Genomic DNA, 56180 nt, shown 5'->3' with positions numbered 1-56180 from the left:
CCCCGGTCCGCGGGCGTTGCGCAAGGCGCCGAAGACGACGCTGGAATTCGCACTGATCGCCGATGGCGTCGCGCCGGCCAAGGTCTATGACGTCCTGGGCTCGCCCGAAGGCGTCGATCGTGCCTTCAAGAAACTCGATACGATCAAGAAGGATGTCAAGGTCTGGTGGACGGCCGGCGCCCAACCGCCGCAGCTTCTGGCCGACGGCGAAGTGCTGATGACCACGGCGTGGAACGGACGCATCTACGACGCCGTCAAAAACAGCGGCAAGACTTTCAAGATCGTGTGGGATGGCCAAGGGATGGACTTCAACCTTTGGGCCGAGCCGAAGGGATCGCCGCACAAGGAGGCCGCCGACAAATTCATCGCCTATACGATGACCCCGGACGTCATGGCCCGGCAGTCGCAGTACATCTCCTATGGCCCGACGCTGAAGGCGGCGATCGCCAAGGTTCCCGCCGACATCCTGCCCGACCTTCCGACCGCGCCTGAAAACACCAAGAACGCGTTCGTGGTTTCGGCAGAATTCTGGGCCGACCATGACGAGGAGTTGACCGAACGCTTCAACAAGTGGCTGGCGCAATAGTCCTCGCTCGGCGGGCGGGCTTTTCCTCCCGGGCCCGCCCGCCCATTTTTTGCGAATGAAGGTGTGCCATGGCGCTCATGCTTACCGACGACGTCATCAACAATGCCATCGACACGGCGCCTCTTGCCCGCCGGCTGCGTGGTCTGCGACGGAAGGGGCAGATGAGAGCCTTGCTTCTCGTCGCGCCGCTGATGCTTTTCCTGCTGGCGATCTTCATTCTGCCGATCGGCATGCTTCTTATCCGAAGCGTCGACAACCGCGAAGTGGCGCGAACACTGCCGAACACCGTCTCAATGCTTTCTTCGTGGGACGGCAAAGGCGTACCAGACGAGGCGGTCTATGCCGCCCTCGCAACCGACATGAAGGCATCGTCCCGCGAGGATGTGGCCGAGATCGCCAAACGGCTCAATTATTACGAAACTGGCATGCGCTCGATGCTTTTGAAAACCGCGCGCACGATCCGCAATGCAAAGGCGCCCTACAAGGATGCCTTCATCGCAGCGGACGCTCAATGGGCATCGCCCCGTTATTGGCATCTTCTCAGGCAGGCAATGCCTGAGCTTACCGATTTCTATCTGCTCGCAGCGTTGGACATGAGCCGCGACGAGACCGGCGTCATAACGACAGTCGCACCCGAAAACGCCGTTCATATTGATGTGCTGCTGCGCACCTTCGCCGTCAGCGCTTCAGTGACGTTGCTGTGCCTGCTGCTTGGTTATCCGCTTGCGGCATTGATCGCCCGTTCCAAGGGGGGCATCGCCAACGCTCTGCTAATCCTCGTGCTCCTGCCCTTCTGGACATCACTGCTGGTGCGTACGAGCGCTTGGGTCGTGCTGTTGCAGAGCCGCGGGGTGGTGAACTCCGCTCTTGCCTGGCTTGGCGTCATCGACCCATCGCAGCCGCTGGAACTCATCTATAACCGCATCGGCGTCTTGATCGCGATGACGCATGTCCTTCTCCCGTTCATGGTGTTGCCGATCTACAGCGTCATGAAGAGCATCCCGCCGGTCTATTTGCGCGCCGCCTCCTCACTGGGGGCGCCACCACTATCGGCCTTCTGGCGAATCTATTTGCCGATGAGCATGCCAGGCGTCAGCGCCGGCGGACTTCTGGTCTTCATCCTGGCCCTCGGCTACTACATCACCCCAGCGCTCGTCGGCGGTCCGCGCGATCAAATGGTCAGTTACTACATTGCCTACTATTCGAACCAGGTGACCAACTGGGGGATGGCGGCGGCATTGAGCGCCATCCTCCTGGTCGCCGTGCTCATCCTTTACGCCGTCTACAATCGTCTGGTCGGCATCGACCGTCTAAGGATAGGCTGATGAACCACTCCCTTTCCGTCGAACGCCTGCTTCCCATCCTGCTATGGATTGCCGGCGGCACTGTCGTTGTCTTCCTGATCGCGCCGATCATCGCCATCGTGCCCCTGTCGTTCAACGCGGAGCCCTTCTTCACCTATCCGATGCCAGGCCTCTCGCTGCGCTGGTATGAGGAATTCCTCTCCTCCGAAGTCTGGCAACTGGCTCTGAAGAACAGCATCATCGTCGCCGTCTGCACCACACTGGTGTCAACCGCACTCGGGACGTTGGCTGCAATCGGCCTTAGCCGGCCGGAATGCCCCTTCCGCGCCACGCTGACTGCCATTCTGATTTCACCAATGATCGTACCGGTCATCGTCTCGGCGGTCGGCATCTATTATGCCTTTGCTGCCGTCGGTCTGCTTAACAGCTTGACCGGTTTGGTCCTTGCCCATACCGCAATCGGAGCGCCCTTCGTCGTCATTACCGTGACGGCGACACTTGCGAGCTTTGATCACAATCTGATGCGCGCGGCCTCAAGTCTTGGCGCAACGCCCGTTGAAGCCGTGCTGCGCATCATGCTGCCGATCATCGCACCGGGTGTCGTGTCGGGTGCGCTATTTGCCTTCGTCACGTCCTTCGACGAGGTGGTGATTGCACTTTTCATCGCCGGTTCCGAGGAACGCACCCTGCCCCGTCAGATGTGGAGCGGCGTTCGCGAGACACTGAGCCCGACCATCGCTGCCGTCGCAACACTGCTGATTCTATTCTCAACGCTGTTTCTCGCAACTATCCAGTGGCTGCACCGGCGCGCCGAACGCCAAAAGCTCATGCACTGATCGCGCTCTACGTCAACGCGTGTTGCGTACTGTTCAGATAGACACCCAAAATGGTCGTATGACGGCAAGGCTGCAACAGCCTTGGTGCCGAGTCCGCTTCGCAAGAAAGCGGCTCTCGGCAAACGGCGGGTGCCGCCTTTCTAGCTCCCAATGAAGTGCCGCTCGTCCCTCGCACGGCCAATACTCATTGCGGTGACGGCATTTTCGGCAACCGGGCTGCGGGAGCTGATTTTCAGCGTGTTCGGCGCCGGTGAAACGGGCATCGTGGATGCCGCCGAGAATTTGTGGTGAAATCGACCGAATTGGACTTCGAGTGATATCGAAATCCCGACAAGGACGCCAAGCACCGCGCTTGATGCTTTTGAAGCACTCAGACCGGCTAACATCGTTTCAGGAGACGCCGGACAACAAAGAGATAGGATCGTGCCGATTATGAGCTTTTTTGAAAGCCTCCTTGTCTTGTCTCTCGTGGCGATCCTGCTACTGCAGGTTTCGCGACGTCTGTCGCTTCCCTATCCATCCCTGCTGGCAATGGCGGGCGCTGCAGCTGCGCTTGTGCCGGGAACCCCATATGTCTCACTTGAACCTGAGACTGCCCTTGCTTTGTTCATCGCACCCGCGCTGATGGACGCGGCATTTGACTTTCCAGTTGGAACTGCCCGGCGTTTCTGGTTGCCGTTGCTCGTCTTTGCCATCGGTGGCGTGATTGTCACAGCTTTCGCCGTTGCGCTTGCGGGATCATGGCTTGCTGGCCTGCCGTTTGCGGCCGCGCTCGTCCTTGGGGCCATTGTCGCACCACCCGACGCAGCAGCGGCGACTGCGATCCTTTCAGGGGTGGCGATACCTCGCAGCACAGATGCCGTGCTGCGAGGCGAAAGCCTTTTCAACGACGCGGCCGCCCTCCTCATCTTCGGGGCCGCGCTCGCGGTACATTCAACGGGAAATCTTGGTGTCACCGTCGGCCTACATTTCGCCCTTGCGGCTCCCGGCGGCATCCTTCTGGGTATCTTGGCGGCTTTCGTCGGCAAGCATCTTTCAGGTTTCGTGTCCGGCACCTTGGGCGGAAACCTGCTTCAGTTCGTCCAGACGTACCTGCTTTGGATTCTTGCCGAACATCTGGGGCTGTCGGCGGTGCTTGCGGTCGTGGCCATGGCCATGGCTATGGCAAGCAGCGTCGCGACATCTGCGCGCATGCGGGTCCAGTCCTATGCGGTCTGGAGTGCCGTCGTCTTCGTCCTCAACATCATGGCATTCCTGTTAATGGGCATGCAGATCAGAGGCATCATCGCAGGCATGCCTGAGGGTCAGCTCGGCCAGGCCTGCACATTCGCTGCGTTTGTCGTCGCGATCGTCGTTCTCGTCCGGTTTGCGGTCTGCATCGGCTATAACCGTATCCTGGCTCGCCTTGCACGCCTGCGCGGACGAAAGGAGCCAGCGACGATCAAGCAGGCAGTTCTCGCCGGCTGGTGCGGAATGCGGGGACTACTTACCCTTGCGACAGCATTCGCGCTGCCGAGCGATTTTCCTCAGCGCGACACAGTCGTGCTGACTGCTTTCGCGGTGGTTCTTGCAACACTCGTCATACAGGGACTGACGCTTTCGCCCTTGATCCGATGGCTGGGTCTCGATGGGCGCGCAGCCGCAGCCGATGAGCTGCGAGCCCGTCGCGCGCAGATCACAAAGGCCGGCATCTGCGTACTGGAGGATCAGTCCGGCCCGGAGGCAGAGCTTTTGAGAAGCAAGTTTCGGATCGAGCAGAAAGCACTTTTCAATGTTGAAGGACCCTCCTCGCTTGAAACCTACCGCAAACTGGCGCTCTGCTCGATTGCCGCCCAACGCATGGAGCTTGAGCGACTTCGTTCCCAGAATGAACTCAACGTCGATGAGTACAATCTGCTGCTTGAGGAGATCGACTGGCGAGAGCTTTCTGTTTTGCCGCTCGAAGATCGGAAGATTGAGGAGATCTGAAATCACGTGCTGCATCCCTCGGGTCCCCGCGGGAATGCTTGTTCCTGTCGCGCGCTGAAATTCTTGCCCGGACCCCTCAGGCGATCGTCTTTACAAGCTCCTGCGCCGCCATCACTCCAGTATCATAGGCACCGTGCGCAGTCGAATAGCGTCCAGTCGAACAGGCTTCACCTGCAAAGAAGATGCGATTGTCATGCGGAGTTGCAAGCGTTCTGCGAAGATCAGAAGCTCCTGGGCTGGCGTATGAATATGAGCCGCCGATGTGCGGATCGGAGCCCCATGCTGAAAAGCAGATCAATGAGAGCTGCCGTCCGATGTCGGATCCCAAAGCGCGCTTCAGCTCCGTGAGTCCAAACTGGAACGCCTCCTTCGGTCCCCCATGTTCTAAGTCGTGTGCCAAATCCCCTGCATAATATCCCTCCACAACGGGATTTCCGAGGGGCCTGATTTGGTAGGCACCTGTCCGGCGTTCGCGATAGGAGCCTAGAAGATGACTGTCCAGCGGTAGGGCGTCCGGCCTTCCCACCTTCATGAACAGTTTGTTCGCAAGACCGAGTGGCAGGCGGGAGGCTGCATCGATTTTTTCCGGGAGCGGGGGAAAAAACGCGATGCGCTCATTCGCAAGCACATTCGTAGCGACAGTGACGATTACCGCCTTGACACGGAGGTGGCCTTTCGATGTCGAAATACCGACATGATCCGCGGCGCGATGGTCGATGCGTTCCACAGCGGTCTGCAGCTCGATCGAAAGGGGGCCGCCATAGGCGGAAACAACCGTTCCATAACCTTCACGTACTCGCCAGTCGGGACCGGGACCGGGCTCATACCGCTGGAGGTCGACTACCGACGATCTATCAAGTCCGGCTCCGGTGATGAACCCACCGACCGCATGGACGTATTCGTTCCACCTGCCGTCGGCTGGGAGCAGGTTCGAAAGCGCCGCGTCCTCGCCCTCATGGGAACTGATCCTCTCAAAGAATGCTTCGAGGGCGCGGATTGCGGGCCGGGCGTCGGCGTTCGTTTCGAGCTTACGTCCTCCCTCGTCCCATGGCGCGCGGGTGTCATCGATCGTAAGTCCAAGTTGTCGGGCGATCGCCGTCCAGGCATTCGTTCTTGCCCCATGCAGCCATCCGCATCCGACGTCAAGGGCGCCCAGTCCCGCACCGAAATGCTCTGTCCGCGCTCGCCCTCCTATACGTGCGGACGCCTCCAGAACGACGAGCGAAAGATCCGGTCGCGCCGCCATAAGGTGCCTACCCGCCGCTATACCGGCCGCGCCAGCGCCGATGATCGCCACATCTACTTCGTTCTCAGTCACAATGGTGCCTCCCGATCGAACAGCCATGGTATCCATATGCACCAGCGCCAGCATAGCTTCGGGCAGAGCCTGAGAATAGCTGCAGAGACTGACCGCTTCCATCAGCCAGTGTCGGAGGAGATGCCGCCCAAAATCAGGCGATCTCGCTGGAGCCGCGGCCTGAGCACTTCGAAGCCGTCACGGCGCAAGCTGCGGGCTTTGCGCCGCTGTCGTTTCATGGTTTCTGGCTCGGACAAAGATCAAAGTATCTCAGTAGTTCCTGGCCGCAGTCTTTGAGAGCAGAACTGCTCTGGCTTGCCTTCGCGATTCCCATTGCGCCCCAGTATGATGCAATTATGAAAATTGATGCGGCCTCCGCATCAAGGTGAGCGTAGTGTCCGGCGAGTTGATCCGCGCGGATCTTTTGCGCAAGTTCGCTTCTCCATTGCGCGAGGATTGCGATGGCGGCCTCCCGCATGGCGCCATCTTGTGCGGCCGGTTCGCTCACCATATTGCCGAGCGGACATCCAGACACAAAGCCCTGTTGATCCAGTTCTCGTATGATCTTGGTGAATATGGCTTCTATGCCGTCGGATGCCGTCTTAGCCTGTAATATCGGCTTGATCCAAGTTTCCTCGACCGCGTCGGCGACATTGCCGTTCAAAACGGCAAGGCCCAGTTCCTTCTTTGTCGGGAAGTGATGTGAGAACGCTCCACCTGTTACGTGCGCGGCCGCCTTGAGATCCTGAACGGTAGTAACGCTGTAGCCACGGGTAGTGAAGGCGTTGAAAGCGGTGTCGACAATGCGCCTTTTTACGCCTTCCGGATTGTTCGATCTTCGCTTCTGCAGACGCTTCGCCATTGAAGAGCTCTGTAACATAACTTGACAAACAGGACAATCGACCTGTAATTAAAAACAGGACAACCATCCTGTTTTTTTGAGGGATCAATGCGTGACGCCACGTCAGCCGATTCAGTCTTCGAACTCCGCCAGTACCGTCTCCATCCGGCTGCGCGCGAAACGCTGATCGAGGTTTTCGATCGAGAATTTCTGGAGACACAGGAGGAAGCTGGCATACGCGTCGTGGCTCAGTTTCGCGACCTCGATGATACCGACAGCTTCGTCTGGTTGCGCGGCTTTGCGAATATGGAGGCTCGAAGAGAGGCGCTCGGCCGCTTTTACGGAGGCCCCGTCTGGGCGCGCCATCGTGATGTCGCCAACGGCACAATGGTTAATTCCGACAATGTTCTGCTGCTGCGCCCTGCCAACCTCGACCCGAGCTCTCAACTGTCCGCCGCAGCGCGACCGACCTGCGGCAGCACTTTGGAGTCGTCCGCGCTGTTTCTTTGCGCGATCCATTACACTGCGCCGGGTAAAGAGGAGGCTTTTGCTACTTTCTTCGAAAATGAGCTCCGCTTACCGCTTCTCGAAAGTGGCGCGACTGTGCCTGCAACCTTCATGAGCGAACACAGCGCCAACACGTTCCCAAGGCTCCCGATCCGAGAAGGAGAATCAGTTTTTGTCGCTCTTTACCGCTTCTCGACGCCGCAAGCTTACGCCACTCATCTCGGCGCACTTGCAGCGTCGCGGAAGTGGACCCAGGAAATCGAACCGCAAATCATGCGACGCACGTGGCGGGCGAGCGAGGTGCTGAGGCTTTCACCGACGTCCCGATCGTTGATGCGCTAGTTTTGTCGGAACTATGCCAACCAGCGCGTCAAAAGCCCCAGAGCATTTTCATCAGCAACAGCGGAAAAGCTGCCGCGGTGCCGGTCCTGATCACGTTGAAGATAACAATCGGCAGGGCCCCTCAGCTCCGGCAGCCAGACGCCTAACCATGCCGGCAGAGGATTTGGAATCGGCGCTCAAGCCTATGAGACAAATTCGGGCGTTAAGGACAAGAACCCCGCAGTGTCTGGAAGCATAGTTCAGCTCGGTGACCTATGCAGACGACCAGTTCCGCGGTCGCGACATCCGTGCCCGCTAAAACGCGGAGGGGCGGGTTGCTTGCGCGATCAATCCGCTCGCCGCAAACATTAGGCGCAATTTTCTCAAATTGACGGGCCCCCTCGCCTCTAAACCTCATATAAATTCGCTCCTATGCTGAAGCATTCTCTGGCCTATGTGCTAATCTGGGTCGACGGGAACTTTAGCTATGAGTGAGACGCGAAAACTTGCGGCGATCCTCGTTGCCGATGTAGTCGGCTACAGCCGTCTTGCTGGTGCGGACGAGGATCGCATCCTAGCGCGGCTGCGGACGCTGCGCAGCGATCTGATCGACCCGACAATCGATGTCAATCATGGCCGCGTTGGTCAAGCGCACAGGCGACGGAATTCTTATCGAGTTCCGTAGCGTCGTGGACGCCGTGCGCTGCGCGACCGAGGTGCAGACGGCCATGATCGATCGCAATACCGGCGTGTCGCGTGAGCAGCGCATCGAGTTCCGGGTCGGGATCCATGTGGGCGATGTGGTCGAGGAGAGCGGCGGCGATTTAATGGGCGACGCCGTCAACATCGCTGCACGCTTAGGAGGAATTGCCAAGCCCGGCACGATCTGTCTCTCCGAAGATGTTTACCGCCAGGTGAAAGCGCGGCTTGATCTTGCGGTGACTGATCTCGGCCAGCTTCATCTGAAAAATATTGCAGAGCCGATGCGGGTCTATTCCCTCCAGATCGGAACTGCCCCCCAGCGGCGGTACAGACGCTGCCGCCCGCAAAGGAAATACCTTTGACTGCGGCCAATCCTGATAAAATCTCCATTGCCGTATTGGCATTCAACAATATGAGCGGCGATGCCGAACAGGAATATTTCTCCGACGGCATCAGTGAGGATATCATTACCGACCTCTCGAAGCTGTCTGAGTTCCACGTGATCGCCCGCAACTCGTCTTTCGCATACAAAAATGCAGCAGCCTCTGTGCCACAGATGGCCAGGGCGCTTGGCGTCCGCTACGTGCTCGAGGGCAGCGTGCGCAAGGCCGGCAACCGGATTCGTGTCACAGCGCAATTGATCGATGCAAGCAGCGGCGGACATGTCTGCCAGCCGGTATGATCGTGACCTGACCGACATTTATGCGGTTCAGGATGAACTCAAGCAGGAGATCGTGGCCGCACTCAAACTGAACCTCACGCGTGGCGATCAGGATCGGCTAACTCGGGCGCGCGCAGTCAATGTCCAGGCGTATGAGTTTTTTCTTGCGTGGGCGGGAGCGGGCATCCGCACATACCCGTTCCGGAAATGTCGCAGCGCGCAGCTTGGCCACCGACGCCGTCGCTATCGATCCACGATACGTTGCAGCCCAGGCACTCACTTCTTTCACCCATGTCGGCCGCCTCGCCAGGCCCCAACCAATGATCGGTCAAGGGCGCACGCAACACGTTTGTCAGAACTTCGAGGTCACCCTCATTCAGGAGTCGACGTCGGCAATGGGCGATATACCCTAATCAAAAGCACGCGCGTTCTTCAGGACAGAGAGACGTTTAAGCGCCAGGCGCACAGCGATCGCCGCAGAAAATCTCCCCATCTTCAACGACTGCTAATGAGGAGGCTGGCGGTAGTGTTGACTCTGGAGTTCACTCAGCAGAAAACAGGCGATCGAATAGAGAGGAAGTAATGATGGCTAACGAGAACACACCAGGACCGGTTGCTGCAGTTGAGGCGACGGATGCAGAGGCAAAAGCACCTTCTGCCAAGAAGCAGAAGCCACCACAGCGTCAGAAGACGACCGTCGAACCGGCGCGAGCTGCGGCAAAGGCAAGTGCCGCAAAGTCACAGGTGGCCAAGCCCAGGACGTACAGCGAACAGGAAAAAACCGGCAAGCTCAAGCTGATCGAAAAGGCAATCACCGAAGGCAAGAGCACTCTCAAGGATGCGATCAAGAGTGCCGGCATATCGGAGCAAACCTACTATAACTGGAAACGGACCGCGACGCCCGTAGTTCAAAGAAACGAGAAGCCTGTTCCTGCCGGCGATGAGTTGGCAGATCTAGTCCAGCTCGAAAAAGAGAACCAAAAGCTTCGCAAGCTCCTGGCGGAAAAATTGCGCTCGGAAAATGTCGAGCTGCGCAAGAGGCTCGGGCTGGATTGATCTAGGAACACCGTCCAGGCGGTCATCTGCTCGATCGGCCGCCTGATCTTCGGCTCCAGAGGCTCGGCGCATCCAGTCTCTCCGTTGAGGAGGGCTGGAGCGAATGGCTCCTGCTCAAATGACCGTTGCGACGGGATTGTTGGCGCGAAGTAATCGTCGTTCTCTCCGACACTGGCCAGTTGAAGCGCGCAGCAAGGCAATATATGGGTTCCAACAGGAACGCAGTCGCGCTGCTCGGCGCCTGCTATTTAGCGATTTGCTCAAGGTTGAAGCCATATGAAAACGCCACAACGGAAATTCGTTGTTGAATTCAAGTCAGGTCGACGACAGACGAAGGCGCGAACGAACTCAATTTGGGGTGACACCGATCTCAAGGCTTTGGTTCGTGAAGCGGAAGATAAGGCACCGCATCTGTTCAAATCAAATGCAACACCTGGTAGGCCTGACGAGGGCGGAGAAGGCGTAGCGCCTGATGCGATGAACTCGGCCTCAGCTGGCGGACACGCAGGCGAGGCCAGCCTTGCGGGGGCATCGACATCATTAGGTGACGGCGCAAAGGTCGGCCTGCCGAAGCGAAATGAGACCACTGTTGCGACTGCCGAAGCTGTTGAACCGGTGCAGGAGAGCCCGCCGGTGTTTCAGCCCAAGAAAACATCAGGTAAAACGCCTCGAGAGCCTGTTAAGCGCGGTCCCCTCCGCGCGACCGCGCATGTTGCGATGAGAAGGAACAAGCCCCGAAGCGTGGAGGCCGTAACGGCTCGGGATACGGTTTCCCTCGAGGAGGTAACTACACTTGATGCAGAAAACAAGCGGCTCAAGAGACTACTGGCAGAACGGCTTCATGCACAGAACCTGCAGCTCAAGAAGATGCTCGCGCGCTTTGATGTCACGTAAGGGGCCAGGGGTCGCGCAGGCACGCGCGACCCCTAGCCGCAAGGTTTGAACACAACAACTACTGGTTCTTCACAGTGTCTTCCAGGAAGAACCGGCCGAGCGGGTTCTGGTAAAAATTCTCAACGTTCTTTCGCGCTACGTTGATGTAGGGGCTGTAATAGAGGTCGATCCAGTTCACGTCCTGCTTGGCCATTTTCTGCAGATCGAAATACATCTGCGCGCGCTTGGCCGGATCAAGTTCCTGACGCGCCTTGGCGACGAGTCCCTTCACCGCATCACTTTTATAGTTGGTCATGTAGTTGTTGTTGGAGTCGTGACCGAGAACGAAGGTCGTCTTTTGGTCCGGGTCGAGAATGTCGTTGGTCCAGTAGTTGACCGAAATGTCGTAGTCGCCGTTGACAGTCATATCCCATTCCTGGCTGGGATCGACCTTCTGAAGATTGGCGGTAATGCCGGCCTTGGCGAGCTGCTGCTGGATCAACACGGCCGTCTGCTCATCCACTTCGTCGCCGGCACGCAGCAGATAAGTGAGCGTCAGGTTGGAGACGCCGGCATCCGCCAGCATTTGCTTGGCCTTTTCCGGATCGTAGGGCCGCTGCAGGTTGTCGGCATAGTGATAGAGCGCGCCCCTCGGAATGTAGGAATTGGCGATCGTACCCTGTCCGAACGTGACGGCATCAACGATCGCCCTCTTATCGATCGCCATGTCGAGCGCCTGGCGCACTTCCCTCTTCCCCAGATCGCCATGGGCGTGGTTGATCAGAAGATGGTCCTCGCGGGTCGAGGGATCGGTGAGCACGTTGAGGTTCGGATCCTTCTTCAGTTCCTCGACGCGCGAGAAAGGCACGAAAATCGCCGCATCCAGTTCCCCCGCCTCAACGTTCAACATGCGGGTATTGTCGTCAGGAACCGAGATCCACTCGACACCGTCAAGCTTCACCCGATCCGCCTGCCAGAAGTTCGGGTTTTTCTTGAGAATGATGCGGTCACCGCGTCGCCATTCCTCCACGATGAAAGCGCCGGAAGCGATCGGCCTTTCGGCATAAGCGTCAGCGCCCAGGGATTCCATGCCCGCCTTGGAGATGACCGAGGCGTTCGGAAGCGCGAGCGTTGAGAGGAATGGCGCGGAGGGGTTCTTCAGCTTGATGGTCAGCGTGCGCGGATCGGTTGCGACCGCAGTGTCGATCACCTTGTAGGAATCGCTCCAGAGCGAGCCTTCGTCGTCTCGAATGCGCAGGAGGCTGAAGACGGCATCTTCGGCCGTCAGCGGCGTTCCGTCGGAGAACCTTGCATCGCGGATCTTGAACGTATAGGTCAGGCCGTCATCCGAGGTCGTCCAGCTTTCGGCAAGGCCAGGCTCCAGCTTGGTGCCGGTCTTGTCGACCCGCACCAGAACGTCATAGACGTTCGAGAAAACCCAGTTGTCGATGTTCTGCGCCGTCTTGATCGGGTCGAATGTCGTCGAATCCTCGCGGCGGCCGATCGTCAGAACGCCGGCCGCTTGCGCATAGCTGGCGCTAATGGTGAGGGTAGCGGCGAAGGCGGCAAGCCCGATAGATTTCCACCTGATTGTCATGATGTCGTTCCCTTCGTTGTTATGGCATGCGTTTGATGGTTTGGATCGGTTCGCCCGGCTTCGGTTCGACGCCTTTGAGCCGGGGCTTATCCGGATCGATATCTGGGATCGCCGCGATCAGCGCGGCGGTATAGGCATGCTTCGGCCGCGAAAAAACCTCTTCGGACGGCCCCTCCTCGACCACCTCGCCGCGGTACATGACGACGGTGCGTGTGCAGAGACGGCGCACCGTCGCCAGGTCATGGGCAATGAAGATCAACGTCAGGTCCATCTTGGCCGCCAGATCCCGGAACAGGCCGATGATCTGCGCCTGAATGGTCACGTCCAGCGCCGCCACGCATTCATCGGCAACGATCATCTTCGGATTTACAGCCAGTGCCCGCGCAATTCCGGCCCGTTGGCATTGGCCGCCGCTCATGCTGCGCGGCTTTCGGTGTGCGAATTCGCGGTCGAGCCCGACGAGGTCGAGCAATTCGCCGATGCGTGCCGGAATGTCGAGTTTGGCGACCGTGGCCTGCACCGTCAGCACCTCAGCCAGCGTCTGGCCGATCGTCAACCGCGGGTTCAGGGCGTTGAATGGGTCTTGGAAGACCATCGCCGTCTCCCGCCGCAGCTTAGCCAGTCCCGCTCTCCTCTGCTGGGCAAGGTCAATGCCGTCGAAACTGACATGGCCGGAAGAGATCGGCGTCAGGCCGAGGACGGCGCGGGCAAGCGTGCTTTTGCCGCTTCCGGATTCGCCGACGATCCCGACCGTCTCGCCCGGCATGATTATCAGGCTGACGCCGGAAACTGCGCTGACGGCCTTGCCGGCAGCTCCTTTGAAGAGCCTGCCGACGGACGGAAATCGCACGTGCAAGTCGTCGACCTCAAGAAGCGGCTTCAACGCTCCTGTTGAGCGCACCGTCTCGCTCCCGGCGGAGACGCCAATCTCTGGCATGGACGGATGGCTGTGGATCAGATTGATCGTGTAGGGGTCTTTCGGGTGGGAGAGGATCGCCCGCTTCGGGCCTTCCTCCAGCAACCTGCCATTACGCATAACGGCGATACGGTCGCACGTCTGTGCCACGATGCCGAGATCGTGGGTAATGAGAATGATGGACAGCCCGCGCTTGTCGCGCAGATCCATCAGAAGGTTGAGAATTTGTGCCTGGATGGTGACGTCGAGTGCCGTCGTCGGCTCGTCGGCGATCAGGATTTTCGGATTGCAGGAAAGCGCCACGCCGATCATCGCGCGCTGGCGCATGCCGCCCGAAAATTCGTGCGGATAGCTGTCAAAGTGCCGAACGGGATCCGGAAAGCCGACCTGCGCCAGGATCTCGACGGCGGCCGCGCGCGCATCGCGCGCATTGAGGTCCTGATGATAGCGGATGCCTTCAGCGATCTGGTCGCCTATGCGCATGACCGGGTCGAGATGGCTGGTGGGGTTCTGGAAGATCATGCCAATTTCACGGCCGCGTACGCTCAACATCTCAGCATCGGTGACGGCGGTGAGATCACGGCCCTCCAGAAGCACGATGCCTGTCTCGATCGTTAGTCGCGAGGAGGGCAGGAGGCGGACGAGCGAGCGGCAGAACAGGCTCTTGCCGGAGCCGCTTTCGCCGACGAGACCCAGAATTTCGCCTTTTGCGAGATCAAGCGACACCGCATCGAGCAGAACGCGGACCCCGCTGTCGAGATGCGCCTTGACGGTCAGGTCGCGGACGGAAAGAACGGATGCGCTCATTCGCCTACTCCGAGCCGTTCGCCGAGCGCATCGCCGAGCATGCTGAAGCCGAAAGCGAGGCAGACGATGGAAAGCCCGGGAAACAGGGTGATCCACCAGGCCGTGGTGATAAAACTCTGGCCCTCCGCCACCATAACACCCCATTCGGCGAGCGGCGGCTGCACACCGAGGCCGAGATAGCTGACGGCCGCCCCGCTGAGCAGCACCAACACCGCATCCGACATCGCAAAGACGATCGAGCCGGCAATCGCATTCGGCAGCAGGTGTCGGAACATGATGCGCATCCGCGAAAAACCGAGGCTGACGGCGGCCACCGCATAGTCGCTGTTCTTGAGCACCAGCATCTGCGCCCGGATCAGCCTGGCATAGGAAACCCAGCCGACCAGTGCCATGGCGATGTAAAAGCTGCCGAGCCCCGGTCCGAGGATGGCGATGATCGATAGCATCAACACCAGGAAGGGAAAGGCGAGGATGATATCCACGAGCCGCATGAACAGCGCATCGACGATGCCACCGAAAAAGCCGGCGATGGTGCCAACCGCGGTGCCGATGAGAAAGGGGAAAGCGACGCCGATCAGCGCGATCTGCAGGTCGATCCGTGTGCCCCAGATGACGCGGGAAAGCACGTCGCGACCGAAATTATCCGTACCGAACGGATGCAGAAGCGAAGGCGCCTGCAGGCGGGCGTCGCCGTTCTGAAGGATTGGGTCATAGGGTGCCAGAACCGGCGCGCTTGTCGCCAGCAGGACGAAGAACAGCAAAATGCCGGCGCCGGTCACAAGCATCAAGTGTTTGCTGAAGATCGTCCGCCAGCCGGCGGAGCCTGAAGAGAGGGTATCGACGCTCATAGCCTTACCCTCGGATCGATCGCAACGGTGACGATATCGGCGACGAAATTGACGAGCACGGTGGCGCAGGCGAAAACCATGGCAACGCCCTGGACCACCATATAGTCGCGCGAGAAGATGGCGCGCACGAGAAGCTGTCCCATGCCGGGAATCGCAAAGACGCTCTCGACGACGACGGAGCCACCGATGAGCCAGCCAATATTGACCGCGAGAAGATTGACGGTCGGCACCAGCGAATTCGGTACGACATGGCGCCAGAAGACGATGTGTTCGGGCATACCGCGGGCGCGCGCTGCCGTCGCCACGTCGGATTTAAGAGATTCGATCATCGCCGCCCTGAGGCTGCGCGTCAGAACGGTCGAGAGCGACAGCGCCACGGTTAAGCTGGGCAGGATAAGATGCGCCAGCTTGTCGCCGATTGTTGCGCCATAGCCTGAGACCGGCAGCAGGCCGAGCTCGACGCTGAAGAGGATGATGAGCATCAGCCCGAGCCAAAAGGGCGGGAATCCGATGCCGAAGGTAGAGACGATACGCACCGCATGATCGGGTGCCTTGCCGGCATTGCGCGCGGCAATCGCGGCCATCGGCATGGCGATCAGTATCGACAGAATGACGCTGGAGGCGACGAGCGCAACAGTCGGCTCGATGCGGGTGACGATCAGTCTCAGCACGTCGATCTTGTAGAGAATCGATTTGCCCATCTCGCCATCGGCGAGGTTTTTCAGAAAATACAAATATTGTAGCCACATAGGCTGATCGAGGCCGTACTGGGCACGGATATTGGCGATCGCCGTCGGCGTGGCGCGCGAGCCGAGCAAGTTGCGTGCCGGATCGCCGGGGATCAGCCGCACCAGAATGAAGGTGATGACGCTGATGCCGAAAATGACGGGCAAAAATTGCAAGGGTCGGGTGAGAACGAACCTATAGCGATGCATGGCGATGCCAGCGCCTCCGTATTGTTCGGATGTCGGTCGCCATTCTTTGCATCAGTTCCGCCTGTGTCGTGACAAGAAATCGATCAGCGCTGGATAGTAGTCTGCGGGGTTTTCGTAAAAGGGCATGTGGCTGGCATTGGCAAGGACCTTGAGTTCGGCATTCGAAATGGCGAGCTTCATCTTCAGTGCGCAGGCCGGGGTCAGTTCGTCGTGCTCGCCCGTGGTGATCAGTGTCGGCACGGTGATGCGCGGCAGGTCGGGAATACGGTTCCAATCCTTGAGGTTGCCGATATAGAGGAATTCGTTCGGCCCCTGCATCGTGCTATATGGCCCCAAGTTCCAGTCGTTGAGCGACCGGCGCACCGGCGCCGGCCATTCCGGCAACCGGCAGACGTGCCGGTAGTTCAAAATAGTGATGGCTGCGAGATATTCCGGATGGTCGTAGGTGCCCTGCGCCTCATGCTTCTGCATCATGGCAACTGTCTCGGGGCCGAGCGCCGCACGCAACCGCTCCAGCTCGGTAATGAGATGGGGCATGTCCGCGACCGTATCTTCGAGGATCAGCGTCTGCAGGTTTTCTGGGTAAGTGAGCGCATAGTCGATTGCCAGCCAACCGCCCCAGGAATGGCCGAGCATGTGCACCTTGCCGAGCCCCAGCGCCTTGCGCACCGTCTCCGTCTCCTCGACATAGCGGCCGATCGTCCACAGCGCCGGACTGGTCGGGCGGTCTGAAGCGCCCGTGCCGAGCTGGTCGAAGGCCACCACGCGATAGCCTTTGTCAATAAGACAGGAATGCGCATCGCGCAGATAGTCACAGGGCAGTCCCGGCCCCCCGTTCAGGCAAAAAATCGTCTCGGGGCCGGAGCCGAAGCTATAGGCGACGACCTTATAGCCATCGACTCCGATTTGGTGTCGCGCCTCGGGTTCGATTTCACGCCACATTGACCACTCCGGCGAAGATTCTCTTTGCTCAATATTTGAGCATGTCTAAATTTTTATCTCAAACGACGATCCGCGCCAGCTATAAGAAGTGATAGGGTCGCCAGGGAATACGATCCGGAGTCAGCCGATGCTTGACGAAATCGAAACCATCAGACGCCAGTTTACGGTTCATCAGACACTGGATGGCCGCATCGATCAGATCTTCGAGGCCATGAAGGCAATCGGCTTCGAAGCGCTGATATATGACTATACCCCGGTGGCTTACGATCTCGACGGCGCGATCATGCTTCCGTCGCTGCTGAAGCTTCGCAACATTTGCGGCGACATGCATGACTACTGGTTCAACCGCGGCTACTTCCGCATCGACCCGGTGCAGCAGGTCGCACTTCGCACCTCGACACCCTTCTTCTGGAGCTATGATGCCGACGCCGACACGCTGATCCGCCGCTTCATGACCGAGGATACCGCGCCCGTCGCCCGCTATCTGAGCGAAAGGGATATGTCGACTGGCGTGACGGTGCCCATTCATATGCCGCGCGGTGACTATGCCACAGTCACCGGCATCCGCTTCGGGGGCAACAAGGAATTCGAGCGGCACGCCCTGCGCTATATCGCCGATTTCAATCTGCTCGCCCATGTCTTCCATGAAGCGGCCTACAACCTCTTCGATGCCGACGTCTTCCATGTCGGCAAGGCCAGGCTGACGGAACGGGAGCGCGAATGCCTGCGCTATTCGGCCGAAGGGTACTCCGCCAAGGAAATCTCGCGCGTCATCGACCGCTCGGTGCCGACGGTGGTCATGCATCTGACCGCCGCGGCCAAGAAGCTCGGCGCCAAGAACCGCACGCAGGCCGTGGTTCGCGCCACCCACTATCGCCTTCTTGAAGAGCGCTCATCCTATAACTTGTGATAGCTGCCGCGCTCTAAAGCACCACGCTATGCTTTCTCAATTGCTCACCGCAGCGTCGCGTGTCACTCGTGGCGCGCAAAGGCGGCGGTGACACCTCGAATCTGAATGGAGATCCATGTGGCCGCAATTGCGTCGAAGGAAGCCTTTCTGCCCTTTCGCGAGTACCAGACCTGGTATCGCATCACCGGCTCGCTCGACAGCGGCAAGCTGCCCCTCGTTGTCGCCCATGGCGGTCCTGGCTGCACCCATGACTATGTGGATTCCTTCACCGGGATTACCGAGATCGACGGCCGCCCGGTCATTCACTACGACCAGCTCGGTAACGGCAATTCCACCCGCCTGCGGGAAAAAGGACCGGATTTCTGGACGCCGGCGCTCTTCCTGGAAGAGCTGGATGCGCTCCTGAAGCAGGTCGGCATTCACGACCGCTACGCCTTGCTCGGCCAGTCTTGGGGCGGCATGCTCGGCGCGGAACATGCCGTGCGCCGGCCGAGGGGCCTGAAGGCGCTCGTCATCGCCAATTCCCCCGCCAACATGCGTACCTGGGTCGCTGAGGCCAACCGGCTGCGCGAGGAACTGCCGCAGGAGGTGCAGGATACGCTCTTAGAGCACGAGCAGGCCGGAACGATTACCGACCCCGAATATATCGCCGCCTCGCGAGTCTTCTATGATCGCCATGTCTGCCGCGTCGTACCCTGGCCGCCGGAAGTCGCACGCACCTTCGCCATCATGGACGAGGACAACACCGTCTACCGCAACATGAACGGCCCAACGGAGTTCCATGTCATCGGCACGATGAAGGACTGGACCATCGAAGATAGGCTGGCGCTCATCGAGGCCCCGACGCTGCTGATTTCGGGCAAGTTCGATGAGGCGACCCCGCTGGTCGTCAAGCCCTATCTCGACCACATTGAGAGATGCGAATGGGTGCTCTTCGAGCAGTCGAGCCACATGCCGCATGTGGAAGAGAAGGCACTCTGCCTGGAGACGGTTTCGGCTTTCTTGCGACGACACGATTGACAGGAAGCAGGCGCCGCAGACCCAGCGCCGGTGTTCTGGCAAGCGCCCCGGGGCTCGCAGCTATTTTGGACAGCCTTCATCGCTTCGCCGAAGCGATTGCGGGCAGAAGCTGCGGCCCAGGACCGCAGTTTCTCTCGTCAGTTGGCCAGATGCTCCGGCGCAAACCCAGTCGCGGATCGACCGTCCAGCCATGGGCGATGCGCACCGAGCAGATGTCAGGCCGCCCTGAAGCGGTCAAAGGCGGTGAGACGCTTGATCGGTGGATCTGCGTCATCCCAGCGATAGACTTGCGTACGCAGATAGCGCAGTTCGTCATCAAGTGCGTCTTCGGCAACCTCGACCCACCAGGATTTCGGACGGCCGTCACTGCCATCCGACCAGCGATAGCCGCGTGCTTTCAATTGATCCTTCATGTCGAAGGGGCTGTTTTCCGCAAAAATGCGGGCGCGTGATCGCTGGCTTGCTTCATAGAGCTCGGCAAATGGTGTTCGCCCCGCCTCTCCTCCACCCTCCGCGAGAACCTCAAGGAGAGCAAAGCAGTCATCAACCGCCCGGTGGCCCTCATGAAAATAACCGGCCTGCCCAATCAGATAACCGAGCTTTGTTCCTTCAAAGCCGCGCGACGCCCAGTCGATTTCAGAGACCGAACAAGCCCAGGCTTTTCCGGCAAAGATTGGTGAAAGGGCCTCGCAGAACGGCCGGTCGAAGCCGGCATTGTGGGCAATTACCAGATCAGCAGGCTCGACGACGGCACGAACCTGACAAAGATCAATCATCTGGTCGGCCACCATGTCGTGGGAGATACCTGTGAGACGTGTGATCTCCTCCGGGATTGGAACGCTGGGCTGCTGAAGAGCGCTATAGACGCCGATGACATCGCCGATATTGCCGGTCTCATCGAATGTGAACGCGACCGCGCCAATCTCAATAATCTCGTCCTTGCGATGATTGAGGCCGGTTGTTTCAGTGTCGATGATCACGCCTGTCAGCGGAAATCCGGGTCGCGCAGCCGTGATCACCAAACGTGGCTCGAGTTTTGTCAGGATACGGTAGCGGCCAGTCTCGTGGAGTTGCCGCACCATATCATCTTCGCTCAACGCAGTCGGTGAACGGCGCTTCGTCGATGAGCCTGCGCCCTTTGCAGGTGCTGCCCCGTTAGCATCAAACAGATCGAACTGCTGCGTCATTCGCTCTCGGCCTAATTCTCAGATGGTTCTGCGGACTGCATCATCCGCCAAAGTCGCTATAAGACATCCGCTCGAACAAATCAGAAAGAAAGTTGAGGCCGAAAAGATCAGTGGCCGCTCCCGGCGCCCCCCTGTTGTCGTCGCGACCGAACAGCAGCGCCGACAGCACGCGTCGGAAAACAGCAGCGGGCCTGCGGCGGAGTTCATCTTCAACGGATCGCCGGGGCCGCAGGAGAGAACCAAACAATCCCTGCGCCTGCTCCAGGAAGGGCGCTGCCCCGTTACGCAGGAGGCAGACCACCTCGAGACGCAGGTCCGAAACACCATCGAGCTCGGCATAGGGAAGCTGGTCAAGCCGGCAGGCGGCGTCCCTGTGCGCGAGCGATGCGATCCGCCAATGCGTGTTGTCGCGGTAGCTCGGCGCGCGCCAGTCGGCAACCCTCGCGTCTCGGCCGAAGTTGATGAAGCAGGCATTGCCATAGCGGCTCTTCTGGATCTCGACAAACGTCGTCGCAAACCAGCCGGTGCGATGCCAGCGGACCCCTTGCCGGACAAAGCCGAGCGGCAGAAGGATATCATCCACTTCCTTCGTCAGAAGCTTCAGCGCCCGTTTGCGCGTCGTCGGATCGAGCCCAGCCTTCCATGCATCAATGGCATTGCTGTCGGCGTCCTCCATCGTTTTGTCGGTCTTTTCCACCTCTTGGCGTCCCCTCACCCGGGTCGAATGGCAGCGTCAGCAGACAGGAGGCGGGCGCGACGGTCAAGGGTCCGCTGCTCGTGCGTGGTCGACGGCAGCTGATTTGGATCCTCTGCCAGGCGAGGCGCAATCGCTGTTCGCGAGGCGTCTTGATCGTGCTAGGATCAGGCCTTTCTCCGAAAGGTATTCTTGTGTTGGCAATGATGATGAACGGTAATTGCGTGGGCGGCGTATACCCAACGATCCCGAGGTTATGTGGGGGCATTTTACTGCTCGTGGCAAACGCGGCATTCGCCGAAACCTTCGTAGACACGAATGTCGTGTCTGTCGTTGAAGGCGGACATTGGCAAGAAGACGGCGTCGGCGAAGGAAGTTACCGCGTCATCGTTGTGAACCAGGGCTTTGAGCATGTATCGTCGCGCGTCGTGGTGGAATGGAAATCGGTGCCGACTGAAACAGATGACGCCCAAATCGTCCACTCCGTGGTACTGGTTAAAGGTGGCTTCTACAGCATAGGCACGCCGGAAATGACTTTTTCCAAGGATGGGGCACGCCTCGAGTTGAGGGGCACTGCTACCTACACGCCCGCCATGCCGGTCGTTTGTCATTTCGGTCTTTCTCCTGGCGGCAAAGTCGCCCGGATCAAAGGGTGTGAGGATTAATGATCGGTCCTGCTTAAGCGGCGAAAACTAGGTGAAGGCGGCCAGGCCACGTCAATTGCCCGGCTGTCGCCTCGCCTCCGGCCCAACCACCGCATCTTGCTGTTGTCGGTTTTTCAACCGAAGTGAACCGGAAACATCCTGTTCTTGGAATTCGTGAGCATCAGTCGTCGCCTTCCAGCGACGCAAGCGACTTTACCAAACCCACGATCTTTTGCCGTATTCTGGCGTCTTTTACAGCAAGGAATGCGCGGTTTAGCGCGAGCCCCTCGGCGGTGGAAATAAATCCCGTCAGATCGTCCATGCCCTTCACTAAACCTGGTTCACTTTCATCCGCTCCCGCCATTCCTTCAAAAAAGAATGAAACAGGCACGTTCAGACAGTCGGCAATGCCCTGAAGCCGGCTCGCCCCCACCCGGTTGCTGCCCTTCTCGTATTTCTGCACCTGCTGAAATGTGACACTGACCCGTTCAGCAAGCGCTGACTGGCTCATGCCCAGCACCCGTCGTTGCATACGGATTCGCCTTCCAACTTCTATGTCGACTGCACTTGGCTCCTTCGCATTAACGGCTTTATTCATGATCTCTCCTTTGCGCCTCAGGGAATTAAAATGAGATTGTGCCAGTGTGGAAACGTTGTCGATTGATCCAATCTAGGTAGTTCTTGAAGAGGTGTCCCTCCCGAATCGCCCGGTCCGTTCGCTTCAATGACCGGCGTGTCTTTCGATCCCGGCCCAATGTTCCGCCCTGTTCTGCGCCCAGGATAGCTGCGCCCGGCGCGTGTGCGGTCAGAGCACACTGTCGGGCACCGATGAGAACGTTCCCGTGCCCATCCCCGATGCGCCCTCCCTCGACCAGTGGGGGTGGCGACCGCAAGTCCGCCAAAAGTACTACCCTTGGGTAATAGCGCTTCTCGTCGAAGAGGCTATCATGGATTCATCAAATTCGTACTGACGGCTGACCACGGATGTACTGGCAGCCGTCGTCGATTGATCAGGAAGGGCCGGTGCGCGTGTCGCCCGGCCCTTTCCTTTAGGATTTCGGCTGCCAGTTTGCCACGGTCCTTCATGGAGATGGGCTCAATGCCACTCCGAAACACCGTCAGGCCCAGTCGGGCGAATATCGGACCAAAGTCCGACCGTTTCTCAGACTTCGTGCCGATACCACCTTTCGGCAACTACAGTATGTTTGCACGCGAGCGGGTTGTGAATTTTTCGCTATGGCAAAGATCTTCGTGATTGCGATGTCACTCGTAATGGTTGTTTTCTGGGGTTCCGTCGGCGTTCTGATGTACTCCCTGCTTACATGAAGTCGTCCCAAACTCGTCCCTCCCGGCCGGGTCTTGATTCGATTGCTCGACGAATAGTTGACACCCATTGGGTAGCCGAACCTCCAGCTGTGCCCTATAGTCTCCTTTCAGCAATGGAGGTTGCCTAAGGAGGGTTTAGATTATGAGCGATACCGCTGTTGGTTTCATGGTGGCAGCTGAACTGTCGGCCCTGTTCTGGGCCGCGGCGCTCATGGTGGCGTTATCGATCTCTTGACGACGCACGGCCTCTTCGTCTTTACCTTGGCTGTCGCGACTTCGATGAGAAGCATTTGCTATCGGTTTCGACCTCCTGGCTGGTCGGCACGAATTCCCGCTCGTCGTGGTCTTCCCTCAGTCGCGAACTCCAGGCGGGCTGGCAAGGATCTGCCGACAAACTCGAGCCGCCCAGGCACACCGATATATAAATCAACAGGCTCCATACTTCCCATCGCAGAAATATGAGAATGCGGCAGGTGGATCCGGCGTCACGCTACCACAGACCTTTATGGCGTCGCCGATCTCGTCTCTTCCGCAGGGGCTGCTGGACGCAGTGATCTTTAACGTGTTGATCTGCAATTCCCACTCCCACGCGCAGAACTGCTCAGCCCTGATCGGTTCGGGCAGAACTGCAAAGCGCCCTACGATCTGATGTGCGCAGCAATTACGACCGGGCAGATCAATACCTGCCGCTAAATATTGGTGGGCAGCTTTTCTCGCGGCGGATTTCATACGAAGCAGTGGAAAGCGTGCGCCGAAGAGACTGGGCTGAGCCCGGATTTGACGCAGCTCTAGGAGAGGTGGCGGAATTCGATCGACTTGCACTTCGCCCGGCAATCGCGCTAAGGCTGCGTGATGGACGACAATATCATCAAGTTTCGCAAGCCCAGGCCGCCCCGTCAGCGAGATCCCCGCCTTCGTAAGATTCTCATTGTACTCGGCGTGCTTGCTTTGTTTGCGATTGCCTGGCTCTATTTCGCATTCGTGGGTGCCCCGGTGGCTTCTTGAGGCTTCGAAGAGGCAATGGCTGCGGTACTCTTCAGGGGAGAGGTTTGTCGACATGAGGCGACGAGCGGTCGGCTGCACCACTGGACTGCTTTGATCTAAGGTCGTTTGGGGCGTAACAGGCAGCTTCAACCGCGGTGTGCGAGACAAATGCACCAGCAAAATCGCCTTGAAGAGGTTCGAACTGAAAACCGTAGTGTTCGATTTCAGATTTGATCGCGCTATCGGGTGAACTCACGGACCTTGAGCGCCTCTTCGGTTGATGACGATTCCATAAATGCTCGTTGTCGCAGCGATCAAGAGCTGATGTTTTGCGCGACCACCGAAGCAAAGGTTCGACACAAGCTCCGGGACGAGGATCTTGCCCATCAGATGACCGTCCGGGGCGATGCAGTGTACCCCATCGGCTGCCGAAGACCACAGGTTACCTTCATCGTCGATCCGAAAACCATCCGCGCATCCGGGATCGATGGCGCAAAACACCTCTCCGCCGACAAGCCTACCGTCGGACGAAACATCGAAGACCCGGATATGCCGCGGATCTGAACTGAACATCCGCCCGGTATCAGCGACATAAAGGCGAGATTCGTCTGGACTAAAGGCCAGGCCGTTCGGGCAGGCAAAATCCGTCAGCACGGCTTCGATCTTTCCGGGGGCCTCCACCCGGTAGACGTGGCATGGCAGTTCTTGCTCGGCACGAAAGCCCTCGTAGTCGGTCATGATCCCGTAGTGCGGATCGGAAAACCAGATCGAATTGTCCGATTTTACCACCACATCATTAGGGGAATTTAGCCGCCTGCCCCGGTAGCTGTCGGCAATTACAGTGACGGAACCGTCGAGTTCCGTCCGTGTCACCCGCCGCGTTCCATGCTCGCATGTCACCAATCTGCCCTGCTTGTCGCGCGTATTGCCATTGGCAAAGTTTGACGGCGCTCGGAATACCGATACCCCAGCGCCCGCGGACCAGCGAAGGATGCGATTATTCGGAATGTCCGAGAACAGTAGGCATCCGGCGTCGCCGAACCAGACCGGGCCCTCGACCCAGTCAAAGCCGGTGGCGATCTGCTTGACCGGCGCATTGGGGAGCACATAGGTGCCAAACAGCGGATCAAGCACTTCGAAACATGACATTGCGTTCTTCTCCCAGATTTACCGGGCCATTCTTATTCGGACCGCCGGACGCGGGTTGCGACTGGTGTCAATTAAAGGCAATCTGCGCCTTCATCGCCTGGCTCCTATCAGTTGCCAGTTCGAAGGCCGTCACAGCGTCGGATAGGGGAAGTGTGTGGGTAATCAGCGGCTTCACGTCGATCAGCCCCTTTTGCATCAGTCCGACACCGGTCGCAAACTCGTCGTGAAAGCGGAAGGAACCACGCAGATCCAGCTCCTTGGCTGTAATCGCCATCATCGGGAGGTTCATGTCTCCACCAAGACCAAGCTGAATAATCACGGCGCGCGGACGAAGAGCAGCGATGCCGGCAACCAAGGCAGGCGCGGCACCGGAGCACTCGTACAGGACGTCGAATGAGCCCTTTTGGGCTGCGTAAGGGGTCAGCGCATCCGGCTCGTCTCCCATATTGATTGTCCTGTCCGCGCCGACCTTGCGAGCCAGCGACAGTGTGAAATCCGACAGATCCGTTGCGATGATTTCGGCAGCGCCAGCACGGCGGGCTGCGAGGATCGATAGAAGGCCGATCGGCCCGCAGCCGGTCACCAGAACCCGTTTACCCAATATTTCTCCGGCCCGGCGAGTAGCGTGAAGAGTAACGGCCAGGGGTTCTGCGATCGCCGCTTCGCCTGGGGTAAGGCCGTCGGCCGGCACGCACTGAATGGCATCGGCGATGAGGGCCTCTCGAAATGCTCCCTGGACATGCGGGAAAGGCATGGCACTGCCATAAAACCGCATATTGAGGCACTGATTGTGAAGCCCTTCCTGGCAGTATAGGCAGGATCGGCACGGCCGGGACGGAGAAACAGCGACGAGCTGGCCCGATTTCAATCCCTCAACGCCCGAGCCGAGTGCTTCCACATACGCTGACACCTCGTGACCAAGGATCATCGGCTCCCGCAGCCTGACTGCGCCGAAGCCGCCGTGATTGTAATAGTGCAGATCGCTGCCGCAGATGCCACCGGTGGCAAGGCGCAGGCGCACTTCTCCGGGTCCTGGCGCTTCGATCGGGCGCTCCTCGATACGCAGGTCTTTCGGTCCGTGAATGACGATGGCTTTCATCGGCGCGCTCCTTAAAGAACCGGGGTCAGCAGGGCCTGACCGGAAAAATGCGCCATGAGATTGTCACGAACAAGCTGTCCCATGGCCTTGCGTGTTTCGATGGTTCCAGATGCGTGGTGTGGCTGCAAGAGCACATTGTCGAGGGCGAGAAAACGTGGGTTGAGCTTCGGCTCACCTTCGAACACGTCAAGGGCGGCGGAGCCCAGCGCACCGCATTCGAGTGCATCAAGCAGGGCATTTTCATCGATATTGGAAGCGCGGGAGATATTGACCAACATCCCCTCCTCGCCGAGAGCCGCAATTACCTCGCGGCCGACGATGTGGCGGGTGGCTGCAGAAGCGGCCAAAGTGACGAACAGGAAATCCGAATGCGCCGCGAGCGCTACCGGATCGGCGATAAATTTCCAATCGGCAGCGAAATCTTTTGGCGCCACATCGGAATAAGCGACTTGCATATCGAAGCCCTGAAGGCGTTTGGCCACTTCATAGCCGATCCGGCCAAGGCCGAGTACGCCGGCGCGGCGGCCCCACACGCGACGCTTCAGCGGGTAGAGCCCCCTTGCCGCCCAGCTTCCGTCCTTTACCCAGCTTTCCGCGCCGATCATGCCGCGCGACAGGCACAACATCATCGCCACGCCAAGATCCGCTACGTCGCTCGTCAGCACGTCCGGTGTGTTGGTGACGCGGATGCCACGTTCCCGGCAAGCCGCCAGATCGACGGCATCAAAACCAACCCCATAGACTGAAATCAGCTCGAGTGAAGGGCAGGCTTCGATCATGGCCCGGTTGGCGCCGAGTTCGCCTCGCGTGGCAATCGCCCGGACATTGGGGCCGACAGCAGCAAGAAAGTCCGACTTGTCGGAGGCCTCGAAGTAGCGATGAACCGAAAATGCAGCATTCAGAGGCACTTCGTCCCATTCCGGATAGGGGCCGACTTGAAGGATCTGGGGTTTGCTCATTTCGGTGTCTCCGTCCCTTGACAATTAATGTTATCGATAACATAAAGATGGGCATTGCGAATGTCGAGACAAAAAATGAGGGAAACCATGGGGCAGGACTTGTTTGATTTGACGGGCCGCCGAGCCCTCGTCACGGGATCGTCGCAGGGGATCGGCCTTGCCCTTGCGCGCGGTCTTGCCAATGCCGGTGCCGAAATCGTGCTCAATGGCCGCGACGCTGCAAAACTTGCGGAAGCCGCCAGCGGCCTCGGTGGCAGCACGCATCAATTGGCATTCGACGCGACCGATCATGGGGCCGTTCGCGCAGCGGTGGATGGCTTCGAAGCAGCGATCGGTGCGATCGACATCCTCGTAAACAATGCGGGAATGCAGCATCGCACTCCGCTCGAGGACTTTCCGGCGGACGCGTTCGAGCAGATCATGCGGACCAATATCTCAACAGTTTTCAACGTTGGCCAGGCGGTCGCACGACACATGATCAAACGCCAAGCAGGCAAGATCATCAATATCGCCAGCGTACAGACTGCATTGGCGCGTCCCGGCATTGCACCCTACACGGCGACCAAGGGCGCCGTCGGCAACCTGACCAAGGGAATGGCGACCGACTGGGCCAAATACGGGCTGCAATGCAATGCCATTGCGCCCGGCTATTTCGATACCCCATTGAACGCCGCATTGGTTGCCGATTCCGCCTTTTCCGCATGGCTGGAAAAGCGCACGCCGGCCGGCCGCTGGGGTAAGGTGGACGAACTCGTCGGCGCCTGCGTGTTCCTCGCCTCCAACGCATCCTCATTTGTGAACGGACATGTGCTTTATGTTGACGGTGGCATTACGGCCTCTCTTTGAGGTTCGGCAGCGAATGGTGCTGATGGGGGTTGCGGGGTGCGGCAAGTCCTCGGTCGGGGCCGCACTTGCCGCACGATTAGGGGCGGCATATCTCGACGGCGACGATCTTCACCCGTCTGCGAACATCGACAAGATGAGCCGCGGCATGGCCTTGAACGATGAGGATCGCTGGCCATGGTTGACGCTCGTGGGCCAGACTCTTGCCAAGTCCGAAGGGCCGCAGATCGTCGGCTGTTCGGCGCTTAAGCGAGCTTACCGCGCTCACATCACGCAAACTTCCGGAGAGACAATCACCTTCATTCATCTTGCCGGTACGCCCGAAGTCATCAAGGCGCGAATGAATGCACGAAAAGGTCATTTTATGCCGGCCGGCCTGCTGACGAGCCAGTTCGCAGCGCTGGAACCACCAGACGCGGGCGAAAACGCGTTCAGCGTGGATATCGACCGACCGCTCGGCGCGATCGTCGAAGCAATCGTCACGCAATTGGAAGGAGTGAAAACATGACGAACAAGGTTGCATTGATCGGTGCCGGCGCGATGGGCGGCGCCATTGGAACGCGGCTCCTCGAAACCGGGGTTCATTTGACGGTCTTTGATCCTGACGCGGCCAAGATGCGCGAGTTGGTCGACAAAGGCGCTCTGCCGGCGGCAAGCGCGGCGGAAGCAGCCGGCGGCTCGGACTATGTCATCCTCAGCCTCAACTCGGCGAAAATCGTCCGCCTCGCCGTCTTCGGCGAAGGCGGCGTTGCAGGCGGCGCCAGGCCCGGAACTGTCATCATAGACATGTCCTCGATCGATCCGGAGGCGACGAAGGCCCTGGCGTGCGAGGCGGCGCAAAAGGGCCTGCGCTGGGTCGACAGTCCCCTGTCGGGTGGCGCGCCCAAGGCATTGGTCGGACAGCTTACGCTTATGGCCGGCGGCAAGGAACAAGACGTCGCTGATGCCTACGAGGTGCTGCGGCACGTTGCCTCGAATTACACCCATATGGGGCCTGCCGGCGCCGGCCAGACAACGAAGCTGATCAACCAGGTTCTCTGCGGGCTGAATTTTCTGGCCGTGGCGGAAGCGACGCAGTTGGCCCTCGACGCTGGCGTGGATGCGGCAAAGATTCCGCAGGCATTGAAAGGCGGCCGGGCCGACAGCGCAATCCTGCAAGAATACATGCCGCGCTTTGTCGTCAAAGATTATCGTCGCACCGGCCGGATCGACAACATGGTCAAAGATTTGAGCGGGGCGCAGGATCTCGCCCGTCGCACCAACACCGCCATGCCGCTGACGGCGCTGTGCGCCGAAATTCACCGCATGCTGACTGCCGCCGGTCTCGGCGGTGAGGACCAGGCCGCCCTGATGGAATTTTTCAAGGGACCCAACAAGGACATCGTACAATGATAACACGCTATGCCCTCTTCGAAGGAAAAGTGAAGGACGGTCAAACGGAGGCGTTTCGGGCCGCAGTGCTCAACGACATCCTGCCGAAATGGAAGGCCTTTCCGGGCGCCCTCGATGTCCGGGTAACCTTCGCCGATGCCCGCGATGAAGGAGCGCCGGAAATTCCGATGATCCTTGCGATCAACTATCCCGATCTCGCAACAGTCGAGACCGCGCTTGCAAGTCCAGCCCGCACCGCGGCAAAGGCAGCGACGGAAGAAGTATTGGCACGTTTTTTTGACGGGCGAATCCATCATCATGTGACCCAGGCAAACGAATTCCCGCTCTAAGCTCGACGCCGTGGCGGCGAGCTAATCTCTCGGCTGTTCGACTACCGGCAAGCGGGCGACCCAAAGCATCGGCTGTCCGTTGAACGGGGCAAGTCACAACCTGCTTGCAAATCATGCGTAAAGCCGGTTGTATGGATCTGGTAACGATAACATGGATGCAGATGCCCAATATTCGTAAACCACCAACCATGGCAGATGTCGCCCGCATGGCAGGCGTGTCGCCGATGACGGTGTCGCGTGCTTTCAAGCGCGACACCTCCGTCAGCCAAGAGACACGCGAGGCTGTCAGACGCGCAACCGAGGAGCTTGGTTACGTCTTCGACAGCACGGCTTCCAATTTGCGATCACAGCGCACGGACTTCGTGGCCGTTACGATCCCCTCGATCAACAATGCTAATTTCGCCGATACGGTGCGGGCGCTGTCGGACGGATTGTCAGATAAGGGCTTACAGGTTCTGCTCGGCTACACAAACTACGACGTTCGTGAAGAAGAACGGCTGATTGAGCAGCTCTTGCGGCGCAAGCCCGAAGCAATCGTGGTCACGGGCGGCAAACATACATCGCGAGCCCGAAAACTCCTGTCGAATGCCGGCATCCCCGTCATTGAAACCTGGGATCTTCCGGAAGACCCGATTGGACACGTGGTCGGGTTCTCCAACGCATCGGCGGTGCGCGAGATGATCGATCATTTTGTCACTGTCGGCTATAGAAAGGTCGCCTTCATTGGTGGTGATGCCGATCGCGACACGCGCGGCAGCGATCGGCGGGCCGGCTTCATAACCGCGATGGAGGATCACGGGCTGGACGCGACACGTCTGATTGCCGCCGGGCCGCCGCCGATTTCAATGCGCGAGGGCGCGAATGCGATGGGCCGGTTGCTGGAGCATTTCCCAGATACCGAAGCGGTCATCTGCGTTTCTGATCTTTCGGCCTTCGGCGCCCTTACCGAATGTCAACGGCGCGGCGTCGCGGTGCCGGACCAGATTGCCATCGGCGGCTTCGGCGATTACGAGATCGGCGCGATTTGCGTTCCCAGTCTGACAACGATCAATGCCTTTGCAGCCGACATCGGAGCAAAAACGGCGCGGCTCATTATCGACGTCCTGGACGGGTCGCTTTCAGACAGCGTGGGCGTGATAACGATCCGACCGGATTTGATCCTGCGCCAAACTAGCCGCTGAGGAAATAGCGGGCCGGAAGAAGATTGCCTGCCCACCCGCCCTGTCACGATTACTTAACGTCCGATTTCACAAACTGCCGCAACTCGGGCGTCTGTGGATTAGCGAACAGCTCTTTGGATGCCCCCTGCTCCCAGATCGTGCCCTTGTGCATGAAGATCGTCTGCGTAGCCACCCTGCGCGCAAAACCCATCTCATGCGTGACGAGTATCATGGTCATTCCATCGCGGGCCAATTTCTCCATGACCGTCAGCACTTCCTCGGTCAGTTCCGGATCGAGCGCAGAAGTGACCTCGTCGAAGAGCATCACCTTCGGGCGCATTGCAAGTGACCGGGCAATCGCCACACGCTGCTGCTGGCCGCCGGAAAGCTGGTCCGGATAGGCATCGAATTTTTCCGACAGGCCCACGAGCTGGAGGACCTCGCGGGCGATCTCCCGTGTCTGAGCCTTCGCAACGTCTTTGACAATGCGGGGCGCCAGCATGATGTTCTCGCCCACGGTCAAATGTGGAAAGAGGTTGTAGCTTTGGAAGACGATGCCGACATCGGTGCGCAGGCTTCGCAGCGCCTTTGCGTCTCCTCCAAGCGCATGGCCGGCGATTTCGATGCGGCCGGAGTTGATCTTTTCCAAGCCGTTCATGCAGCGTAGCAGCGTGCTCTTTCCAGAACCGGACCGGCCGATCAGTGCAAAGACCTCTCCGCGCCCGACGCTGAGCGATACGCCCTTGAGAACCTCGAGCGCACCGAAGCTCTTGTGAACATTTTCAACGATTACTTCCGGCATGAAGCCTCCTTTCCAGCCAACGCGACAGCTGGGACAATGGGTAGCAGACGACGAAATAAAGAGCGGCCACCGCGATGAAGACGCGGAACGGCTGGAATGTCGTGTTATTGACAAGCTGCCCTGCGCGGGCGAGTTCGACGAAGCCGATGATCGATGTGATCGACGTGTTCTTCACCACCTGCACCGCAAAGCCGACGGTTGGCGGCAGCGAAACGCGGATTGCCTGCGGCAGGATGATGTAGCGATATTGTTGAAGGCGGGTCATGGCAAGCGATTCCGAAGCTTCCCATTGCTGCTGAGGCACCGCCTGGATGCAGCCGCGCCAGATCTCCGCGAGATAACCTGACGCGTAGATCGTCATCGATGCGCCGGCGGCAAAGAGCGGCGGCAGCTCAAGCCCGGCAAGGCTGAGGCCGTAATAGGACAAAAACAGGATCATCAGCACCGGAATGCCCTGGATAACCTGAATATAGGAACCTGCGGCAAAGCGCACCGCCTTGACGGGTGAGGTACGGGCTAGCGCCACGGCAAAGCCGAGCAGACCTCCACCGACAAGGGCGATGACCGTTAGGAGAATGGTCCACTGCAGTGCTTGCAGCAAGAATCCGAACTCATCGAAACCGAATGTTCTCAGCGTCATGCCGGCACCTCCGGCAGAGCCGTCATCGTGCGGCGGGCAACCCGCCTGCCAAAAAGCCACATGCCGATGAATGCCAGGGCTGCGCGCAGCGCCAGCGCCAGCGCCAGATAGATCAGCGTGACGACAATATAGACTTCGAAGGACCGGTAGGTCTGCGATTCGACGAAAGCGGCCGAGGCGGCAAGCTCATGGGTCGAGATTGCCGAGCAGATGCTAGAGGCCAGCATCATCAACACGAACTGGCTGCACAGCGCCGGGTAAACCTTGGCGACCGCGGGCACCAGAATGACGTGGCGATAGATCTGGAAACGCGAGAAGCCAAGCGCCTCGCCCGCTTCGATCTGAGATTTATGCACGGCTTCGATGCCGGCACGGATGATTTCCGTTGAATAGGCGGCAAGATTGATGGTCATGCCGATCAGCGCCGCCGTATCGGCGCCCACGCGAATACCAAGCCCAGGCAGGCCGAAATAGACGATGAAGAGCTGGACGAGAAAGGGCGTGTTGCGAATCACCTCGACGTAAGCATCGACAAGATACCGCACGGCACCGCCCTTTATGGAGCGCAAGGATGCAAGCATGACACCTGCTGCCGAACCGAGAACGATCGAAAGGATCGACAGCTTGATCGTCAGCCAGATACCGCTCAGGATTTCGTCCTGATACTGGGCCAGCACGCCGAATTGAAATGTGTAGGACATAAGCGAGCTCCGTCGAAGTTTCGCGGCCTGCCGGTGCCTCACCGGCAGGTTCTCACGCAAGCTCAATCAGAAGGACGGAAGGGTCGGCATCGGACGGCCCGTCCATTTCGTCGCGATCTTGTCGAGATCGCCGGAGATTTTCATCAGATAGATCGACGTATTCAGCCATTGACGCAGTTCGAAATCGTCGAGCTTTGTCGCCATCGAGTTGCCTTGCTGGAAGAATGTGAAGCCGACCTGGAGGCCAGCGTCCGGACGCTGCTTGATGATCGCTTCTCCCACAGTCGATGGCAGTGCGACCGCATCCGCTTGACCGGCAATCAGCGCCTGCGCACTGGTGGAGTCGTCTTCGAAAACCACGAGCTCCATCCCGGGGACCGCCGCCTTGCGAAGAGCGGTTTCCTGTGACGAACCCCGATTGACCGCGACGCGCTTGCCCTGGAGATCGGCAAGGCTCGCAAACTTCTGGTCGGGACCGGATATGATATCCATGTTAAAGGCGCTGTAGGGCTGGGTAAACATGACGGTCTTGGCCCGCTCACCCGTCGGGGCCAGCGTCGCAACGAGAAAATCGACCTTGCCGGTCTGGAGCGCCGGAATGCGGGCCGGCGGCGTCAGTGGGACGAGCTCGACGGGCAGCGAGAGATATCCGGCAATCAAGTTGGCGACGTCAACGTCGTAGCCGGTCGGATTACCTTTTTCATCCACCATCCCCATCGGCGGCGCACCGGTCAGAACGCCGATCCGGACCGTGCCGCGTGATATGATGTCATTGAGCGAGACCGCCCCGGCTTCGGCCGTCATCGCCAAGGACGTGATGGCGAGTGCGGCTGCCGCTACAACCGCGCGCATAGAGTTACGAACATTCATGACATTCCTCCACCTGATTTGACTGAGCTCTTGCTCGTGCTTGCGATCTCTGGAGCGACAGAACCGCTCCATTACTCGCCTCCTCTGGATCCCCTTGCACGGGCATTGCATCTGAATCATGCAAGGGTTATCGTTAACCTCATTTTATGTTATCGATAACAATCGGGCTGTCAAGCCAGTTTTTACTTTTCAAGACAGGCGTGGGAATGAGGCAAGTGGCAAAGGATAAGACGCGGATCGTCACGCTGCTTGATGTGGCGGCAAAGGCAGGCGTAAGCAGCATGACAGTCTCAAAGGTGTTGCGAGGCGTCGGCAATATTTCCGAGGAGACGCAACAAAGGGTGAGATGTGCCGCAGATGAGCTTGGCTATCTGCCGAACACCCTCGCCGGATCATTGAGTTCGCGCAAGAGCCGGATGGTAGCCGTGATCATCCCCTCGATGAGCGACATCGTCTTTTCTGAAGTGCTGAGTGGGGTAAACGCCATCCTGCGCCCCAATGGACTTCATACCTTTATCGGAGAATCTCATTTCGATCCCGGCATTGAAGCAGATCTCGTGCGCGAGATGCTGTCCTTCCGCCCGGCAGGGCTTTTGCTAAACGGCGGCATGGCACGAAGCGCCGCTTGCGACAAATTGCTGGAAAGACGCACCTGCCCGGCCATTCAATTGTGGGATTGCGACAATGAGGATCTCGATTTCAGCGCAGGCCCTTCGCACACGGAGGCAGGGCAACTCGTTGCTGCGCATTTCCTGGAGCGCCGCCTGAGGCATGTTGCCTATATCGGCGCCGAATTGGAGAAGGATCTCTGCGCCCGCTGGCGCTACCATGCCATGCGGTCTACTTTTGCAAGCGCCAACATCGACGTGATCAGCATGGTTTGCGAGAATCGGCCGAGACAGGCCGAAACAGGACGCGCCCTTACGCAGGAATTGATCCGCGATCATCCCGAGATCCAGGCTATTCACTTTCTGAACGACGCGATGGCGCTTGGTGGCCTCTCCTATCTGTATGAAGCTGGAATTTCAGTTCCAGAGCAGATGTCCGTGGTGGGTTTTAACGGCACGTCCATCCCCAACACGGTCCGAACCAGACTTACGACCGTTGATGTACCTCGCGCCGAGATCGGAAAGACGGCGGCTCAGGCGCTCTTGAATATACTTGCACACGTGCACGTGAACAGATCGTGGCGGGCTGAGATCCAGCTCATTCAGGGCAACACGACGACGAAACGATAATCGACTGCCTGTTCATCCTTCCGTCAACATCGCTTGCGACGCAACGTGCAAAAAAAACGGCACCATTCGCGGTGCCCAGTTTCCGGGAGGGAGGCTGCTACATCTTGCCCCAGAGCTTTTTATACTCGTCGCGGTAACCGCTTTCCGGATCGAACGAGTTCTTGGGGCCGCCATCGAATTCGACATTGTCGGCGGTGACGACATGGAGCGGGGAGAGATAGCCAGACCACTGTTGGCCCGCAAAGGCGCGGTTCAGCTCGTCGACAAGCTGCCAGCCCTGCAGGTTGAGGGGCTCGGCGACCGTAACTTTCTGGAACTGGCCGGCGCGGATGCGCTGATAGGCCGATTCCGAGCCGTCACCGGCAGCGACATTGATTGGCGCGTCAGTACCGCCCTTGCCGGCGGCTGCCAGCGACGGGCCCATGAAGTCGAAATACAGATCGTTGATGGCGAGCGAATGGGTCCACTGGTCGCCGTATTTTTGCAGCAACGATGTCGTCAGCTGCGGCATGCGCTGGGAGGTTTCGGCAATGGGCGTATCGACATATTCAAGAACTTTGCCGCCGAGTTTTTCGATCTCCTCTTTCATCTTGTCGGCCTTGGCGATGGCAATCGCATAGGTCGAGTCGGTGAAGATTACGACACCTGGTTTGCCCTTCGCATCTGCATAGGCCCAGTCTGCCGCCGACTTGGAAACTTCCATCGCGTCGGTGCTGACATTGGCGAAAAGGCCGGTTTTTTCGTCAGGGCCGATGACCGGACCCGCGTGCCAGGCGACGAGCGGAATTCCCGCAGCCTTTGCCTGCTCAAGAGCCGGCGCCTGCTCGACGGCATCGAAGCCGTTGATGATGATCCCGGCCGGCTTCAGCGCCATGGCCTGGCCGAACGCTGCCGTGCGGCCGCCGATCGAGCCCGCTCCGTCGAGAACCTTAACCTGCCAACCGATGGCAGCTGCGGCCTCCTCGACGCCGGTGGTAACGCCCAAGATGCCGCCGTTCTTCAGATCGCCGGCGAGCACGACGATCGTCTTTCCCTCCTGCGCCTTGGGTCCTGTCTTCGGTCCGTCCCATGTGGTGATGCGGGTCGCATATTTTTCGACCACCGCCTTGGCGTCGGACATGGCATCTGCCAGTGCCGGCCCCGCGAGCATCAAGGCCAGTGCGGCGACGGAACTCTGGATGAGCGTTCTGCGTTTCATGGTTCTTCCTCCCTTTGAAGATTGTGAGCCGACGGCAATCAGTTTTTCGGTGGGTTTGCAGATCCCGGACTCGCGGCTGCCGTTTTTCCAACTGCACCCCGTTTCCTCTGCGCATAACCGGCGATGCCAATGGCCACGAGCAGGGTGATGCCGTTGAAGAGTGGTTCGACGAAGAACGAGCCACCGAATTGCTGGATGCCGGAAATGCCGACGGCAAGAATGATGACACCGGTCATCGTACCCCAGACGTTGACGCGTCCAGGCTTGATGGTGGTCGAGCCGAGAAAGGCACCGACGAGCGCCGGCAGCAGGTACTCGAGGCCAACACTGGCCTGGCCAATACGCAGCTTCGAGGCGAGCAGGACGCCTGCAAGTGCAGCAAGGGTGCCCGAGGAGACAAAAGCGGCGATGACAAAGCGGCGGACCGGAATGCCGTTCAGCGCTGCCGCTTTCGGATTGGCACCGATCGCATAGATATAGCGGCCAATCGGCAGATATTCGAGAATGAGCCAGAGCGCAACGGCAAGCAGCAGCACATAAAAGCCGGTGATCGGTAGGCCGAAAACCATGGTGCCGTTCAACGAGTAAAAACCCTCCGGCAAGACGCCAACCACCTGGCGCCCGCCGGTGTGCCAGAGTGCCAGCGCGTAGAGGACCGTGCCAGTGCCGAGCGTCGCAATGAACGAGTCGATGCGAGCGACCTCCACCAGAAGACCGTTGAGGAAGCCGGTGATAGCCCCGAGTGCAAGCACGATGACGACTGCGACCGGCCATGGCACGCCGAACACGGTTTGCAGGCTGATCGCAAGAATGTGCCAGAGCACGATGCCGTAGCCGACCGTAAGATCGATGCGGCCGGCAGCCATCGGGATCATGGCCGCCAGCGACAGGAGAGCGATGATCGCCTTGTCGGAGACAATCGAGCGGAGATTGAGAACCGTCGGAAAGGTCTGCGGCAGGAGAACCGAAAACAGCACGATTAGCAGCAAAGAAAGGATGACCAGGCCGTAAACTGGCAGGAACCGCAGGAGCTTCTGCGTATAGCTGAGGCCCGCCAATTCGGCTCGGGTGGGCTCAAGGGCGGTGGATTCGATCGACTGCATTATCTTCTCCCGGAACTCAAGCGGCCTCTGAAGCCGACGCGGCAGCGATCACCGCCGATGTGGTTAAATCCGCACCTTGCAATTCGCGTACAATCCGTCCGCGTGAAAACACCAAGGCACGATGGCAGATATGTGCGATTTCCTCGAAATCCGTCGACACGACGACGACAGCCAGACCCGCCTCAAGCGCACGGGCGATCAGCCGATAGATGTCGGCCTTGGCGCCGACATCGACGCCTGCGGTCGGATCCTCGGCGATCAGAAGCTTGCGGCCAGTTGCAAGCCAGCGGCCGACAACCACCTTCTGCTGGTTGCCCCCCGATAGCGCCTCGATCGGAAGGCTCTGGTCGTTCGGCCTCAATCCGACACTCTCGCCGATCGTGCGCGCCAGGGACGCTTCTTTAGACGGCGACAGGAAAGAAAGGAGCCTGCGTCCGGACGCTGCCGGATTGAGGAAGGTGTTTTCCCGAAGCGACAGCGACATGGCAACGGATTCTTCGGTGCGGTCGCGCGCAATCAGGCCTATGCCGGACCTCATTGCAGCGACCGGGCTCGACAGGTCCGGTACTACCCCACCGACATCTACTGCGCCGGAAAAAGCTTCGCAGCCAAAAAGGGCCCGACCGATCAGTTCCTGACCGGCGCCGCGCAAGCCAACCAACCCAAGCAGCTCTCCTTTCCGGATATCAAAGGAGACAGGTCCGGCGCTACGGCAGGCAAGATCCCGAATGCTGACGATCGTCTCACCCGGATTGCTTGTCGCTTTGGCGAAGAGTTGGTCCGTCTTGCGGCCGACGATCATTTCAATCAATTCGTCCGGCGTAGTCTGTGCCACCGGCTTCTGGCCAACCAGGCGTCCGTCGCGCAAGACCGCGACCCGGTCGGCGATGCGGAAAATCTCATCGAGCCGATGCGACACGTAGATCATCGCCACCCCTCGCGCTTTCAGCGGACGGATAGCATGGAAGAGACGCTCCACCTCATCGGCCGGAAGGCTGGCGGTCGGCTCGTCGAGAACAAGCACGTCCGCTTCCACGGCGAGCGCGCGCGCAATTGCCACAAGCGACTTTTCGGTCCGGGTGAGATCCTGGACACGCGTCGACGGATCGAAGTCGCAGCCGACGAGATTCAGCGCCTCCCTGGCTCGCTCCTCCGTTCGCTTCCAGTCGATCAGGCGCGAACGCATCGAGAAACCCTGCGCCAGTCCGACATTTTCGCCGACCGTCATCCATTCGATCAGACCAAGGTCCTGGTGGATAAAGGCGAGAGGCTGACGTTCGTTAGGCTTTGGCGGCCGATGGACATAGGGTTCACCACGAAACTGAATATCGCCGCCGTCCGACTTGTAGATGCCGGCCAGGGTCTTGATGAGTGTCGATTTGCCCGCGCCGTTTTCTCCAAGAAGCGCCAGGATCTCCCCCGGATGCAAATCCAGCGATACCTGCGACAAGGCGCGAGTGCCGCCGAACTCCTTGGTGATGGAGCGAAACTCCAGCAGTTTTTCGCTCGACATCGGCGCTCCTCCCAAAGCTCTGTGAACTTGCAAGGCATCGTATGTTATCGATAACAATACTGTCAACAGGGAATTGCGCGTCAGCTGGTCGCACACAAGGCATTGCAATGGCTGCTTTCTTCAAGCTCATAAAGTCGCCACGCATCGACACATGCGCCCGCGCCAGCCGTTCGTGATCGTCGACGAACCAAGGCGATCGGCCGCCCGCCTAGAAGAGCGCGCCGCCGCGCAGCCCTTTGAGATATCGGGACGTCGCTCGGATCCCCAAGCCGAATTGCACTTACAGGACCACCTCCAGAAGCAATTCGTTGAAATCCTCTTGCGTGTTCGGGATTACTGCTCGGGCTGACAGATGAAAACACGATATACGACTGGGCTTGCTCGAAATGCCCCGACGGAATCCATTCAATCGTCCGAAGCGGTGGACGTCGCCGCACAGTAATAACCTCATAAAAAAGGCCCTGCGGGCTGGGGGGCAGACGGGGCAGGGCCAGATGCCAGAATAGGACTGGCGGAACGCACGTCTCGTGGGCGTCGATGGTCTGTGAGAGCGTGCGCGAGATCGAAGAATACCATATTTCTCACGCATCGAAGCCTGTCCCAAAGGCTTAAGCGAAGGAGTAGTAAGGCGGCCACGTCCCAGCGTGAGCAAGCATTTTTTAGATCCACAAGTGATCTGACACGCGCGAACACGTGTGCCGGAAAGGGCATCCGGCGCGGCCAAGGAATGCTCAAGATTTCGGCCGCGATTTGTCGCGCCGTCAGACAACACGATATCATCGATCTGATCAGCCCCACTTTCCCGATAGTTATCGCTTCAACGCAGAGCCGCTGCCCTTCCATTGCCGACGGACATGCGGTCCGCCGGCGAGGTGACATTCGTACCGCGTCCCGCGCATGTCGAGCACGGTTGCACAAGCGTTACTATTGCGGCAGAGTAAGCCTACCGCCAGCTCTCCATCAAAATTGCAACGCTCTTTGGAATACCCGTGTCAGTCTCTCGGCAAAGGCACGGGGATCGACGGGTCTGTCGCCATCAAGGATCCGTGCTTGGTCAAGCAGGAGCAATGCTGCATCCTCCCTTAGCGAGGAGCCGTCGTCTTTGGCAGCAATTCCTTTCACCAGCGGATGGTCGAGATTGATCTCGAGGATAGGCTTTGCAGCCGACTGGAGCCGTCCTGCGCCCTGCAGTATCTTTTCCATCTGGCGGTCGTAGCCTTGCTCAGATGCGACGAGGCAAACCGCACTTTCCGTCAGTCGATCGGAGGCACGAACATCCGAAACCTGCTCTGCGAGCGTCTCGCGGGCAAAGGCGATGAAGCTCTCGAGATCCGCCGACGTTTCACTCTTCGTGGCTGCTTCGTCATTGGGCGTAGCGAACTGCGCCAGGTCGGCTGTCCCTTGCGTGATCGATTTGAAGGTCCTTCCTTCGAATTCGGGTGCATTCATCACCCAGAAGCTGTCGATAGAGTCGGTTAATAGCAGGACCTCGATGCCGCGAGCGCGAAATCCTTCTAGCTGCGGCGATGCCTTCAGCTGGTCCAGGCTGTTGCCGGTCAAATAATAAATTGCGCTCTGATCCTGTTTGGCATCTTTCACATAATCTGCCAGAGAGCGATACCCGTCATTCGAGGCCGTGGTTCTAAAGCGCGACAGGGCAATCAGCTGCGAGCGGCGTTCGAAATCCTCGTAAATGCCTTCTTTAACGACTGAACCGAAATTCTCCCAAAACTTGATGAAGGCGTCCGCGTCGGTCTCGGCGAGTTTTTCGATCGCTGCTACGACCCTGCTGGTGACGCCCTTCCTGATCGCCGCCAGAATCGGGCTCGCCTGGATCATCTCGCGCGAAACGTTGAGGGGAAGGTCTGCCGTATCGATCAGGCCTCTCACAAAGCGAAGATAACGCGGCATGAGTTCGGTGTCGTCGGTGATGAAGACACGCTTTACATAAAGCTTCATCCGGCCCTTGCGGTCAGGATCAAACATGTCGAACGGCTGCGATCCCGGAACAAAGGCTAGTGCAGTATACTCATGCCGTCCTTCGGCCCGGAAATGAACAGTCACGGCAGGCTCGTCGTACTGTCCGGAAATACCGCGGTAGAAATCCGTATATTCTTCGGTCGAAATGTCACTTTTCGAACGAGTCCAAAGAGCGGTACCATCGGTGAGCTGGATCGGTTCGGCGCCCGGCTTTTCAATGATCTTGATCGGCACTGGAACATGGCCGGACTGCTCCTTGACGATCCGCTCGACCGACCACCGGGATGTGTAGGTCTTGGCGTCCTCCATCAACTGCAAAGTGATACGCGTGCCACGCGACGGAGAATCCACCACGTCCACGGGGCTGACGCTATAGCTGCCCCGACCATCGGACGACCACAACCAAGCCTCATCGGCGCCCGCACGCCGGGAAACCACGTCCACGCGTTCGGCAACCATGAAGCAGGAATAGAAGCCGACACCGAACTGTCCGATCAGTTGTGCGCCCTCGCCGGCCTTGTTGGCCTCAATGCGCTCCATGAAGGCACGGGTTCCCGAGCGGGCAATGGTGCCGAGCGCCTCGATCAATTCGTCACGACTCATACCAATACCGTTGTCCTCGACGACCAACTGGCGCTTTTCCTCGTCGAGCGATAGCGTGATCCGGCTGTCCGGATCGTTTGCAAGCAGTGTGGGTGTGGCAATCGCCTCGAACCGAAGCTTCTCGGACGCATCGGCGGCGTTCGAGATCAGTTCGCGCAGAAAGACATCCTTATCCGAATAGACTGAATGCACCATCATATGCAGAAGGCGCGCCACATCGGCTTCGAAGATGTGGTTTTCGGCAGTGTTGTGCGCGGCGGTCGTCGTCATGCGTCATGATCTCCCATGATGGAAAAAACGATCGATCAGGTGGCAAAGACTTCGGTTGAATTCAAGAGGTTTCTTTAACGTCGAAATGAAGCGCAACACCCAATTCGCAGTGTCGATTGTCGGTGACGCGACCAATTCTTCGCTAACGATCTCGGTGTGCTTGGAGGGGCCACCTTTTATGGAGCGCGCTGGTGGGCCCTCAGAGCGCTTTTTCCAATAGAACTTTCTTTTAGCAACGAAAGGGCGCATGATTGATGCTGGTCCGCAGATGAAGATCAGGCGTGACGCCTGGAAAACGACTTGCTCTTGGCTGCAAGGAGCAAATCATGTCACGGAATGTCTCCAACATCCATGATGGCTAAGACGTGACCGACAAGCCAGTTGTGATACGTCCATTCGGGATGAGCCTCGTAGCGAGGCTATCGAGATGGCAGGTGAGCTCTGCGGGGACCGGCTCTTTCAACGGAATGGGCGCCTTTGACGGGCGGATGATCGCTGCGCGGGAGGATGGAACGACCATTCACGTTCTATCGGCCGCAGCGACGATCGAATGCCCCTAATCGCCATTCGATATGGCGCCTCTGGAGCTTTCCGAAGCAACCGCTGCAGAAATGTCAGAACCGTACAGAGCGCCCTCAAGTTCTGGCCCTGGGCTGTGCTTGGAGGCATAAATCAGCGAATTGCTAATCCTCATGACGCTTGGTGTGGGACCGGGCTCTAACATGATTGGAGACGTCCATGCCATCCTTCTCACAGGCGAGCGTTGCAAACAGACTACTTAAGGCATTGGCGCCGGAAACCTTCGAGCGGCTCCGTTCGGAAATGACCCCGGTCGATCTTGGTCTTAGACACGTTGTTGTCGAAACCGACACGCCCATCTCACATGTTTGCTTCATCGAGAGCGGTCTTGCGTCAATGGTGGCCGTCAGCTCCGACGATGAGGTGGTTGAGGTCGGGCACGTGGGACGGGAGGGTCTTGGTGGCCACCATGTGCTGTTAATGACCGACCGCACCCCGAATAGAACATTCATGCAAGTTGCTGGAACTGGAATAACCATTCCGGTCGAACACTTCATGACCGTTATCGACAACCATAAGCCGACGAGGGATTTGTTGCTTCGCTACGTGCATTCGGCGACCTTGCAGCTTTCTCACTCAGCTCTGGCAAACGCGCGCTACAGCATGCAGGAGCGCCTCGCGCGATGGCTGCTGATGTGTCATGACCGTCTCGAGGGCGACAATCTCGCGCTCACCCATGAGTTCCTTGGAATAATGCTCGGTGTTCGGCGTGCTGGTGTGACCAACGAGTTGCACATCCTCGAAGGCATCCACGCCATAAAATCAACGCGGGGTAACGTGCGCATCATCGACAGGGAAAAGCTCAAGAAAATTGCCGGTGGCTGCTACGGCTTGCCCGAGGCGGAGTACGAGCGGCTGATAGGCATTCCAATGAGCCTGGCGCATCGGGCTATTCGCATCGCTTGATCGATCTGCAAACTGAACAACACAAGAACGGCCGGCATCGTCGCAGATTTTAGTATTCCGGTCGGAAATGTCTCGTCTCCGAGGACAGCGCCGCTCATCAGTGCGCGCGCGTCTTGAGCGCCTCATGCCTGACATCTTCCAGCCAGGGAGATCAGTGCCTTCAAGTTCGGTGATGACATTGATCCTGCCGATCACATTGAAACAAAACGTCGGCACCGCCGGCTATTGAATGTCGATCATTTTGGCTCAAGGGCGCGTGAAGCTCTCAATCAGTCAGACCGGCTGGCTTTCTATTAAACGCTGCTGACCAAGAACCGTGGTTCTTGAAGCCAGGGGAGCGGATCAGATGCTGATACGTTCTGGCCCCGTCACATCGGCCCAGCTTGTCCGGCAGCGTGGCCGGTGCGCTTGATGGATCAGGTATGTCCGAAAACGCACAGTGCCTTTTAGCCGTTCGCCCTTTCTGCCATAGTTTTTCTGGCCCTGACGAGGTTGTTTTGGGACGCCTTTATTGCTTCATCGGAGGGCATCATGGTTCTCTTTGAACTTCTCTCCTTCACGGACGAAGAGGTCGATCTCATCACCTCCGGCCTGCGTCAGTGGTCGCAAAAAAATCGCGTTGACATCCACAGCGAACGCGGCCAGGACGCGGTCAAGCGTGCCATCGAGCTTGTTAGCTGTGGCATCAAGACGTCGGATACTTTGGCCGAGAGGCTCAACCGCGATTGCGCGCCACCGCGCGGTGATCATCCTTCATCACTTGCTGGCGACGAAAGCCGAAGCGGCTGACGACTATTCCAGTTCTGACATCCTTGCCGCTGCTTGCGCCGGCCGGCAAAAATTCGGCGAGAGGAAGTGCTTTCCCTGGATTGTGCTGCGTCTGTAAGGACTATTGCTGGCGCTCGGCCGCCCGCTCGGCAAAGTTGAAATTCTCCGAAAGGACGCCGTAGCCGGGATGGACGGCCTCGGCACCTGTTGTTATGCAGGCCGCGATGACGACCTCGACATCGAGATAGCTTTCGGCCGCGAATTCCAGGTGAGGTCGGGCGTCTTATAGGCGGCGACAATGTCGGCCTCGGATGTATTGACGACCTTCACGTCGCGATCTGTCAGCTTGATGCTTTCGAGCGCGCGAGCAAGCAGGTAATGCGAGACGGAATACGCGACCAGATTGACATTCTGGCCCCTGGTATCGGTAAGGCTCGTCATTTTCTTGAGGATTACGCCGTCATTGCCATTCGAAAAGTCGCCGACGAGCACGGCGGTCGTATCGACGCCGCCGGCGGCCGGAATGGAAAGGCCATCCATCTCGGCAAGCGTCACGGCGTCTAAGGCACGAAAAAATGCAATGTGGAAGACGGCATTTCAAGAACGGCGGCGACAATTTTTAGCACTCTGGGTCCTGGAGTGCCAATTTTTTCCTGAACGCTCTTGAACCTGAAAACTCAGCAACCAAATCAGTTCCGTCAGCCGCCCGTACGGGGCTGACTGTTGGAGACGCGAGTTTCCAGCGTCTCCATTCCATGTTGCTTTACGGAGGATATGGCTATGAGAAACGAATTCGACTTCGCCCCCCTTTACCGGTCCAGCATCGGCTTTGACCGCGTCTTCAATCTCCTCAACAATGCGCAGCGATTTCAAGCTGTCGATACCTGGCCGCCTTACGATATCGTCAAGGCCGGTGAGGACGAGTACCGCATAACCATGGCAGTTGCAGGCTTTGCCGAGGAGGATCTGTCGGTCACACATGAGCGAAACGTGCTCGTCATTGCCGGCGCGAAGCCCGACAAGGAGGATATGCAATATCTGCATCACGGCATCGCCGGCCGATCATTCGAACGACGCTTCGAACTGGCCGACCACGTCAAGGTGCTTGGTGCGAGCCTGAAGAACGGTCTTCTGTCGGTCGAGCTGAAACGCGAGATCCCCGAAGAGATGAAGCCGCGGCGCATTGCTATCGGAATGAATGAGGCCAAGCAGACCAAGGAGGAGACTGGGCCCCTACAGATCGAAGGCGAAAAGCAGGTGGCCTGATCGACCATGACGACGACCCGCGCCGGTCTTCTACCCGGCGCGGGCAATTGCCGCGGTTGGACGCGCTGCGTGTCATATTGGCTGACGGGAGCGACACAATGTGCTGCCACAGCCGCAGTCGTGAAGTGCCGAACGTGAGGGAGGTGATTGAAATGACCCTATCATCAGGAGAGGTAAGGGCCATCATCGGCCCGGTTGACGAGGTCTTGCTTGCAGACATTTTGGCGACAGGAGCTTCGGCAAATGAACTGGCAGAAGCCTGGGCCTGGGTCAATGCTGAAGAAGCTCTGGCCGATGAAGGCCGTCCGTTGCCGACGGGAAGAATTGCGCGGCTTGTTGATTTGCTGGATCCCGGCCAGGAAAACGAACTATGAAGCGCCGCTTGCCGTTTCTTTTCGCGACTGATCGGCAGGTAAAGAGCAGTGCCTACTGATAGAGCGTCCGGCCTTGTGTGACGCCGGCGGCAGAACGCGACAGCGAGCGCGGCTGAGGCGCGCTTTGACGACCACCCTTTCATTCGTCCACTTGGGCGCTATGCTTGATGCCAAGATACCAAGCTTAGGGCCTTTTATGACGGACCAACATCAAAGCGACTTTCGGGAGCGAATGACGATCCTCGGCGAACTTGACGCCGCCTCCTTCCTTCCTTGGATCCGACGCCATGCGGCTAAGCTCGGGCTTGCGCAGGCGATCGCCCATACCAGTTCCGATCGAGTCGAGCTCGACATCACCGGGCCCGTGGAGCTGATCGACATGATGGAGATCGGTTGTTTGCTCGGGCCCATCGATGTCTGGGTCGAGACGATACACCGCACACCAATTGGCAGAATCTCCTGACGTAGCGATCGATCCTTTTCTGGCCGCATGTGCATCGTATGCCTTATATTTAATCAAGATTGCCAATGCGGAAAAATTATGCAAACGTGACCGCACTGATTGGCGGACGCCGACCGTTAGCCGCGGATTCACCAACCAGGCCATTGATTTTATATAGAAAGCCGAGTGATGCTGCCTGACACGACGGGCTCTTGGACGCCAGTCGCCCTTTCCGCGGATTTGCCAGCGGGAACCGTTGTTCCGGCGCGGACGCCAGCCGGACCGATTGCTCTTTGGCGAAGTCAGTCGGGGCACGTGACAGCATCGGCAGACCGGTGTCCGCACCGCGGCATGCGCTTGTCTCACGGCTTCGTGCGTGGTGAGGCACTTTCGTGCATTTATCATGGCTGGAGCTACAGCCGGATCGGAACCTGCCTGCGCATCCCGGCCCATCCAGGCCTCACGCCGCCCGAAACGATCCGCTTGGAGACGCAACAGGTCGAGGAGTCTGATGGTGTCATCTGGGTTGCCGCAGAGCAACTTATGGCTGGGCCTCCGCGGCTTGAAGGCCTTGTTCCATTGCGCTCCTTGGTGGCAGATGCCAGTACTGAGGCGGTCGAGGCTGCTGCGAACGCAAAGGCAGGCCCGGAAGGCCTTGTCTGGCATGCGCAGAATAGCCAGACGATCCGGCTGTTGCTCGTTCCGCAAGACAACGGCCAGACATTGATTCATGTCCTGCTGGACGATGATAGCTGCCTGGCCGCGCGCATTGCCGCCTCACGGGCATGCGAAACTTTGCGGCGGATGGCCGAGGAGCTTCAGACGAAAGGCAAAGCGTCATGAAGCAAAACGCGATGATCGACGATTGGTATCCCGTCGGTCTCTTCAGTCAGCTCGACATCGACGGGCGCAAGACCGCCCTGATGGGAGAGCCTATCGAATTGGCGCTTGACACCCACGGAAACATCAACGTGAAATCCAGCGACGGGCGCTTTCTCCCCGTTTGCCTGCGCTACGGCCACATCTGGTCCTCTCTCGGCAAACCTCGAAAGGATCTTTTTCCGATTCCCGAGGCCGATCAGCCCGGCCGCCGGTTTGTCGATGTGGGTGTCGCTCGCGTGCGCTGCTCGCCGCTGCGCGCAGTGGAGAACTTTCTCGACATAGCGCACTTTCCCTTTGTGCACACCGACATCCTGGGCGCGGAGCCACACACCGAGGTTCAGGACTACAAGGTCGAAATCCGCGAAGAAGTAGATGAGGTCTGGGCCACGCAGGTTAAATTCTACCAGCCGCAGGCTGCCAAGTCGGCAAGCGGCGGCATCACGACCGAATACATGTACCGGGTGCCGGCGCCGACCTGCTCCGTCCTTTACAAGACCTGTCCGCCCCGCCCTGGTGAATGGGATGTCATCGCTCTCTTCGTCCAACCCCTCGCCGAAGACCTGTGCGACGTCTGGCCGTGGATGGCGCTCTTCGACGATGTCACGCCGACGACCGACCTGATTCACTTTCAGCAGACGATCTTCCTGCAGGACCGGTCCATTCTCGAAAACCAGATCCCCAGGCTCCTGCCCCTCGATCCCGGAATGGAAATCCCCACAAGAGCCGACCTGACTTCGATCGCTTACAGACGCTGGCTGAAACGCCGCCACTACACCTACGGGGCACAATTGGTGGCGCAATGAAGCTCTATGATTACGTTCTCTCACCCAGTTGCTACAAAGTTCGGCTGATGGCGGCACTGGTCGGCGTGAAGATGGAAATCCGGCCAGTAGATTTTCATCCCGGCGCCGAGCATCGCAGCCTCGAGTTCATGGCACTTAACCCGGCGGGCTCGATCCCGATCTTGGAAGATGGGGATCTGATCCTGACCGAATCCGCCGCCATGCTTACCTACCTCGCCGCCAAGACTGCGCCAAAGTGGCTGGGCGGCGGCACGCCGGAAGAAACAGCGCGCGTCCAGCAGTGGCTTTCGTTCTCACACCGGCTGACCGCCAACCTCGGAGGCGCGCGCCTTCATGAAATGCTTCTGCGGCCGGGAGACATCGCCTCGCTTCAAGCACAAGGGATTGCTGCTCTTCGCGAACTGGAAGCGAAGCTGGTCGAACAGGGCTTGCGGGGATTTCAGTTCCTCGCGTCGAACCACCCGACAATTGCTGATATCGCTTGCTTTCCCTACGTGGCGCTCGCGCCGGATGGCGGCATCCCGCTCGACCCCTACCCCGCCATCAGGCTTTGGACGCGTGCAATCCGCAGCCTCGATAATTTTGTCGAGATGCCTGGCATACATAGGCTGCACGAATTAAAGCCCGAACCCTACGCCGAACCGGGCGAGGTGTGACGTGGCCGGTTATCTCCTAACGAACTGTGCTGCCGTCATCGCCAACGATGGCGAGGGGCTGCGTGTCTGCCGGAACGTCGACCTGCTGACAAACGGTCCTTCGATCGAAGCGATCGGCGAAAACCTCTACAAGGGAGAGCTGCCGGCCGGGACCGTCACTCAAGACGCGACCGGCTGGTTCGTCTATCCGGGGCTCGTCAATACCCACCACCACTTCTTCCAGTGCTTCGTGCGCAACCGTGCGGATCTCGATTGGACGAAGCTGGCGGTCATCGAATGGCTTGATCTCATCTATCCAATCTTCTCGCGCCTGACCGAGGACTGCTTTTACCATGCCTCCGTCACCGCCATGGCGGAGATGATCAAGCACGGCTGCACGACGGCATTCGACCACCAGTACTGCTTCCCGCGCCGCGCTGGAAAGAAACTGATCGACCGTCAGTTCGAGGCAGCCGACCTGCTAGGTATGCGCTTTCATGCGGGCCGCGGCGGCAACACGCTGCCAAAATCCGAAGGCTCGACCATCCCGGACCCCATGCTGGAGACGACGGACGAATTCATCGCCGATTGCGCGCGCCTGATCGACACTTACCACGATAAAAGCCCCTTCAGCATGCGGCAGGTCGTGGTCGCGCCCTGTCAGCCGGTCAACTGCTATAAAGAGACCTTCGTCGAGGCGGCGGCGCTGGCGCGCGACCGCAGCGTGCAACTCCATACCCATGTCGGCGAAGGCGAAAGCCCCGTCATCGAGGCTCGGCACGGCATGAGGACGGTGGATTACTGCGCAGAAATTGGATTTGCCGGTCCCGATACCTTTTATGCCCATTGCTGGGAACTCACCCATGACGAACTGCGCATGATGGCGGCAACCGGCACCGGTGTCTCCCACTGCCCCGAGCCCGTTTATCTGGTCGGCGCCGAGATCACCGATATTCCGGCCATGTCGGCCTTCGGTCTGCGCGTCGGTCTCGGCTGCGATGGAGCTGCCTCGAACGACAATTCAAACCTGATGCACTGCTTGCACTCCGCCTATATGCTGCAGTGCCTAACCGCCTCTACACGCGCGCATCCCGTCCCGCCTCCGGTCGATTTTCTCGGCTATGCGACGACCGGCGGAGCGGCCCTCCTCGGCCGCCCGGATATCGGCCGGCTTGCTCCCGGGATGGCCGCCGACCTCTTTGCAATCGACACACGGCGCATGGACTACATCGGCACGCGGCACGACCCGCTGAGCCTGATTGCCAAAGTAGGCATCGGAATGCCGACTGACATGACCATGATCAACGGACGCATCGTCTGGGCTAAGGGCGAGTTCATCGGACTCGACGAAATGCGGCTGTTCGCCGAAGCCGAGGCCGCACTCGCGGCAGTGGAATTCTAAAAACGAAACAGGGGAACTGACATGCTGAAAAACCTCACCCGCAGAACATTGATGAAGGTTGTTGCCGCCTCCGGCCTCGCAAGCGCGCTTGGCGGCCGGTCCTCCATGGCAGCCGACGAGCCGCTCGGTATTTCTCTCGTGATCCCCTCGCCGGTCGGTGACGTCGGCTGGGGACACGCCCTTGCCGCCGGCCTCGAACCCGTCAAGGCTGCGTACGGCGACAAGGTAAAGGTCACGGTCATCGAGAACATTCCAGAAGGTCCGGATGCCGACCGCATCATGAACAAGACGGTCGCCGATGGAAACAAATTCCTGATCGCCGGCTCCTTCGGCTATCAGAACGGCGCCCTGCAGATCGCCCGCCGGAATCCGGCGGTCACCGTGCTGCATGCCTCCGGCTTCCAGGTAGCACCGAACTTCTCGCCCTTCGCAGCCAAGTATTTTCAGGGAACCTACCTGCTCGGCATGGCTGCCGCTGCGCTCTCCAAGACCGGTAAGTTAGGCTCAGTGTCCGCCTTTGCCATCCCGGAACTGATCACGTCCATCAATGCCTTCACGCTCGGTGCCCAATCGGTGAAACCGGATATCGAGGTGTCGGTCGTGTGGGTGAACTCGTGGTTCGATCCGGCCAAGGAGCAGGAAGCTGCGAAGGCGCTGATGGCGCAGAAGTGCGATGTGATCTTTTCCAATGCGCAGGACACGCCGTCGGTCATCTCGGCCTGCGAGGAAGCCGGCATTTACGTGTTCAACCTCAACTCTTCGATGAAAAAGTACGCGCCTAAGACCTATCTCGGCTGTGTCGCGACTGACTGGTCGCCGTTCTTCAAAGCCTCGGTGGACGCTCATATCGCCGGCACGTTCAGGGGCGGCAATGCCTTCCTCGGCGTCACTGAAAAGGTCGTCGGGGTTGTCGACTGGAATCCGAATATCCCGGCCGACGCCATGGGCAAGATCAAGGAGATCGAGGCGAAGATCGCCAGCGGCAGCTTCACTCCCTTCACAGGGCCGCTCACCAAGGCCGATGGCAGCGAAGCGGCACCGTCTGGTGCAACGCTCACCGATGGCGAGGTCGTCGCCATGGATTGGCACGTCAAGGGTGTCACTACGCCACTGCCGAAGTGAGCCATGACCGTTCCGCTCCTGTCGCTGCGCGGCGTTTCCAAGAGCTACGGCCAGAACCGGGCCAATCAAGCCATCGACCTGGACGTGGCCCCGCAATCGATCCATGCAATCCTCGGAGAAAACGGCGCGGGTAAGTCGACGCTGATGAAGCTGATCTATGGCGTCGAGCAACCGGACAGCGGGACCGTTATCTGGGAAGAAGAACCTTTGAGCCTCGCATCGCCTGCGGAGGCGAGGCGCAAGGGCATCGGCATGGTCTTTCAGCACTTCTCGCTGTTTGAGACCCTGACGGTGGTGGAGAACACGCAACTGGTCGTTCCGGGCCGGAAAACCGGACTCACTGAGCGCATCCGGAAGCTCGGGCGCGACTTCGGGCTCGAAGTCGATCCCCTCGCCCATGTGCACACGCTTTCCGTCGGCGAGCGGCAGCGTGTGGAGATCATCCGCTGCCTGCTGACAAACCCGAAGCTGCTGATCCTCGACGAGCCGACCTCCGTCCTGCCGCCGCAATCGGTGGAGAGACTCTTCGACACGTTGCGTCGCCTGCGCGACCGCGGCGTCTCCATTCTCTTCATCTCGCATAAACTGGAGGAAATCCGCGCGATCTGCGATAGGGCGACCATTCTGCGCGGTGGGCGCGTTACCGGGCATGTCGATCCGCGAAAACACGATGCTCATGACCTGGCCCGCATGATGATCGGCCGCGACATGCCGGAGCCCATGCCGGCGTTGCCCATTTCTGGCGGGGAAAAGCGGCTTGAAATCATCGGCCTCGACTATCGGCCGGATGACCCCTTTGCCGTGCCGCTCTCCACTTTAAGCCTCACGGTTCGTTCGGGCGAAATTCTTGGCATAGCCGGAATTTCCGGAAACGGGCAAAGCGAGCTTGCCTCGCTCATTTCCGGCGAAGCGGTCCTGCCAGGAGAACAGCACGAGCGGATCTACATGATGGGAAAGGACGTGGGCACGCTCAATGCGGCTGCTCGCCGGCAGCTTGGATTTGCCTTCGTTCCCGAAGACCGGCTTGGGCGTGGCGCCGTACCCGAAATGTCCCTCACCCACAACAGCCTGCTGACCGCTCATCCGCTCAACCTTCTCAGGTATGGTCTCGTTGACGAAGCCAAGGCGATGGCATTCACCGATGAGTGCATCCGCCAGTACGATGTCCGCACGCCCGGCCCAGAGGTGGAAGCCGGCTCGCTCTCTGGCGGCAATCTGCAGAAGTTCATCGTCGGCCGAGAGATCATGCTGTCTCCCAAACTGCTGTTCATCGCACAGCCGACATGGGGCGTCGATATCGGCGCTGCATCGGCCATCCGCAGGCGGCTTGTCGGGCTGCGTAACGAAGGTATGGCGATCCTCATCATTTCAGAGGAGCTCGAAGAGCTTTTCGAACTCTGCGATTTCATTCAGGTGTTGCACCACGGCGCTCTGAGCCCGGCTCTCGTCACACGGGACACGCGGCCGGAGGACATCGGCCGTTATATGATCGGTGCCTATTCTTCGCAGGAGACGGCTCTGGCATGAGGGCTTTATTTACAGCTATCCTTCCCACCCTTGTCCGTCGGGAGCGCGCATCGCTGACCGCCACCTTGCTTGCGCCTCCCGTTGCTCTGGGGTTGGCTACCATTCTCAATCTCGGACTTTACATGTCGATGGGCCGCGATCCGGTCGCCATCGTCTATGCGATGCTTCTCGAACCCTTCCTCTCTTGGGCGTCGTTTTCGGAAGTCATGCTGAAGATGGGCCCCCTTCTGCTCATCGCGCAGGGCCTGGCGATCGGTTTCCGCGCCAAGGTCTTTAACATCGGTGCCGAGGGCCAGTTCATTCTGGGTGCGATCTTCGCCTCGGCCATCCCCGTATGGTTCCCGCAGGCGACGGGTCAATGGATTTGGCCACTGATGCTATTCCTTGGCGCACTCGGTGGTGCTTCATGGGCGTCGCTCACCGCCTTCTGGCGCGTCAGGCTAAACGCGAACGAGATACTCGTTTCCCTGATGCTGAGCCTCGTTGCTGCGCAGTTGCTTAACTACCTGCTGCTTGGTCCCTGGAAGGATCCGAACGGGTTTAACTTTCCTCAGTCTGTGATGTTTCAGTATGACGCGATGGTGCCGGTCTTGATCTCCGGCACCCGCATCAACGTTTCCCTGCTCCTGACGATCGTCTTATCGATGGCGGCATGGATCTTCATGGAGAAGAGCTTCACCGGCTATAAGCTCCAGGTCGGCGGCCTCGCGCCGCGTGCCGCCGGCTACGCAGGTTTCAACGAAGGGCGGGCGATCTGGCTTTGCCTTCTCATTGGCGGATGCGCTGCGGGGCTTGCTGGCGCAGCCGAGGTTGCCGGTCCCCTCGGCCAGTTGCAGCGCTCGATTTCGACGGGTTATGGCTATGCGGCTATTATCGTCGCCTATCTCGGCGGTCTGCATCCAATCGGGATCGTGGTCTCTGCACTATTTATGGCGGCGCTCTACATCGGAGGGGACAATGCCATGGTGTCGGCAAACTTGCCGATTGCCGCGGTCCGTGTATTTCAGGGTAGTCTCCTCGTCGCCTATCTCATCGCCGTCGCCTTCGTGCGGTACCGTCTCGAATGGCGCCTTTCCGTCTACCGGAGCCGGCCATGAACGCCATCGAATTCATCCTTGCCGGGATGCTCGCGGCTGCGACACCGTTCCTCCTTGCAGCTCTCGGCGAGCTGGTGGTTGAGCGAGCCGGGGTTCTCAACCTCGGCGCCGAGGGTTTGATGGCATTCGGTGCGGTGCTCGCCTTCATCATCGTCTATCATGGTGGGGGCCATCTTTTCGGTTTCGTCGCCGCCGGTCTCGGCAGCGCCGCACTTTCAATGGTTTTTGCCGTCATCGCGGTCGGACTTCGGGCAAACCAAGTAGCGACGGGCCTGGCGATCGGCATTCTCGGCCAAGGCCTCTCGGCGCTCTTCGGCAAGACTTATGAAAGCCTCACGGTCAAGGGGCTTCCAAAGTTTGCCTTTCCATGGCTTTCCGATATCCCAGTCATTGGCCACCTTTTCATCCAAGACGCCGTCGTCTGGCTTTCCCTTGCCGCAACATTCGCCATCTGGGCGATGTTTGCCTATACGAAGGCCGGTCTTGTCGTCCGGGCGATTGGCGAGAACCCCAAAGCCGCCCACGCTGTGGGGTATTCAGTCATCGCCGTGCGCTTCGCCGCCATCGCATTCGGCGGAACGATGGCAGGGTTTGCCGGCGCCTACGCATCGGTCGTCTACACACCGCTTTGGGCCGATGGGATGATCGCCGGTCGTGGCTGGATCGCAATCGCACTGGTCGTCTTCGGGACGTGGCTCACCGGTCGGATCTTTTTGGGGGCGTGCCTCTTCGGAGCCGTGTCCCTGACGGGTCTCGCAGCCCAGGCGGCCGGACTGGACGTCCCTTCACAACTGCTTGCGAGCCTGCCCTATCTCGTCACGATTATCGTGCTGGGCATCATTTCGGCGGACCGCCGCCTGCTTAAGCTGAATGGCGTCGCCTCGCTCGGCGAGCCTTTCGAACGCTAGCATAACGCGAAGCGGCTTTGAGAATACAGGTGCGAAGAGAGTTCGACCCATGATCTGCGTTGCCGCGCAACCGGCATTGGCCGAAGGCGTGCGTTTCGGACCGCATTTTCTCCTCGGATTGTGGTGAAGAACCTGCGTCCGAAAAACTATTCCGAGCGCCACCTGGACAAGCCTTAGACTGTACTCGTGGAACCTCTCGCAAAAAGGCATCGGCATTGGCGCAAATTGATGCTTTTCGCATGCACGCTGGTTCCCTACTCAATAGTGGAAGGCCAAGGAAGGGATGCGGCAATGGCGATGCCATTTTACTGGAACGAACTCAATACCTCTGACTTCGCGGCGCTTTCTTGCGACACGACCATAGCGATCCTGCCGATCGCGTCGACAGAACAGCATGGGCCGCATCTGCCAATCGCCACCGATGTCGCAATCGCAAACGGAATGCTTGCGGTGTTGCGCAAGGAGCGGCCCGAAGACCTCGACATACTGGTCCTGCCGACACAGGAGATCGGCAAGGCGAACGAACATATCTATGGCCCGGGCACGCTCTCGCTTGGTGCCGAACTTTTGATCCCGATCTGGACTGCGATTGGCGCAAAGGTCGCGGAAGCTGGTATCCGCAAAATGGTGATCGTCAACTCGCATGGCGGCAATGTCGACATCATGAGCATCGTCGCGCGCGAATTGCGCGTCCGTCACCAGATGGCCGTGCTGTCGACACAGTGGGGCCGGTTCGGACATCCGGAAGGCATGATCAGCGAACACGAAGCAAAATACGGTATTCACGGCGGCGAAGTGGAGACCTCCCTGATGCTGCATTTCCGGCCGGACCTGGTGCGCATGGACAAGGCGCAGAATTTTGCCTCGAAAGCCGAATGGATGCGGGAACGGTCGAACTATATTCAGCCTTTACCTCCGCATTCGTTGGCGTGGATTGCACATGATCTCAATCCCAACGGCGTCGTCGGCAACGCCTTAGGCGGCACGGCGAAAAAGGGCGCAGCCATCTGCCGCCATCAAGTGAAGGGCTTCATCGAGATGCTCTATGATTTGAAGCTCTATCCTCTTTCGAATCTCTACACGAAGTAAGGTCAACCGGCAGCCGGCTTGTCGGGCGCGATGTGCCCCTTGACCTGAAGTTCCTGCACAAGGCCGGCAAGCTCCGCCAGCAGGTATTCCACGAACAGGCTCGTTGCGGCGTCCAGCGGCGCACGCACACGGGCAAACAATTTCATCGGCTGCTGGCGCGCATGCGGCTCGGCGACCGGACGGAAAACCAGTTCCCCCTTTCGGCACTCGGTGATCACGTCAAGCGGATTGAGCATCGATAATCCTGCCCCGCATTTCACCAGCTTCTTCAGCATCTCCGAAGCATTGGTCTCGAGCACCGGCTCGACATGAACATCGAGCCGCGCAAGTGCAAGATTGATCACTTCGCGCAGGCTGGTGCCCTGTTGGGCCAGCACCAGTCGCTCCTGCACCACGTCCGTCAGGTTGATCGGGCCGGGACCGATAAGCCGATGGCCGGGTGGCAGGACGACGCCGATAGGGATATCGAAAGTTCCCAGAGTGCGTATTCCAGGTGTCGCCGGAATATTGAAGCCGAGGCCGATATCCACCTCACCCGACAGCACGGGATTGACTGTCATCGTGCCGGCATCATTCCTGATCTGGAAGAAAACACGCGGATGTTCCAGCTGAAAGCGGCTGATGATTTCCGCCAGCGGCCCAGCGGCAAGCCCGACCGTCGTTACCAGACGCACCTTGCCCGCCTGCTGCATCCTGAGACTGCGGATGCGGCCCTCCAAACGATCGTAATTCTTCAGAACCTCGCGAATGTGTTCTATGCACAGTTCGC

At 59.0% G+C, this 56180-nt stretch carries 53 protein-coding genes and 3 pseudogenes (2 of these 56 only partly in view); 31 read left to right on the top strand and 25 right to left on the bottom strand.

Features of this window, described 5'->3' with window-relative positions; all coding sequences use genetic code 11:
* The 4 genes from RGR602_RS26785 to RGR602_RS26770 all read left to right on the top strand — a co-directional run.
* Nucleotides 1-586 carry the 3' portion of an ABC transporter substrate-binding protein gene (locus tag RGR602_RS26785; RefSeq protein ID WP_407692070.1) on the top strand. The gene continues 416 nt to the left of window position 1, outside the view, so 586 of the gene's 1002 nt are visible here — the last part of the coding sequence; the start codon falls outside the window, past its left edge; the stop codon is at nucleotides 584-586.
* A gap of 68 nt (nucleotides 587-654) precedes the next feature.
* The gene (locus RGR602_RS26780; protein ID WP_040115047.1) at nucleotides 655-1911 is read left to right on the top strand and encodes an ABC transporter permease; all 1257 of its coding nucleotides are present in this window, start codon (nucleotides 655-657) and stop codon (nucleotides 1909-1911) included.
* Entirely contained in the window at nucleotides 1911-2726 is an 816-nt protein-coding gene (locus RGR602_RS26775; RefSeq protein WP_040115046.1) for an ABC transporter permease, read from the top strand. The genes RGR602_RS26780 and RGR602_RS26775 overlap by 1 nt, the downstream gene beginning before the upstream one ends.
* Nucleotides 2727-3158: 432 nt before the next feature.
* Nucleotides 3159-4694 carry a cation:proton antiporter gene (locus RGR602_RS26770; protein ID WP_040115045.1) on the top strand — a complete coding sequence of 512 codons (1536 nt, stop codon included), beginning with the start codon at nucleotides 3159-3161 and terminating at the stop codon, nucleotides 4692-4694.
* A 76-nt stretch (nucleotides 4695-4770) separates the two neighbouring features.
* Here RGR602_RS26770 and RGR602_RS26765 read toward each other — a convergent pair whose 3' ends face one another.
* A complete protein-coding gene (locus tag RGR602_RS26765) occupies nucleotides 4771-6039 on the bottom strand; it encodes a flavin monoamine oxidase family protein (RefSeq protein ID WP_052451920.1) in 1269 nt (422 codons plus the stop codon).
* 187 nt (nucleotides 6040-6226) lie between these two features.
* Nucleotides 6227-6853, bottom strand: coding sequence for a TetR/AcrR family transcriptional regulator (locus RGR602_RS26760; RefSeq protein WP_052451770.1), 627 nt, complete (start codon nucleotides 6851-6853; stop codon nucleotides 6227-6229).
* Between the two features lie 87 nt (nucleotides 6854-6940).
* On the opposite strand from RGR602_RS26760, the gene RGR602_RS26755 reads away from it, so the two are divergent.
* The 4 genes and pseudogenes from RGR602_RS26755 to RGR602_RS26740 all read left to right on the top strand — a co-directional run bounded on the left by RGR602_RS26755 (nucleotide 6941) and on the right by RGR602_RS26740 (nucleotide 10973).
* On the top strand, nucleotides 6941-7681 hold the full coding sequence (locus RGR602_RS26755) for an NIPSNAP family protein (protein ID WP_040115044.1): 741 nt from the start codon (nucleotides 6941-6943) through the stop codon (nucleotides 7679-7681).
* Between the two features lie 466 nt (nucleotides 7682-8147).
* A pseudogene (locus RGR602_RS26750) lies at nucleotides 8148-9319 on the top strand (adenylate/guanylate cyclase domain-containing protein); the annotation flags it as partial.
* Between the two features lie 289 nt (nucleotides 9320-9608).
* Nucleotides 9609-10079, top strand: a complete 471-nt coding sequence (locus RGR602_RS26745; RefSeq protein WP_040115043.1) for a transposase — start codon at nucleotides 9609-9611, stop codon at nucleotides 10077-10079.
* 276 nt (nucleotides 10080-10355) lie between these two features.
* Entirely contained in the window at nucleotides 10356-10973 is a 618-nt protein-coding gene (locus RGR602_RS26740) for a hypothetical protein (protein ID WP_040115042.1), read from the top strand.
* 58 nt (nucleotides 10974-11031) lie between these two features.
* On the opposite strand, the gene RGR602_RS26735 is transcribed toward RGR602_RS26740, so the two are convergent.
* The 5 genes from RGR602_RS26735 to RGR602_RS26715 are packed head-to-tail and all read right to left on the bottom strand — an operon-like array spanning nucleotide 11032 to nucleotide 16997.
* The gene (locus RGR602_RS26735) at nucleotides 11032-12549 is read right to left on the bottom strand and encodes an ABC transporter substrate-binding protein (RefSeq protein WP_040115041.1); all 1518 of its coding nucleotides are present in this window, start codon (nucleotides 12547-12549) and stop codon (nucleotides 11032-11034) included.
* Nucleotides 12550-12568: 19 nt separating this feature from the next.
* A complete protein-coding gene (locus RGR602_RS26730) occupies nucleotides 12569-14272 on the bottom strand; it encodes a dipeptide ABC transporter ATP-binding protein (protein ID WP_040115040.1) in 1704 nt (567 codons plus the stop codon).
* Nucleotides 14269-15120, bottom strand: coding sequence for an ABC transporter permease (locus RGR602_RS26725; protein WP_040115039.1), 852 nt, complete (start codon nucleotides 15118-15120; stop codon nucleotides 14269-14271). The genes RGR602_RS26730 and RGR602_RS26725 overlap by 4 nt, the downstream gene beginning before the upstream one ends.
* On the bottom strand, nucleotides 15117-16055 hold the full coding sequence (locus tag RGR602_RS26720) for an ABC transporter permease (protein ID WP_040115038.1): 939 nt from the start codon (nucleotides 16053-16055) through the stop codon (nucleotides 15117-15119). Before RGR602_RS26720 ends, RGR602_RS26725 begins: the two co-directional genes overlap by 4 nt.
* A 51-nt stretch (nucleotides 16056-16106) precedes the next feature.
* Nucleotides 16107-16997 carry a proline iminopeptidase-family hydrolase gene (locus RGR602_RS26715; protein ID WP_040115037.1) on the bottom strand — a complete coding sequence of 297 codons (891 nt, stop codon included), beginning with the start codon at nucleotides 16995-16997 and terminating at the stop codon, nucleotides 16107-16109.
* 127 nt (nucleotides 16998-17124) lie between these two features.
* On the opposite strand from RGR602_RS26715, the gene RGR602_RS26710 reads away from it, so the two are divergent.
* Together RGR602_RS26710 and RGR602_RS26705 are read left to right on the top strand one after the other, a co-directional pair.
* Nucleotides 17125-17907, top strand: a complete 783-nt coding sequence (locus tag RGR602_RS26710) for a LuxR family transcriptional regulator (RefSeq protein ID WP_040115036.1) — start codon at nucleotides 17125-17127, stop codon at nucleotides 17905-17907.
* Nucleotides 17908-18012: 105 nt separating this feature from the next.
* The gene (locus RGR602_RS26705) at nucleotides 18013-18927 is read left to right on the top strand and encodes a proline iminopeptidase-family hydrolase (protein ID WP_040115035.1); all 915 of its coding nucleotides are present in this window, start codon (nucleotides 18013-18015) and stop codon (nucleotides 18925-18927) included.
* Between the two features lie 215 nt (nucleotides 18928-19142).
* Here RGR602_RS26705 and RGR602_RS26700 read toward each other — a convergent pair whose 3' ends face one another.
* Together RGR602_RS26700 and RGR602_RS26695 are read right to left on the bottom strand one after the other, a co-directional pair.
* Entirely contained in the window at nucleotides 19143-20114 is a 972-nt protein-coding gene (locus RGR602_RS26700) for a 3'-5' exonuclease (RefSeq protein ID WP_040115034.1), read from the bottom strand.
* Nucleotides 20115-20154: 40 nt separating this feature from the next.
* Nucleotides 20155-20811, bottom strand: coding sequence for a DUF4304 domain-containing protein (locus RGR602_RS26695; RefSeq protein WP_040115033.1), 657 nt, complete (start codon nucleotides 20809-20811; stop codon nucleotides 20155-20157).
* A 149-nt stretch (nucleotides 20812-20960) separates the two neighbouring features.
* Between RGR602_RS26695 and RGR602_RS26690 the strand changes: the two genes are divergently transcribed.
* Nucleotides 20961-21473 (top strand): hypothetical protein, encoded by a 513-nt coding sequence (locus tag RGR602_RS26690; RefSeq protein WP_170250277.1) that lies wholly within the window; start codon nucleotides 20961-20963, stop codon nucleotides 21471-21473.
* A gap of 160 nt (nucleotides 21474-21633) precedes the next feature.
* Here the strand turns inward: RGR602_RS26690 and RGR602_RS26685 are convergent, their stop codons facing one another.
* The 5 genes from RGR602_RS26685 to RGR602_RS26670 all read right to left on the bottom strand — a co-directional run bounded on the left by RGR602_RS26685 (nucleotide 21634) and on the right by RGR602_RS26670 (nucleotide 26969).
* Nucleotides 21634-22050, bottom strand: a complete 417-nt coding sequence (locus RGR602_RS26685; RefSeq protein ID WP_040115031.1) for a helix-turn-helix domain-containing protein — start codon at nucleotides 22048-22050, stop codon at nucleotides 21634-21636.
* A gap of 1154 nt (nucleotides 22051-23204) precedes the next feature.
* Nucleotides 23205-23837 (bottom strand): hypothetical protein, encoded by a 633-nt coding sequence (locus RGR602_RS37690; RefSeq protein ID WP_166677351.1) that lies wholly within the window; start codon nucleotides 23835-23837, stop codon nucleotides 23205-23207.
* Between the two features lie 177 nt (nucleotides 23838-24014).
* Complete coding sequence (locus tag RGR602_RS26680) at nucleotides 24015-24911, bottom strand: SMP-30/gluconolactonase/LRE family protein (RefSeq protein ID WP_040115030.1); 897 nt, start codon at nucleotides 24909-24911, stop codon at nucleotides 24015-24017.
* A 67-nt stretch (nucleotides 24912-24978) separates the two neighbouring features.
* Nucleotides 24979-26010: an L-idonate 5-dehydrogenase gene (locus tag RGR602_RS26675; RefSeq protein WP_040115029.1), complete on the bottom strand. Its 1032-nt coding sequence runs from the start codon at nucleotides 26008-26010 to the stop codon at nucleotides 24979-24981.
* Between the two features lie 11 nt (nucleotides 26011-26021).
* A complete protein-coding gene (locus RGR602_RS26670; RefSeq protein WP_040115028.1) occupies nucleotides 26022-26969 on the bottom strand; it encodes a 2-hydroxyacid dehydrogenase in 948 nt (315 codons plus the stop codon).
* Nucleotides 26970-27056: 87 nt separating this feature from the next.
* Here RGR602_RS26670 and RGR602_RS26665 point away from each other — a divergent pair, with 87 nt between their 5' ends.
* The 5 genes from RGR602_RS26665 to RGR602_RS26645 all read left to right on the top strand — a co-directional run bounded on the left by RGR602_RS26665 (nucleotide 27057) and on the right by RGR602_RS26645 (nucleotide 30714).
* Nucleotides 27057-27815 carry an SDR family oxidoreductase gene (locus RGR602_RS26665; protein ID WP_040115027.1) on the top strand — a complete coding sequence of 253 codons (759 nt, stop codon included), beginning with the start codon at nucleotides 27057-27059 and terminating at the stop codon, nucleotides 27813-27815.
* A 13-nt stretch (nucleotides 27816-27828) separates the two neighbouring features.
* A complete protein-coding gene (locus RGR602_RS26660) occupies nucleotides 27829-28320 on the top strand; it encodes a gluconokinase (protein WP_040115026.1) in 492 nt (163 codons plus the stop codon).
* Nucleotides 28317-29204 carry an NAD(P)-dependent oxidoreductase gene (locus RGR602_RS26655; RefSeq protein WP_040115025.1) on the top strand — a complete coding sequence of 296 codons (888 nt, stop codon included), beginning with the start codon at nucleotides 28317-28319 and terminating at the stop codon, nucleotides 29202-29204. The genes RGR602_RS26660 and RGR602_RS26655 overlap by 4 nt, the downstream gene beginning before the upstream one ends.
* Complete coding sequence (locus RGR602_RS26650; RefSeq protein ID WP_040115024.1) at nucleotides 29201-29533, top strand: hypothetical protein; 333 nt, start codon at nucleotides 29201-29203, stop codon at nucleotides 29531-29533. Before RGR602_RS26655 ends, RGR602_RS26650 begins: the two co-directional genes overlap by 4 nt.
* 161 nt (nucleotides 29534-29694) lie before the next feature.
* Nucleotides 29695-30714, top strand: coding sequence for a LacI family DNA-binding transcriptional regulator (locus RGR602_RS26645; RefSeq protein WP_040116497.1), 1020 nt, complete (start codon nucleotides 29695-29697; stop codon nucleotides 30712-30714).
* 49 nt (nucleotides 30715-30763) lie between these two features.
* Here RGR602_RS26645 and RGR602_RS26640 read toward each other — a convergent pair whose 3' ends face one another.
* The 4 genes from RGR602_RS26640 to RGR602_RS26625 form a co-directional block, all read right to left on the bottom strand.
* Nucleotides 30764-31495 (bottom strand): amino acid ABC transporter ATP-binding protein, encoded by a 732-nt coding sequence (locus RGR602_RS26640; RefSeq protein WP_040115023.1) that lies wholly within the window; start codon nucleotides 31493-31495, stop codon nucleotides 30764-30766.
* Nucleotides 31476-32135: an amino acid ABC transporter permease gene (locus tag RGR602_RS26635; RefSeq protein WP_040115022.1), complete on the bottom strand. Its 660-nt coding sequence runs from the start codon at nucleotides 32133-32135 to the stop codon at nucleotides 31476-31478. Before RGR602_RS26635 ends, RGR602_RS26640 begins: the two co-directional genes overlap by 20 nt.
* Nucleotides 32132-32836, bottom strand: coding sequence for an amino acid ABC transporter permease (locus RGR602_RS26630; protein WP_040115021.1), 705 nt, complete (start codon nucleotides 32834-32836; stop codon nucleotides 32132-32134). The genes RGR602_RS26635 and RGR602_RS26630 overlap by 4 nt, the downstream gene beginning before the upstream one ends.
* A 66-nt stretch (nucleotides 32837-32902) precedes the next feature.
* A complete protein-coding gene (locus RGR602_RS26625) occupies nucleotides 32903-33706 on the bottom strand; it encodes a transporter substrate-binding domain-containing protein (protein WP_040115020.1) in 804 nt (267 codons plus the stop codon).
* 146 nt (nucleotides 33707-33852) lie between these two features.
* Here RGR602_RS26625 and RGR602_RS26620 point away from each other — a divergent pair, with 146 nt between their 5' ends.
* The gene (locus RGR602_RS26620; protein WP_323808295.1) at nucleotides 33853-34944 is read left to right on the top strand and encodes a LacI family DNA-binding transcriptional regulator; all 1092 of its coding nucleotides are present in this window, start codon (nucleotides 33853-33855) and stop codon (nucleotides 34942-34944) included.
* 97 nt (nucleotides 34945-35041) lie between these two features.
* Here RGR602_RS26620 and RGR602_RS26615 read toward each other — a convergent pair whose 3' ends face one another.
* The 4 genes from RGR602_RS26615 to htpG form a co-directional block, all read right to left on the bottom strand.
* Nucleotides 35042-36142 (bottom strand): ABC transporter substrate-binding protein, encoded by a 1101-nt coding sequence (locus tag RGR602_RS26615; RefSeq protein ID WP_040115018.1) that lies wholly within the window; start codon nucleotides 36140-36142, stop codon nucleotides 35042-35044.
* 38 nt (nucleotides 36143-36180) lie between these two features.
* Nucleotides 36181-37245 (bottom strand): ABC transporter permease, encoded by a 1065-nt coding sequence (locus RGR602_RS26610; protein ID WP_040115017.1) that lies wholly within the window; start codon nucleotides 37243-37245, stop codon nucleotides 36181-36183.
* Between the two features lie 16 nt (nucleotides 37246-37261).
* Nucleotides 37262-38758 carry a sugar ABC transporter ATP-binding protein gene (locus RGR602_RS26605; protein ID WP_040115016.1) on the bottom strand — a complete coding sequence of 499 codons (1497 nt, stop codon included), beginning with the start codon at nucleotides 38756-38758 and terminating at the stop codon, nucleotides 37262-37264.
* A gap of 960 nt (nucleotides 38759-39718) precedes the next feature.
* On the bottom strand, nucleotides 39719-41611 hold the full coding sequence (gene htpG / locus RGR602_RS26595; protein WP_040115014.1) for a molecular chaperone HtpG: 1893 nt from the start codon (nucleotides 41609-41611) through the stop codon (nucleotides 39719-39721).
* Between the two features lie 738 nt (nucleotides 41612-42349).
* Between htpG and RGR602_RS26590 the strand changes: the two genes are divergently transcribed.
* Complete coding sequence (locus RGR602_RS26590) at nucleotides 42350-43096, top strand: Crp/Fnr family transcriptional regulator (RefSeq protein WP_040115013.1); 747 nt, start codon at nucleotides 42350-42352, stop codon at nucleotides 43094-43096.
* Between the two features lie 531 nt (nucleotides 43097-43627).
* Complete coding sequence (locus RGR602_RS26585; protein ID WP_052451769.1) at nucleotides 43628-43885, top strand: hypothetical protein; 258 nt, start codon at nucleotides 43628-43630, stop codon at nucleotides 43883-43885.
* A 115-nt stretch (nucleotides 43886-44000) separates the two neighbouring features.
* On the opposite strand, the pseudogene RGR602_RS39925 reads toward RGR602_RS26585, so the two are convergent.
* Both RGR602_RS39925 and RGR602_RS26580 read right to left on the bottom strand, forming a co-directional pair.
* A pseudogene (locus RGR602_RS39925) lies at nucleotides 44001-44132 on the bottom strand (biotin carboxylase N-terminal domain-containing protein); the annotation flags it as partial.
* Nucleotides 44126-44431 (bottom strand): annotated as a pseudogene (locus RGR602_RS26580) (putative urea ABC transporter substrate-binding protein); the annotation flags it as partial. The pseudogenes RGR602_RS26580 and RGR602_RS39925, both read right to left, overlap by 7 nt.
* 213 nt (nucleotides 44432-44644) lie before the next feature.
* Between RGR602_RS26580 and RGR602_RS26575 the strand changes: the two are divergent.
* The 12 genes from RGR602_RS26575 (at nucleotide 44645) to RGR602_RS26520 (ending at nucleotide 55411) form a co-directional block, all read left to right on the top strand.
* Nucleotides 44645-45130, top strand: a complete 486-nt coding sequence (locus tag RGR602_RS26575; protein ID WP_040115011.1) for an Hsp20 family protein — start codon at nucleotides 44645-44647, stop codon at nucleotides 45128-45130.
* Between the two features lie 152 nt (nucleotides 45131-45282).
* Nucleotides 45283-45504, top strand: a complete 222-nt coding sequence (locus tag RGR602_RS26570) for a hypothetical protein (protein WP_040115010.1) — start codon at nucleotides 45283-45285, stop codon at nucleotides 45502-45504.
* A 196-nt stretch (nucleotides 45505-45700) separates the two neighbouring features.
* Complete coding sequence (locus RGR602_RS26565) at nucleotides 45701-45967, top strand: acylphosphatase (RefSeq protein WP_040116495.1); 267 nt, start codon at nucleotides 45701-45703, stop codon at nucleotides 45965-45967.
* 168 nt (nucleotides 45968-46135) lie between these two features.
* Nucleotides 46136-46789, top strand: coding sequence for a Rieske 2Fe-2S domain-containing protein (locus tag RGR602_RS26560; RefSeq protein WP_040115009.1), 654 nt, complete (start codon nucleotides 46136-46138; stop codon nucleotides 46787-46789).
* The gene (locus RGR602_RS26555) at nucleotides 46786-47631 is read left to right on the top strand and encodes an aromatic ring-hydroxylating oxygenase subunit alpha (RefSeq protein ID WP_040115008.1); all 846 of its coding nucleotides are present in this window, start codon (nucleotides 46786-46788) and stop codon (nucleotides 47629-47631) included. The genes RGR602_RS26560 and RGR602_RS26555 overlap by 4 nt, the downstream gene beginning before the upstream one ends.
* The gene (locus tag RGR602_RS26550; protein WP_040115007.1) at nucleotides 47628-48287 is read left to right on the top strand and encodes a glutathione S-transferase family protein; all 660 of its coding nucleotides are present in this window, start codon (nucleotides 47628-47630) and stop codon (nucleotides 48285-48287) included. The genes RGR602_RS26555 and RGR602_RS26550 overlap by 4 nt, the downstream gene beginning before the upstream one ends.
* A 1-nt stretch (nucleotide 48288) precedes the next feature.
* On the top strand, nucleotides 48289-49668 hold the full coding sequence (locus tag RGR602_RS26545; RefSeq protein ID WP_040115006.1) for an amidohydrolase: 1380 nt from the start codon (nucleotides 48289-48291) through the stop codon (nucleotides 49666-49668).
* Nucleotides 49669-49692: 24 nt separating this feature from the next.
* A complete protein-coding gene (locus tag RGR602_RS26540; protein ID WP_203226243.1) occupies nucleotides 49693-50790 on the top strand; it encodes a BMP family ABC transporter substrate-binding protein in 1098 nt (365 codons plus the stop codon).
* A gap of 3 nt (nucleotides 50791-50793) precedes the next feature.
* A complete protein-coding gene (locus RGR602_RS26535) occupies nucleotides 50794-52317 on the top strand; it encodes an ABC transporter ATP-binding protein (RefSeq protein ID WP_040115004.1) in 1524 nt (507 codons plus the stop codon).
* The gene (locus tag RGR602_RS26530) at nucleotides 52314-53414 is read left to right on the top strand and encodes an ABC transporter permease (RefSeq protein ID WP_040115003.1); all 1101 of its coding nucleotides are present in this window, start codon (nucleotides 52314-52316) and stop codon (nucleotides 53412-53414) included. Before RGR602_RS26535 ends, RGR602_RS26530 begins: the two co-directional genes overlap by 4 nt.
* Complete coding sequence (locus RGR602_RS26525; RefSeq protein ID WP_040115002.1) at nucleotides 53411-54322, top strand: ABC transporter permease; 912 nt, start codon at nucleotides 53411-53413, stop codon at nucleotides 54320-54322. The genes RGR602_RS26530 and RGR602_RS26525 overlap by 4 nt, the downstream gene beginning before the upstream one ends.
* 291 nt (nucleotides 54323-54613) lie before the next feature.
* Nucleotides 54614-55411, top strand: a complete 798-nt coding sequence (locus RGR602_RS26520; protein WP_040115001.1) for a creatininase family protein — start codon at nucleotides 54614-54616, stop codon at nucleotides 55409-55411.
* Between the two features lie 2 nt (nucleotides 55412-55413).
* Here RGR602_RS26520 and RGR602_RS26515 read toward each other — a convergent pair whose 3' ends face one another.
* Nucleotides 55414-56180, bottom strand: partial view of a LysR family transcriptional regulator gene (locus tag RGR602_RS26515; protein WP_040115000.1) — the 3' portion only. 184 nt of this gene lie beyond the right edge of the window; the window shows 767 of its 951 coding nt (coding positions 185-951); the start codon falls outside the window, past its right edge; its stop codon occupies nucleotides 55414-55416.

The sequence above is a fragment of the Rhizobium gallicum bv. gallicum R602sp genome (assembly GCF_000816845.1).
In the GTDB taxonomy this organism is placed as follows: domain Bacteria; phylum Pseudomonadota; class Alphaproteobacteria; order Rhizobiales; family Rhizobiaceae; genus Rhizobium; species Rhizobium gallicum.
The sequence above is the reverse complement of the archived record's forward strand: the minus strand, read 5'-3'. Positions and strand labels throughout refer to the sequence as shown.

What these genes read in the sequence shown, in the direction of transcription:
- RGR602_RS26560 (WP_040115009.1), top strand. Translation starts at nt 46,136, where the DNA reads ATGCTGCCTGACACGACGGGCTCTTGGACGCCAGTCGCCCTTTCCGCG.
- RGR602_RS26685 (WP_040115031.1), bottom strand. Translation starts at nt 22,050, where the DNA reads ATGAATAAAGCCGTTAATGCGAAGGAGCCAAGTGCAGTCGACATAGAA.
- RGR602_RS26605 (WP_040115016.1), bottom strand. Translation starts at nt 38,758, where the DNA reads ATGTCGAGCGAAAAACTGCTGGAGTTTCGCTCCATCACCAAGGAGTTC.
- RGR602_RS26550 (WP_040115007.1), top strand. Translation starts at nt 47,628, where the DNA reads ATGAAGCTCTATGATTACGTTCTCTCACCCAGTTGCTACAAAGTTCGG.
- RGR602_RS26585 (WP_052451769.1), top strand. Translation starts at nt 43,628, where the DNA reads ATGGTTCTCTTTGAACTTCTCTCCTTCACGGACGAAGAGGTCGATCTC.
- RGR602_RS26630 (WP_040115021.1), bottom strand. Translation starts at nt 32,836, where the DNA reads ATGTCCTACACATTTCAATTCGGCGTGCTGGCCCAGTATCAGGACGAA.
- RGR602_RS26655 (WP_040115025.1), top strand. Translation starts at nt 28,317, where the DNA reads ATGACGAACAAGGTTGCATTGATCGGTGCCGGCGCGATGGGCGGCGCC.
- RGR602_RS26615 (WP_040115018.1), bottom strand. Translation starts at nt 36,142, where the DNA reads ATGAAACGCAGAACGCTCATCCAGAGTTCCGTCGCCGCACTGGCCTTG.
- RGR602_RS26670 (WP_040115028.1), bottom strand. Translation starts at nt 26,969, where the DNA reads ATGAGCAAACCCCAGATCCTTCAAGTCGGCCCCTATCCGGAATGGGAC.
- RGR602_RS26745 (WP_040115043.1), top strand. Translation starts at nt 9,609, where the DNA reads ATGGCTAACGAGAACACACCAGGACCGGTTGCTGCAGTTGAGGCGACG.
- RGR602_RS26625 (WP_040115020.1), bottom strand. Translation starts at nt 33,706, where the DNA reads ATGAATGTTCGTAACTCTATGCGCGCGGTTGTAGCGGCAGCCGCACTC.
- RGR602_RS26775 (WP_040115046.1), top strand. Translation starts at nt 1,911, where the DNA reads ATGAACCACTCCCTTTCCGTCGAACGCCTGCTTCCCATCCTGCTATGG.
- RGR602_RS26780 (WP_040115047.1), top strand. Translation starts at nt 655, where the DNA reads ATGGCGCTCATGCTTACCGACGACGTCATCAACAATGCCATCGACACG.
- RGR602_RS26665 (WP_040115027.1), top strand. Translation starts at nt 27,057, where the DNA reads ATGGGGCAGGACTTGTTTGATTTGACGGGCCGCCGAGCCCTCGTCACG.
- RGR602_RS26760 (WP_052451770.1), bottom strand. Translation starts at nt 6,853, where the DNA reads ATGGCGAAGCGTCTGCAGAAGCGAAGATCGAACAATCCGGAAGGCGTA.
- RGR602_RS26590 (WP_040115013.1), top strand. Translation starts at nt 42,350, where the DNA reads ATGCCATCCTTCTCACAGGCGAGCGTTGCAAACAGACTACTTAAGGCA.
- RGR602_RS26680 (WP_040115030.1), bottom strand. Translation starts at nt 24,911, where the DNA reads ATGTCATGTTTCGAAGTGCTTGATCCGCTGTTTGGCACCTATGTGCTC.
- RGR602_RS26535 (WP_040115004.1), top strand. Translation starts at nt 50,794, where the DNA reads ATGACCGTTCCGCTCCTGTCGCTGCGCGGCGTTTCCAAGAGCTACGGC.
- RGR602_RS26570 (WP_040115010.1), top strand. Translation starts at nt 45,283, where the DNA reads ATGACCCTATCATCAGGAGAGGTAAGGGCCATCATCGGCCCGGTTGAC.
- RGR602_RS26725 (WP_040115039.1), bottom strand. Translation starts at nt 15,120, where the DNA reads ATGAGCGTCGATACCCTCTCTTCAGGCTCCGCCGGCTGGCGGACGATC.
- RGR602_RS26610 (WP_040115017.1), bottom strand. Translation starts at nt 37,245, where the DNA reads ATGCAGTCGATCGAATCCACCGCCCTTGAGCCCACCCGAGCCGAATTG.
- RGR602_RS26520 (WP_040115001.1), top strand. Translation starts at nt 54,614, where the DNA reads ATGGCGATGCCATTTTACTGGAACGAACTCAATACCTCTGACTTCGCG.
- RGR602_RS26755 (WP_040115044.1), top strand. Translation starts at nt 6,941, where the DNA reads ATGCGTGACGCCACGTCAGCCGATTCAGTCTTCGAACTCCGCCAGTAC.
- RGR602_RS26660 (WP_040115026.1), top strand. Translation starts at nt 27,829, where the DNA reads ATGGTGCTGATGGGGGTTGCGGGGTGCGGCAAGTCCTCGGTCGGGGCC.
- RGR602_RS26740 (WP_040115042.1), top strand. Translation starts at nt 10,356, where the DNA reads ATGAAAACGCCACAACGGAAATTCGTTGTTGAATTCAAGTCAGGTCGA.
- RGR602_RS26700 (WP_040115034.1), bottom strand. Translation starts at nt 20,114, where the DNA reads ATGACGCAGCAGTTCGATCTGTTTGATGCTAACGGGGCAGCACCTGCA.
- RGR602_RS26555 (WP_040115008.1), top strand. Translation starts at nt 46,786, where the DNA reads ATGAAGCAAAACGCGATGATCGACGATTGGTATCCCGTCGGTCTCTTC.
- RGR602_RS26730 (WP_040115040.1), bottom strand. Translation starts at nt 14,272, where the DNA reads ATGAGCGCATCCGTTCTTTCCGTCCGCGACCTGACCGTCAAGGCGCAT.
- RGR602_RS26575 (WP_040115011.1), top strand. Translation starts at nt 44,645, where the DNA reads ATGAGAAACGAATTCGACTTCGCCCCCCTTTACCGGTCCAGCATCGGC.
- RGR602_RS26715 (WP_040115037.1), bottom strand. Translation starts at nt 16,997, where the DNA reads ATGTGGCGTGAAATCGAACCCGAGGCGCGACACCAAATCGGAGTCGAT.
- RGR602_RS26530 (WP_040115003.1), top strand. Translation starts at nt 52,314, where the DNA reads ATGAGGGCTTTATTTACAGCTATCCTTCCCACCCTTGTCCGTCGGGAG.
- RGR602_RS26720 (WP_040115038.1), bottom strand. Translation starts at nt 16,055, where the DNA reads ATGCATCGCTATAGGTTCGTTCTCACCCGACCCTTGCAATTTTTGCCC.
- RGR602_RS37690 (WP_166677351.1), bottom strand. Translation starts at nt 23,837, where the DNA reads ATGTCGACAAACCTCTCCCCTGAAGAGTACCGCAGCCATTGCCTCTTC.
- RGR602_RS26710 (WP_040115036.1), top strand. Translation starts at nt 17,125, where the DNA reads ATGCTTGACGAAATCGAAACCATCAGACGCCAGTTTACGGTTCATCAG.
- RGR602_RS26650 (WP_040115024.1), top strand. Translation starts at nt 29,201, where the DNA reads ATGATAACACGCTATGCCCTCTTCGAAGGAAAAGTGAAGGACGGTCAA.
- RGR602_RS26735 (WP_040115041.1), bottom strand. Translation starts at nt 12,549, where the DNA reads ATGACAATCAGGTGGAAATCTATCGGGCTTGCCGCCTTCGCCGCTACC.
- RGR602_RS26525 (WP_040115002.1), top strand. Translation starts at nt 53,411, where the DNA reads ATGAACGCCATCGAATTCATCCTTGCCGGGATGCTCGCGGCTGCGACA.
- RGR602_RS26645 (WP_040116497.1), top strand. Translation starts at nt 29,695, where the DNA reads ATGCCCAATATTCGTAAACCACCAACCATGGCAGATGTCGCCCGCATG.
- RGR602_RS26705 (WP_040115035.1), top strand. Translation starts at nt 18,013, where the DNA reads ATGGAGATCCATGTGGCCGCAATTGCGTCGAAGGAAGCCTTTCTGCCC.
- RGR602_RS26765 (WP_052451920.1), bottom strand. Translation starts at nt 6,039, where the DNA reads ATGGCTGTTCGATCGGGAGGCACCATTGTGACTGAGAACGAAGTAGAT.
- RGR602_RS26565 (WP_040116495.1), top strand. Translation starts at nt 45,701, where the DNA reads ATGACGGACCAACATCAAAGCGACTTTCGGGAGCGAATGACGATCCTC.
- RGR602_RS26635 (WP_040115022.1), bottom strand. Translation starts at nt 32,135, where the DNA reads ATGACGCTGAGAACATTCGGTTTCGATGAGTTCGGATTCTTGCTGCAA.
- RGR602_RS26675 (WP_040115029.1), bottom strand. Translation starts at nt 26,010, where the DNA reads ATGAAAGCCATCGTCATTCACGGACCGAAAGACCTGCGTATCGAGGAG.
- RGR602_RS26620 (WP_323808295.1), top strand. Translation starts at nt 33,853, where the DNA reads ATGTTATCGATAACAATCGGGCTGTCAAGCCAGTTTTTACTTTTCAAG.
- RGR602_RS26640 (WP_040115023.1), bottom strand. Translation starts at nt 31,495, where the DNA reads ATGCCGGAAGTAATCGTTGAAAATGTTCACAAGAGCTTCGGTGCGCTC.
- htpG (WP_040115014.1), bottom strand. Translation starts at nt 41,611, where the DNA reads ATGACGACGACCGCCGCGCACAACACTGCCGAAAACCACATCTTCGAA.
- RGR602_RS26770 (WP_040115045.1), top strand. Translation starts at nt 3,159, where the DNA reads ATGAGCTTTTTTGAAAGCCTCCTTGTCTTGTCTCTCGTGGCGATCCTG.